This is a genomic window from Reichenbachiella sp. MSK19-1 (assembly GCF_003590315.1).
Taxonomy (GTDB): Bacteria; Bacteroidota; Bacteroidia; order Cytophagales; family Cyclobacteriaceae; genus Reichenbachiella; species Reichenbachiella agariperforans.
In genome coordinates, this window is sequence record NZ_MIER01000016.1 from 576,717 (window position 1) to 634,387 (window position 57,671).

The window sequence follows — 57,671 nt, forward strand, 5'->3', positions numbered from 1 at the left end:
TCCATTTCAACAACATCTTGATGGGGTTCGAAAAAGGAGATTTCTACACCTTCATCCGCGGCGTTAGCGAGACGGATTTTAACCAGCATGCAGTTTTCTTCCCTGACAACCGTGAGCGAATCTTGCTATCCACTCCTATTGCAGACCTCCAGATCAACCTCACCCGAGAAGAGTTCGAGGAACTCAAAATCGCCCTCATTCAGTGCAACCTCATCCTAAACGCCCGGGAAATGATTGGTACGTAAGGCTCATTTTGGAAATTGACCAACAGAGGTGCTATAGAAGAACTCATTAATCCTCTTCAGCGTCTTGAGAAGGCAATATTTCTATATCCTGAATCAATATCTTTTTGGCAAGCGCTTGGCCTGTTTTGGTAGCGGCGAGCCCCCCTTGTGCAGTTTCTTTGTAGCGGGACTCCATGCTCTGACCGACCTCTCCCATTGCTTCTGCACATTCGTCGACAGGTATCACGCTGCTGACGTGAGAGAGTGCGATCTGCGCAGATGAGTTGGCTATGGCCGCTGCACTGGCGTTGCGTACGACGCAAGGGACTTCTACGAGTCCCGCGACGGGATCGCAGACCAGTCCGAGCATGCACTGGATGGTGATGCCCGCGGCATTGAAGATCTGATCAGTCGATCCACCGAGGCAATATACGATCCCTGCAGAAGCCATCGCTGCTGCGCTGCCTGTCTCTGCCTGACACCCTCCGACGGCTCCAGCCAGCGAAGCTTTCTGCTCCAAGATCAAAGCAACGCCCGCCCCGATCAACAACGCTTCGTAGATCGTCTGATCTTCTAGATGATGTATGGACTGTAGGGTGGTGAACACGCCCGGCAAGATGCCCGATGCACCGGCAGTGGGTGCTGCGACCACTCGCCCCATGCAGGAGTTGACCTCTTTGGCACCTAGAGCGCTGGAGATCAATAATTTGAATTCGGGAGAGAGGACTGTGATGTCAGAGTTGGCGACTTTTTTGGCACCATTGTCGATCATGCCTGATCGGGATTTCATCTCCTCTGTCGTACCGGTATGGACGGCATCTTTCATGACCTGGTAGGCTTTGGCTAAGCCCGACCAGATGTCAGATTCGGAAGCACCTTTTTGCTCCTTCTCATAGTCCAGTACTACCTCATGTAGCTGCTGATTATGAGTTTGGCTATAGGTCTTCCATCCTTCGAAACTATCGAATAGAAAACACATTATTTTTGGGGTTTGTTGTGGAACAAAGGTAGTGAAGGATCTACAATTGTCCTTGTTTGATCTTAGGGGAAGAGTGGTGTTGACGGAGAAGGTAAATCCAAATGGTGGACGACTACCAAATTCACCTTTAGCAACTTAAATCATACTTTCAGCAAGTTTCTCCATAGGAGAGTTAATTCTTCATTGTATTTTCGTCAGTATGATGAGTTCAAACCTAAAACAGATATTTCTTTTACTTTTTTCTATTTTATCAAATGGAATATTGTTTTCTCAGAATATCGATGTTGATAGTTTGAGAAAAGCATATCTACATCAGCTAGACACAACTGTTGATTTCTCAGCCCAATCAAAGATTTACTATCAATTATCTGACACCTACACTTTCGAAAGTGATAGCCTACAAGAGTTCTATTTAAAAAAATCTTATCAGTCTGCTCTTAAGGGTAATAATGAGATACGAGAGATGTTAGCGGCCTCTCAGCTTTCATCTCTTAAACGATGGCAAGGAGCGTATGATTCCGCACTTTTCTTTTTAAATAAAGCCGAGACAATTGTTAATAGACAATCAGATGGCCTAAGAAAGACAAGAGCCTTGACTGGGATGATGAGTAATTATGGGAAAATATTTCAAGATATAGGTGATTATGAAAGGGCCATTCAGTACTTGCTAAAGGCGATTGATTATGCAGAAGATGAAAATCTAGGCTACAATAAAGCAATGGCAATGATGAATATTGGGAGCAATTATTTGGCAATGAACGATGATCAGGAGGCCGAAGAATATTTTCGAAGATCACTTCAATATGCAGATACTATCAATAATCTTCAATTGCAGTCATGGAATTATCAATATATCGGAACGATCTATGCTAAAAGAGAAATGCTTGACTCTACGCTCAATTACTATCGAAAGGCTATAAATATTTCCAAGGCTGATCCAACCTCCAGCTACCGAGAAGTACTTGTTCTTATCAGCGAAGTGTTTGTAGAAAAAGCCAGTTACGATAGTGCATTAACTTATCTCAATGAAGCAAAGCTTTACTATGATGGCACGAATAAAACCTTTCAAATCAAGTACCTCCTCTTGCTTTCAAAAATCAGCTACAACAGAGGCCAAATGATCACCGCAAAAAATCAAGCGAAACAGGCGTATTTACTTGCACAGAAAGACGAAAAGGCAAGAATCGAAATTCTAAGACATCAGGTAGATGTTTTTCGTAAGACAGGAGAATATGAAAAAGCCTTGAATAAGAAAGATGAATTGTCTGGTCTGAAAAATAAATTTCTGAACGAGGAGAAAATCAAAGCAATCAAAAACCTGGAGATAAAGTATGAGACCGAAAAATTAAAAGGAGAAAAAGCAGTAGCAGAAAACCAAATTAAGATAGCAGAAGCAGAAAGTGAAAAAAACAGATCCTTATTTATCGCATCTGTAATAGGCACTTTTTTGATCATCATCTCTGCTATGTTCTACTTCTCCAAACTCAAACAAGCCAAAAAAACGGAAATTATTGCACTTGAGTTGAGAGAATCACAGCAGAGACTTGCCTTAGAAAAACAATACAGAGATAGTGAGTTAAAGGCACTCAAAGCACAGATGAACCCGCACTTCATCTTTAATGTGCTCAATTCGATTCAGGAGTTTATCGTGCTCAACAAAAAGGACTTGGCAAGCGACTACTTGTCGATGTTTGCTGAGCTGATTCGGAGTTACCTGCATTTTAGTAACAGTGGCTCGATTAGCCTCAGAGACGAAGTAGACACGCTCGAAAAATACCTGAAGCTAGAGACACTGCGATTCGAAGATACATTTAGCTATGACTTGCAAGTAGATGAAGGGATTTACCCAGAAGAGTTTCAAATCCCTACGATGATTATTCAACCCTATGTAGAGAATGCCATCAAGCATGGCTTATTTCACAAGTCTGGTGATCGAAAACTGACGGTTGCATTTACAAAACCAGAAACGGACTTGATCCAGTGTATCATCACGGACAATGGCATAGGCAGAGCCAACGCCAAAAAGCGAAATGAAGCAAAAGGAAACACGCACAAGTCATTTGCCATGGAGGCTACTGCCAGCCGTTTGGAATTGTACAATGAGAAAAGTAAAAACAAAATTGGGATTGAGACTATAGACCTGATAGGAGAGGACCAAGAAGCCTTAGGCACCCAAGTCATATTGACCATTCCATTGATAGCATAACCATGATGAAAGCAATAATCATCGATGATGAACAGAAGGCAAGAAATCTCTTGCATGTCTTGATCGAAGAAAACTGTAAAAATATTACGGAGATCTATCAGGCGGATAATCTATTGTCAGGAGTCGAACTAATCAAGGCAGAACAGCCGCAGCTTGTGTTTTTGGATATAGAAATGCCAGGCAACTCTGGTTTAGAGATTTTGGACTTCATCGATAGAGAGGATTATCATTTTGAGATCATTTTCACGACAGCTTATAGCGAATATGCGATTCAAGCCATTCAGTTAACCGCTGTTGATTATTTGCTCAAACCGATCAGTGCCTCCAAAGTGAAAAATGCTGTCGAACGAGCCTTGACTTTTTTGGGTAAATCCAAAATAAATCAGCGCCTCGACGAGCTTAAAGAAGTATTTAAATCTCAGACGTTTAAAAAGATCGGGCTCCCAGTCAATGACGGGGTAGAATTTGTCGCGTTTGATGACATCATCATGCTAGAAGCTGATGGTATGTACACCAAAGTGTTCACGGCTGATGGTGAAATGCTGATCAGCAAGCCCCTCAAACATTTCGTAGAACTGCTACAAAATGTCAAGGTTTTTTACCGTCCTCACCGATCCTATTTGGTCAACCTCATGTTTATCAAAAAGTACGTCAAATCAGACGGAGGCTATATATTGATGGACAATGATCGATCCGTATCCATCTCCAAAGACCGCACCGACGAGTTCATGCAGTTGATGCAAAACATCTAGCTTTTTGGTTTAACAAGCAACTCACATGCTTTAGCAACTCAAACCCCTATTTCAGAAATTGTCATAAAAATCGAGGTAAAGTCAGCCATAGTTTTGAATAGATATTAATCAAAACACAAAACCATGAAACTATACCTTTCACTATTTTTTGTGCTCATTTTCGCTGCAGCGACGAACGCACAAAGTCCATTTTCAGAATACCTCTTTACAAATGGGGCTTTACAAAATACCGGTAGTACGGAAAATAGCCTCACCCAAACTGGGGATGCACTTATAGGAGCTGAAGACCGAGACGGTTTTGCCAACTCGGCGCTCTCACTTAATGGAGACATACTGCAAGAGCAAAGTGGAGTCAACCGCACCAATTTTTCAGTCAGTTTTTGGATCAAGACCAGTACCAATGACGCCAATCCAAGATATATCTTGGATCAGTGGGGAGGAAACCCTGGAGGAAAAGGCCCAATCGGCTACCGTGTCATTTTAGAAAACGGTGAGTTAAGCGCATTCGGGAAATTTTATGTGTACAATCAAAACATACACTTTGTCTCCAATAATATCAATACAGCAGGGGGCACCATTGCCGATGGGCAGTGGCACCATGTAGTGCTCACCATGTCTGCATGGTCACGTGCCACACTCAACGGCAACTTCCCCAATGTAAGTCATCGGCTGTATGTCGACAATGTGCTGCAACAGCTTACCACTGTAGAGATCCCAACTGCAGGAGGCACAGGCCGCACGGTGGATGCCGTTCCTTTGTCTATAGGAAATATTCAGGATCAAAGTGCGGAATTTAGCTATGAAGATCAAATAGATGACATTCGAATGTATAACAAGAAGCTAGAAGATGCTGAGATCGCTACCATCTATAACCAACGTACTTCTCTTGCCAAAATCTATGTAAAAAGTGATGCTGCTGGAAACAATGATGGCTCATCTTGGGCGGATGCATTTACTAGTTTGAAAGCAGCAACAGACTATGCCACTGCCTCTGGGGATACGATATGGGTCGCTCAAGGCACCTACAAAGCAGATGCTTCTGATCGGACCGCCAGTTTTGTGCTTCAAAAAGGCGTGAAGCTGTTTGGCGGTTTTGTTGGTACAGAAACGCAACTTTCAGAAAGAAACTGGAGAGCAAACCCAACAATATTGTCTGGAGACTTAAATGGAGATGATGACAATGACATCTCCTATACCAATGCGCTTAGAAGCGAAAACACCTATCGAATAGTCTATGTAGCGGGTGACAATACGCTGATTGATGGAGTCATCATCACAGGCGGTCAAGCCAATAATACAGCCAACAATGACTACAACAGAGGAGCTGCAATATTCAAAAGCTCGGATGCTAAAAACCTTACGATAAAAAACACCATCATTCGCAAAAATGTGTCCAACAGAGAAGGCAATATTCATGTGCTTTTTACCTCGCGTGCCGACAATACTTTGAGGGTTGAAAACTGTATCGTCAGCAACAATTTTGCACGTTATGGTGGTGGTTTTGCTGCTTCTGTGGAAAATGGTGCGACTTTGGATGCGAAAGTCTACAATTCTTTGTTCTTTGAGAATGTGGCAGGAGATGTAGCTAGTGGAGATGGCTTTGCTGGAAGTAGCTTGTACTTTGCGGCCAATGCTGGACAAATAGATGTAGCAGTGATCAACAGTACTTTTACTGACAATAAGGACTTGGGCACCAATACCTCCAACGACAAAGGGACGATAGTCATCAGAAGATTAAACAACGATGCAACATCAATAGCGCACGCGACACTTCACAACAATATCTTCTACAACAACCTGAGTTCGCCAGTGGTGGTGAATGAACAAGTTATTGGTTTTATGAACAGACCTACCAACAAGCTAAACAGCCTGACTTTCACGTATAACATTTCCAATCAAACGGATTTCAGTACCAAAGCAAATGCGCCTGTTGTTTCAGACAACATCAATCAAGACCCGTTATTTACGGATGCCATTTCTCAGGATTTCACCTTATTCACAGGTTCTCCGGCGATAGATGCAGGTAGCAATGACCAACTACCCGGCGATTTGTTTGGAGATCTGCAAGGAAATAAAAGAATCCATGCTGGGACCATAGATATGGGTGTTTATGAAAGTGGTTCTTCACCTAGGAACCTCGTAGCACCGACAGCCATTGCCCAGGATATCACGGTGGAGCTCGGAATCAACGGAGAAGTTACTGTAGCAGCTTCACAGGTCGACAATGGCTCTACTGATGACGATACAGCGGATAATGAATTGATTTTCAGTTTGGACAAAGCCATATTTACCTGTGAGGATTTGGGCGCTAATACAGTGACTTTGACGGTGAAAGATGCCAGCCGAAACATCGCGACCGCAGAGGCCATCGTCACGGTGACTTCCAATATCGATGATGAAGCTGTGACCATAGCAGAAGACACTGGTTGTGACGAAATGAGCACGACGGTCACAACAGGCAGTTCGGTCAGTGGTATTAATTATTTTCTAAGAAATAGTACGGACAACAGCATCGTAGAGGGACCAATTTTGGGAACAGGAGAATCTTTGGATTTCAATACTGGAACGGTCACTGGGAACACCACTTTCAATGTGTACGGTGAAGTGCCTCCTGTAAACAGTATATCGGGAGGATTGGATTTTGACGGCACCAATGATCGAGTCGCCACGACATATACCATGTCAACCACGAGCACATTCACGCTAGAAGCATGGATTTTTCCAAGAGGCACATCTTGGAGTAGACTGTTTTCCAACATGAACTATAGCAGTCTAGGGTCAACCGCAGGAGATTTTATTGTGGATACTTATGGGACTCCTGACAATGGTCGAAACGTACGATTTACTTTGGATGGTGAGGCCAGCGATATCCAATTGTACGCTCACCAATCCTTAACACTAAATGAGTGGAATCACATTGCCGTGACTTTTGACAATGGGGTGGCTAAAATATTGGTAAATGGTGCAGAAGTAGCCTCGGAGAATAACCCAACTGTCACTCGTATTCTTGGTAGCTCAAGACCTGTACACCTAGGCGTGAATGGCGGAGCAAGCCCAGTTAAGTACTTTGATGGAAAAATGGATGAATTCAGAATCTGGAATGTAGCCAAAACCGCAGCAGAGATTTCTGAGGAGATGGATAATTGTTTGCGAGGAACAGAAAGTGGACTGTCAGCTTATTTCAATTTTGAGGATGGAGAAGGAACGCAACTGACAGAAATAAAAGCAGGTAAGAATGGTACTTTAGTGAATTTCGATGAAGCAATGGCCTGGGCAGAAGGGCCAGAACTTTCGTGCGGAACAGGCTGTGGTTTCCAAATGACTGAGGAGGTGACTTTGACTGTAGGTGATGAAACAGCACCAACAGCAGTAGCGAAAGATATTACAGTAGGCCTCAATCCAAATGGTGAGGCTACTATTTCTGCCATCGACATCAACGATGGGTCTTCAGACAATTGCACAGCAGATGAAGACCTTGAGTTGAGCATAGACCAAACGTTGTTTGTCAGTTCAAATCTGGGCGAAAATACAGTGATACTCACCGTGACTGATGCAAGCGGCAATGAATCGACGGCAGAAACTACTGTCACGGTCACAGACAATCTGCTACCCACAGCGATCGCTCAAAATTTAACGATTCAACTAGATACTGACGGCCATGCTGCTATCACTCCAGCTCAAATCAACAATGGATCAAAAGACAACAGCACCGCCACAGGCGACTTGGTGTTGACTTTGAGTCATACGGCCTTCACTTGTGCTGACGTAGGATCTAATACGGTGACCTTGACTGTAGAAGATGCGTCTGGCAATCAATCAACTGCTACGGCTACTGTGACAGTTGAAGACAAGACATTGCCTACAGCAATCGCACAGGATTTTACAGCTCAACTCGATGGCACTGGAAATGTAGTAGTCAGTCCACTAGATGTCAACAATGGTTCAAGTGATAGCTGTACTGAATCAGAAAATCTCACCTTGGCTTTAGATCAAGCATATTTTGATTGCACACAACTAGGAGCGCACACCGTCACTTTGACGGTAGTAGATGAGTCTGGCAATCTAGCTACGACTACAGCCACAGTTACTGTGGAGGATAGTATGGCTCCAGTGATGGCGACTCAGGATATTACGGTTAATCTGTCAACAGATGGCACTGCCGTGATCACGCCTGCTGATGTAGACGATGCTTCTTCTGACAATTGCGGGGATGTCACTTTGAGTTTGGATGTCGACAGTTTTACCACTGCTAATGTAGGTGCAAATACCGTGACACTCACTGGTACGGATGCTCAAGGCAATGTTGCTACTGCTACTGCTGTAGTGACGGTGGTAGATCGCGCAGAGCAGACGATCATTATCACTGAGATAGAGGATAAATTGACGACTGATGACCCATTTAATGTGATCGCTAGTACCACGTCTGGATTGGATCTAACCTATGCAGTAGATGGCCCAGCGAGTATTGTTGGTTCTGAAATCACATTAGACGGCACAGCCGGCATGGTCACAGTGACCGTTTCTCAGGCTGGGAATGAAAACTATAAAGCAGCGAGTGAGCAAATCACTTTTGATGTCTCGGACCAACCCAAATCAGATCAAACGATCACGTTTGATTCGATCACCGACAAGGTGTTTGGAGATGAGGACTTTGCCGTCACTGCTACAGCTAGTTCGGGATTAGACGTGACCTACTCGGTCATTAGTGGTCCAGCGACTGTTACTGGCCATACCGTGTCTATTACAGGTGCAGGTACGGTTGAGCTGGCTGCCGATCAGCTTGGCGATGATCAGTTCAATGCAGCACCTCAGGTGACACAAAGTTTTACAGTAGCAAAATCAGATCAAACCATTACTGTGACGGCTATTGAAAACAAGTTGATAGGAGATTCGAATTTTGATGTGATAGCCAGTACGACTTCTTCTCTGGCACTGACCTATGAGGTGTCTGGTCCAGCTACCATTAGCGGTACGACGATCACTTTGGACGGTACGATAGGCGTGATCACGGTGACTGTTAGTCAGGCAGGCAATAACAATTTCAACGCTACGAGTGAGCAAACTACTTTCAATGTCTCAGATCCAGCCAAAACTAATCAGACCATCACGTTTGAGACCATTTCAGACAAGGTATTTGGAGATGCAGACTTTGATATAACTGCCACAGCTAGTTCGGGATTAGACGTGATCTACTCGGTTATTAGTGGTCCTGCGGTTGTAGCTGGCCGTACCGTTTCTATCACTGGTGCGGGTACGGTTGAGATTGCTGCTGATCAGTTGGGTAATGATCAATTCAATGCAGCATCTCAGGTGACACAAAGTTTCACTGTAGCGAAAGCAGATCAAACCATTACTGTGACAGCCATTGAAAACAAGCTAGTTGATGATTTGGATTTTGAGGTGATCGCGAATACGACTTCTTCTCTGGCATTGATCTATACAGTGTCTGGTCCAGCGACTATCAATGGTACGACGATCACTTTAGATGGTACGATAGGTGTAGTGACTATAACGGTTAGTCAGGCGGGGAATGACAATTATAATTCAGCAGAGACAGCCGTTAGTTTCGAGGTGACCGAGAAAGGAACGTCAGTATTAGCTGCAGAAAATGAGGTTTTTTTCCAGGTCTATCCTAACCCAGCAACGAGTACAATTAGTATAGAAGGGGTACAATCAGCAGATGTTAAGATTCAAATATTTGATGCAAGAGGGCAAGAGGTTTCGGTAGAAAAGTCTTTCGGATCTGATCAGATATCTATCCGTCATCTAGAATCGGGACTGTATTTCATGAAAATCACGGATCAAAATATTACCACAACAACAAAGCTGTTGGTCCGACGATAATAGTGGATTGATTAATGTAAGGTTAAAAGAGCAGCTCACGCTGCTCTTTTTTTGTCTTTTACTTTTGGATCATCCTCTCATGGCTCATTTAACTATCTTGCACGGATGAAAAAATTTGATGTGTTGTCCTTCTTGTTATCTAGACAGAAAAAGAGGCTTTTATTCCTAGGGATGTTGAGCTGTATTTCAACGATAAGTATGGGGCAAACGGGGTATGAACTGGCTCAATCCATGTTTGCAGCTGCTGAGTCGGTTACTAGTATGAAGTTCACAATGCAGAAAACCGAGCGCGTGGAAGGAGTACTCATTACACAAGTCAGTGCCACCAAGTTATCTGTAGCACCGTATAAGATTTATTCAAATCAACTGTCGCCAGACAAGGGATTAGAGGTACTTTACTGCGAAGGGCAAAACGATGGAAACGCACTGATCAACCCAGTCAGTTTTCCATGGGTGACTTTGAGACTAGACCCTATGGGTAGCTTGATGCGAAAAGGCCAACATCATACGATTCGTGATGGCGGATATACCTATGTGATGTCAATCTTAAAATTTTTGGTAGATAAATATGGAGAGGAATCCAAAACCATGATCTCCAAACTAGACCCAGTGGATTTTGGAGGGGTCGCTTGTGATGCCATAGAATTGAGCAATCCATATTTTCAATACCGTGAGCATACAGTCCAAAAATGGGAGACTTTGGCATCCATCGAGGATAGTTTGAAACTGAGCGGCTTTATGATCTTGGAGAAAAACAATCTGGATCAAAACTATGACGAAGTACAACCAGGAATGACGATTTCCGTCCCGACAGATTATTCCCCTCGCATGATTATCTACATAGATCAGACGACTCACCTGCCAGTCATGATGAAAATCTTCGATGACCAAGGGTTGTTTGAACTCTATGAGTACTTCGACATAGAACTCAACCCCACCTTTAACGAAGATGAGTTTTCTTCAGGTTTTGAAGCATACGGATTTTAATACAGCATTGACTTTTTACATATTTCTTCGGTACTGACCACCCACTTCGTATAGAGCTTCTGTGATTTGACCTAACGAACAGTGCTTGGTCGTTTCCATCAGCGCTTCGTAGATGTTGCCATTTTGGATGGCCACTTCTTGTAGTGCTTTTAGAGCCTGTGTTGCATGTTTTTCCTTATGCTGATGTAGCACAGAGAGCATACTGATTTGGTATTCTTTTTCTGTAGGTGTGGCACGAATCACTTCACCAGGCGTGACGGTTGGTGAGCCTTGGGATGACAAAAAAGTGTTCACCCCAATAATGGGGTATTCTCCAGAGTGCTTGAGATGTTCGTAGTGTAGGCTTTCTTCTTGAATCTTGCTGCGCTGGTACATGGTTTCCATTGCACCGAGGACACCACCTCGGTCTGTGATTTTGTCAAATTCTGCTAGGACAGCTTCTTCTACCAGATCAGTTAATTCTTCGATGATGAATGATCCTTGTAGCGGGTTTTCGTTTTTGGCCAATCCCAATTCCCGATTGATGATCAACTGTATCGCCATGGCGCGACGAACGGATGCTTCTGTCGGGGTGGTGATCGCCTCGTCATACGCATTGGTGTGCAGTGAGTTACAGTTGTCGTAGATCGCATAGAGTGCTTGCAACGTAGTACGGATATCGTTGAAATCGATCTCCTGCGCATGCAGAGATCGTCCACTGGTTTGGATGTGGTATTTCAGTTTTTGGGAGCGTTCATCCGCATTGTATTTTAGTTTCATGGCTTTCGCCCAAATGCGGCGTGCAACACGCCCGATCACGGCATACTCTGGATCTATCCCATTCGAGAAAAAGAAGGATAGGTTCGGAGCAAAATCATTGATATCCATGCCGCGAGACACATAGTATTCTACGAATGTGAAACCATTGGAAAGTGTGAGTGCTAGCTGTGTGATCGGGTTGGCACCCGCCTCAGCAATGTGGTAGCCGGAGATAGATACGGAGTAGAAGTTGCGGATTTTCTGATCGATAAAGTACTGCTGTACATCGCCCATTACTCGTAAGGAAAACTCTGTAGAGAAAATACAGGTGTTCTGCGCTTGGTCTTCCTTGAGGATGTCGGCTTGGACGGTGCCTCGGATTTTGTTGAGCGTCTCAGATTTGATCTGTGCATAGATATCCGTAGGCAGCACCTCATCACCTGTCACACCCAGTAGCATCAGTCCCAGACCGTCATTTCCTTGAGGTAGTTCGCCTTGGTAGTGTGGACGAATATGTCCTTGGTAGAGCTGGTCGATTTTTGCTTCGACTTCTGAGGCCAGACCATTGGCATGGATGTACCGTTCGCACTGTTGATCGATAGCCGCGTTCATGAAAAAGGCACATATCGTCGCAGCGGGACCATTGATGGTCATCGATACGGAGGTCGTAGGAGCTGTCAGATCAAAACCTGAGTACAGCTTTTTTGCATCATCTAGACAGCAGATGTTGACGCCAGAGTTACCGATCTTGCCGTAGATGTCGGGTCGTACTGCAGGGTCTGCTCCGTACAAGGTCACCGAATCAAAGGCTGTAGACAACCGAGCGGCTGGTAGTCCCATCGATACATAATGAAACCGTCGGTTGGTGCGCTCTGGACCTCCCTCTCCAGCAAACATTCTCGTAGGGTCTTCTCCCTGTCGTTTGAACGGGAATACGCCCGCTGTAAAAGGGAATTCTCCTGGGACATTTTCTTGCAGCGACCATTTGAGGATGTCGCCCCACGCTTCGTATCGGGGAAGTGAAACTTTGGGAATTTTGCTATGAGAAAGTGTGCTGGTTTTGGTCTCTACTTTTATCTCTTTTCTACGGACGTGGTAGGTGTATTGGTCTGCTGCGTAGTTGGCTTTTTTGTCAGACCATTCGTTGATGATTTTTTGGTTTTTCGGATCAAAATCTAACGCTGTTTTATCGTAGAGTTTGTCTAGCTCAGCGTGTAGTGATTCGTCACTCAGTGCTTTGGTATTGGTGATACTGTATAGGTTCTGGGCAATTGTACTTTGTCTGATAGCCCACTGATCATAGTCGCGAATACTGTCCGATATCTCGGAGAGGTAGCGTACACGTTTTGGTGGGATGATGTAGATTTTCTCGGAACTCCCTTGTGCGAGTTTTATGTGGGGTTCGAAACTCGATGAATTTTTCGTAGTTAGCTGTTGCATAATACAGCCATATAGGGCATTCATGCCCGGGTCATTAAACTGTGAAGCGATCGTCCCAAACACAGGTAATTGCTCCACGGATGTGTCCCATAGTTGATGGTTGCGCTGGTATTGTTTTTTGACGTCTCGAAGTGCGTCGAGTGCTCCACGCTTGTCAAACTTGTTGAGCGCGATGATGTCTGCAAAATCCAACATGTCGATCTTTTCCAACTGGGTAGCGGCACCATATTCTGGTGTCATGACATAGAGGGAGAGGTCGGAGTGATCTGTGATCTCTGTGTCAGACTGCCCGATACCACTTGTCTCTAGGACTATCAGATCATATCCAGCGACCTTGACGATGTTTACAGCTTCTTGTACATGTTTGGAGAGCGCAAGGTTGGACTGTCGAGTAGCGAGCGATCGCATATAGACCCGAGGGTTGTCGATAGCGTTCATCCGAATGCGATCTCCGAGGAGTGCACCACCTGTCTTTCGTTTGGACGGATCTACAGAGATGATCGCAATGGTTTTGTCTTCAAAATCCATCAGGTATCTTCTGACCAACTCGTCTACTAGAGAGGATTTTCCAGCACCACCAGTTCCTGTGATTCCTAGTATGGGTGTCGTCTTTTTAGCTGCTAGTGTGTTTATGTTTTGGATAAGGTCTTTTGATTGGATTGGGTAGTTTTCTACTGTAGTGATTAGGCGGCTAATCGGAAGTATGTTTCTTGAAGAGAGCTGATCAAGCGGTATGTTTTCTTTTTCTCCGATAGGGAAATCACAGGCAGAGATCATGTCGTTGATCATGCCTTGTAGCCCCATAGATCGACCATCGTCGGGACTGTAGATGCGACTAATCCCGTGGGCATGTAGTGCTTCGGTCTCAGCGGGAAGTATGGTGCCCCCTCCTCCTCCGAATATTTTGATTTCGGGTCTCCCTTTTTCGATTAGCAAGTCATACATGTATTTGAAATATTCGACGTGCCCACCTTGGTAGGAGGTGATGGCGATAGCTTGTACATCTTCTTGGATAGCGCAGTTGACGATTTCATCTACAGATCGGTTGTGGCCGAGGTGTATGACCTCAACCCCTGTACCCTGAATGATCCGACGCATGATATTGATGGCGGCATCATGGCCATCGAAAAGAGAGGCAGCAGTTACAATTCGAATGTGATTTTGTGGGGTATATACCTGTGGTATCTGATCTGGCATAGTCTTCATCATAGTTTTGCCAAAAGTAGAGAAAATAAAATTTTCGCTACTTTGTTCTTCCTTCCTAGAAGCTGTGTAAAGCCAATTAAGACATTGGTTCGCTGAAAAAACAGTGATAGTATATTTTTCGGGATGTTGAGGGTGAGAATTTTCGCTGAATGATTAGATGTAGCGCGTTAATTTGAAGGAGGTCTTGAAATCCTCATCACCACGCATAATTTTTAGTGTGATTTTTCTTCCTTCTTTGCTGCGCAGCATGGCTGTAGCACCTGATAGTCTCAGATCCTCAAAGCTGAATCCATTGATGGATTGGATGATATCTCCTGGTTTGACCCCTGCCAAGTAAGCGGGAGAATTGTAACGCACGGAGTTTACTCGGTATTGGTCAAAATCATCTGTTCCAGCTGCAATTAGTGTCATGCCACTCATGTCGTACTCAAAAGCACGGGAGTGGCCATTGCCTTTTTTGATATAGAGCGTGCCAGAGAAGTAATCGAACACCACATTGAACCGGTTGATAAACTCGCTCCCGACAGTACCTTGTCTACTACCTCTTTTCACACCACTTCCATAAGAACCTTCTTTTGGGAAGGATACAATTGGGTTTTCAAACTCAAACTTGTTGAACTCTATGCTTTTGACACGCCCCAGTTTCCCCTCTATTTCTCCTCCTAGTCCTCGACCTATGATGGAGGAAATATTAGAGGTGGGTAATATGCTTCTGTCGTCGGGATTGTCGATGAGAAGGGAGTGACTGGCTCCTGTATCTACCATTAGGCTCATTTCGTTGGTTTGCCCACGGTTGTTAGTCACAGTTACATCGACGTACGGTTTAGTGTTGTAGACGCGCATGTCGACTTTCTTATATCTTCTTCTTGGTTTGTATTTTTTTGGCTCATGTAGGACGATGTAACGGTCGTCATAGTTGATTTCGACAATGAACCGACTAAAGATGTCATACCCGATGATTCCATAAACATCTACTCCCATGGTCTCTCGGAGATTGAGGTGGTCTTGTTCCATGACCAACATCGCTTGGTTCATTCCAGATCGGACACCTCCCGGTAATTCTAAGTCTACATCTAGGGCGACACGAGCAGTGATCGAGTCATTTTCTCCTGGTCCTTGGATGATGATCCTACGGCTATACGTGAGACCGATCAAATCGGCTAGTGCCTTTTCGGTGAGGATGGGGTACTGTACTCCAGTATCTAATATGAAATTAGCCCTGATGAAATTGTTGATAGTGATAGGGATGACGATCAGGTTGTTATGCAGCTCGAAATCTATTCGAACTCGCTTGGCATGGTCAGGGAGATCAAAACCGACGTGCTGACATAGTGCACCATCATAAGGAATAATCCCCATGACTAATATGATGCCTATAGTCAATACTCTTTTCATCTGATCCCTTTTGAACACTAAACGATCTAGTGCGTGTCATTCCCTATTAATATACGAATAAAATCGCTCATTTTTATTACTGATAGTTGATAATCAGTAGTATAGTAAGCGATGAGACGACTTGTCACGATAGTTCTAGAGATATCAGGTGGTTATTTTTACTTTTGCATCAAACACATGCATCATGCTAAGAAGACCAAGAAGAAACAGGAAATCGGCTGTAATCCGAGGAATGATAGAGGAGACACGCTTGTCCACCAAAGATTTTATGTACCCACTATTTTTGTTGGAAGGAAAGAATAAAAAAGTCGAAGTAGATTCTATGCCTGGTATCTATCGATTTTCACAGGATAACATGCGAGCGGAGATCGAACAGTGTTTAGAACTGGGCGTGAGGTCGTTCGATATTTTTCCCGTGGTGGCGGAGAAATACAAGGACAAGGAAGCTACATATAGCTATGACCCTGATTTTTTCTATCTCAAAGCTCTCCGAGAGTTAAAGGAAGAGTTTCCTGAGGCTTGCATCATGACGGATGTTGCTATGGATCCTTATTCTGTGGATGGCCATGATGGGTTGGTCGATGAGGATGGTAAGATATTAAATGATGAGAGCCTTGAAATATTAGGATCAATGGCACTAGCACAGGCAGAGACTGGTATTGACATCATCGGTCCTTCTGATATGATGGATGGCAGAGTAGAGTTTATCAGAGAAGTGTTGGACGAGAGTGGGTATGAAGATACGTCTATTATGTCCTATAGTGCCAAATATGCGAGTGCTTTTTATGGGCCATTTAGAGACGCCTTGGATTCTGCACCTAAATTTGGAGATAAGAAGACTTATCAAATGGACCCTGCTAATTTGAGAGAAGCGATGATAGAAGCCGAGCTCGATGAGGAAGAAGGAGCAGATTTTTTGATGGTGAAGCCCGCTTTGGCCTATTTGGATGTGATTAAACTTCTCCGAGACAATTTTGATGTACCGATAGCGGCCTACAATGTGTCTGGAGAATATGCGATGGTTAAAGCTGCAGCACAAAAGGGCTGGATAGATGGTGAGCGTGCCATGATGGAGTCACTGCTAAGTATCAAACGAGCAGGCGCCAAAGTGATTCTAACCTACTTTGCGAAAGAGGCTGCTCAGATTCTGAAGGGATAAAAAAAGCACTTCCTGTGGGGGAAGTGCTAGTTACATTCATACAACCTGATATTCATCATAGCTGGGGATCTCGTAGGTGGCTGGTTGAAAGCCTGTCCAAGAGGACCGTCATCTAAGCTGGTTGAAGCGTTGATGACAAGGCAAGTATAACAGGGATAATTGAGCCTAAATATTTAATTCGATTGATGGAGTTAAAGTGTCGACCATTGAAGGGATTCTATAGGTGGTTCTACGAGTAGGGTTGTAGGACTGATCGATGACGAAAATTGGGAGATAAAAGCGGAGAGGAGTGAGTCCTTGAAAAAAAGCCTAAATGAATTCGAAAATATCGCTTCTACGCAGTGAATTAAGGAATCTCAAACGGGAAATAAGTTTTTGTCTAAAGGCTGCGGTGATGCCATCAAAGCTGTCTAGGATTACAAAATTCTGAGACTGATTGCTGTTTTTGATGATGGCTAAGTAAGTCTGCCTATCGCCAAATTGATATTCTTTCTCTGCTGGATTGTACCAGATGTATTCAGTTTTCATTCAGGTGGTGTGGGATCGTCTATACAATAATAATCAAATCAGTTTCAATATTGAAGGATTCTATCAGATCACGGTGGAATATTAAGCGGGGACTTCTGTTGGTTTTTTTGACCAAAGCCAAGAGACCGCAGCCCCGGATAGCAAATGCCATACACCCCACCATGCTGCGATAAAGGCCATACCGCCTAACCCGTTGAAGTAATCAAAGATGATGACGAGTGCAAGTCCTGAATTTTGGATACCTGTTTCTATGGTGACAGAGCGTCTATCTTGTTGATCCAACTTAGCAGCGGTGGCAGAAAAGAAACCTATGCACAGCGCCATGAGATTGTGTGCAAAGACAATGAAGAGGATATAATGTATGTACTCTAGGAAGTAGCCAAAGTTGGCTTTGAGCGCAAATACGACAAAACTACCGAACAATACGATCGACAAACGTTTAATGGGTTTGTATATCTTTTGGGTTGTGTTGGGGAGTTTATGTCTAAAGGTCATTCCGGCAATTAGCGGTATGACTAGTATCGTAATCATGTTGAGGATGACGTCCCAGATGTTAAGGTGCACTTTTTCGATGATCTGAGCGGTGGGTTCATAGAAGCTAGACCATATTGAAAAATTAAGAGGTGTAACGAGGAAAGAAAGCGATGAGGTAATGGCCGTCAGGCTAACCGATAGTGCAACATTTGCCTTAGAAATGGAACTGTAGAAGTTGGATACATTACCTCCAGGACATGAAGAGACGAGCATCATGCCTAGTGCGATACTAGGAGCAGGCTCGATCAAGAGTACCATCAGAAAAGTAAAAAAAGGCAGCAAAATTAGCTGTGAAGCCAGACCGACAAGAATAGGCTTAGGCGCTTTGAATAGTAGCTTGAAGCTCTCCAATTTCAACTCCAGCGCTACACCAAACATGATGATGGCTATACATGCATTGAGCAAAAGAAGGGAGTCCTTGCTAAAGTTCAAGACAACATGATCCAACGTTTCTTCCATATATCAGCGATAGTCAGCGCGCAATATATGCGATTTAAGAAGATTATTTGTTCAAAAGCTTAGCGTAATTAACATCCGATCTGATCACTGAGAGTGCCTCCATGATGTTCTCGTCACTATTTAGTGTAGCCTCTAATACGCCTTGGTTATAGTAGTATCGACGGATGATTTCTAATTCAAGTCTTCTTTTGATTTCCTTTCTAAAATGCGTCTGCCCGTTGGCTTTGAGTCGGGAGACCTCTTCGCTGATCGTGTTGATCTCTTCGGTCAGCTGTTTGTACACCTTGTCTTCGTCAGCTGCCACGCTGAGTAGCTTGATGGCGTGCTCTATCTCGGAGCTGTTCTCGAATTCTTGTCTGTCTACCCACTGTGAGAATTCGCTGTACTCCTGATCTGAAAGCTGAAAAGCAGTAGGCTCTACGATGCTGTCATGACGGTAGTAGTAGCGAGTAGCATAGTCGAATAACAATCCACTTTTGATTAAGTTTTCGGTGTAGGCAGATACTTTGGTCATGGGTACTTTTACATCTGGGTCTACGCCTCCCCCATCATATACGATGCGGTTGTTGGTAGTAAAGAATGCCTCCTTGAGTGAATCTGGGATTTCTTGCGCTTGCCCATCAGCGTTTTTGTGGAGGTAATCTAGCGCTTGAATGCACCGTCCACTGGGGATGTAATACTTGGCAGTGGTCACTTTGAGTTGAGAGTTATAGGACAAAGGTCGAGTCACTTGGACGAGCCCTTTTCCGAAGGACTTTTGTCCGATAATCACACCCCTATCATAGTCTTGGATGACCCCAGACACGATTTCTGAAGCGGATGCGCTCCCTCCATCGATGATGACGGCTATAGGAATCTCTAAATCTAATGCTTCATTTTGACCAGTGTAGGACATGCTTTGCGCTTGCGTTTTGCCACGTGTCTCGACTATGACCGACCCTTTGGGGACGAACATGTTGCAGATCGCTACTGCTTCGTTTAGCAATCCACCAGGGTTACCTCTTAGGTCAAAGATCAGGAACTCTGCCCCAGCTGATTTTAACTGCGTGACAGCATTCTGGACATCTTCGGAGGCACTGCGCGTAAACTCTGTAAGTTTAAAATAACCTACGTTTTCGTCTAAAATGGTCTGGTAGGCTATGTTTGGGATGGTGATTTTTTTGCGCTTCACGACCATTTCTATGTAGTCTTTCTTGTTTCGTTCTACGCCGATGAGTAGCTCTGTGCCAGACTGGCCTTTGATGAGTTTGCCTACTTCGTCATCATTCATGCCTTTGATGGATCTGCCGTCGATCATTACGATCTCGTCACCTATTTTGATACCTGCCTCCTGTGCTGGAGATTCTTTGTAGAGGTTTAGTACGAGGTGCCGGTTGTTGATATTATTGGACATGATGCCGATCCCGCCATACTGCCCAGTGGCATTGGTACGAAAATCTTCTATATCATCTTCTGGGATGTAAACCGTATATGGATCCAGCTTTTTGAGCATGGCATCTATGCTGGTTTTGATGAGGGTGTTCGGATTGATCTCGTCTACATAGTAGGTGTTGACTTCTGTATAGAGGGCAGCAAAGATGTCGATGTTTTTGGCAAGCTCGAAGTAGCGATCGTCATTAGAGAATGACCAAAGCCCTACTGCGAGTAGCGGTAACATTAATAAAAGAATGATTTTTTTTCGCATGATTTAGAACCTTTCGGACTAGAATAGAAACAAAAATATCACATTATTTTTTAGTCCATCCCATTCTACAAAAATCTACAAATAGGATTCTTGGATTAGTTAACTAATAATTTCGATTTTAGTTTTATATTCAAGCAAATAGTTGATTTAGGACTCGATTTTGACTGACTGGGTAATTCGCCAGTCTGTTAGATATAGATGAGTTGTATCAGCTATTTTTGATACTAACTATACTTAACTACTTCTTCATGTCTAATATTGTTTTTCAGAGATCAACGTATATCATGGTTGCTGTCTTTTCACTGATTTTGGTGACTTGGCTGTTGACCGATTTGTATTTTTATACCCAAGAGCGGGAAAAAGAAAGTGTAAAAATTGGTTTTGAATCCAATGAGCAGATCACACATTCGCTTGATTCAGTACTCAGACAGGTAGCCGAGGTGACGCATGGTATCAAAGGACTGTTAGAGACCTATGATCTGACCAAGGATCAACTCGTCGAAGTGATCGAGGGTGAGAGTAGAGCGTTTGAATTCATTCTCGGGATTACCGTTGCCTACGAACCGTATCAGTTCAGCGACTCTATCCCGTTGTATGCGCCATACTATGACAAACGTCAAAATACGCTCATCGATATAGCGGATGTGTATGACTATACTGATTCGACTTTGTCCACAGCACAGTGGTACACGAAGGTGGTCGAGTTAGACTCGGGACTTTGGTCAGAGCCTTATTTTGCACAGGGAGCACAACAGATCGTATCGGATTTTGGCGTGCCGATGTATGGCGTTAGGGATGGAGAGCAGGTGATTGTCGGGACGGTGACTTTGACGATTGCTCTGGAAAGTTTAAACAAGGCATTGAATTCCATTTCGATTGGAAACACAGGCTATTCATTTTTAGCATCTACGAAAGGAACAATCATCGCTCACCCTACGCCGAAGTACATTCTCAATGTGAGTCTTCAGGACATGGGCGAAGTATTTGATATCCCGAAACTTTCGCCTACTATCCTAGAGCAGGATAGTGGGTATTTGGAGTACAAGAGTTTGTATACCGAGACGGATTCTTACTTGTTTTTCGAGACGCTACCTACTAGTGGTTGGAAGTGCATGGTTGTATTTGCTACGAATGACTTGTTGGGTAGTCCTGTCAAGTTGGGTAACAAGATCGTTAACATTAGTCTGGCGGGATCCTTTTTGGTGTTGATGTGGCTGGCAGTATTTATTAGGATTTCGCGGAGCTCTAATCAGAAATTTTGGATCATATCGACGATTACATCCGTGTTGATACTAATCAATATAGCCGTGGTCTGGTATCTCAATATCAAAATGGGCTATGCAGCAGATGATAACAGCTCTGTCAAGGTTATGAATCAAACGGAGTTGTTTAGATATGTGCTCGATGAGAATACCCGTATGATGCAGCTAGGCTATGATCCCTACATGACTATCAGTACAGGGATATTCGTGGAGGAGATTGCGATACGTGACTCTTATAGCTTGAGTGTAAAAGGTCGTGTATGGCAAAAATGGCCCATTGGTCTGGATGAGGAGTTCGAGCCTGATTTTGCTTTTGTACAGGAGTCACCGATCTGGGGGACTCGAAAGGAGTTGATCTCGAAGACTACCAATGAAGAAACAGGTGAAAATTATTACCTCTGGCAGTTTAGTGCCACTATCAAACTGGCGCTGAAGTATTCTAAGTACCCCTTTGACTCGAGAGATATCAATATAGAACTGGCGTACCCAGATTTTCAGTCTAAAATATGGCTGACACCTGATTTAGAAGGTTATAAGGTGCTGAACCCATCGGCTTTTCCTGGGATCAATCGTGACATTTACTTCCCCAAAGCAGTATTGGAATCTACCTTCTTTTCGTTTGAGCGGCTCAACTATCAGACCTCTTTTGGCAACCCCGTTTTCAAAGGAGATGATGAGTATCCTGTGATGGAGTTCAATGTCAGCTTAAAGCGTCGTTTTCTCAATGCTTTTGTGATCAATATCATTCCGATTTTCGTCGTGGCATCTATGATTTTCTTGATCTTCTACAGTAACTCCAAACGAAAGGATAGCAATACAGGTGTAAGTATGATGGGCGTAGTGCAGAGTTGTGCAGGGTTCTTTTTCGTGCTGCTGGTGGCACACATCGATCTTCGCCGAAGACTTTCTACTCCAGAGATATCCTATATGGAGACTTTCTATTTTACGATGTACATCATGATAGGTCTATTGGCGGTCAACGTGGTGGCATTTGCCAAAGCAAAGGATACTAATCTGCTGGCCTATGAAGACAACCTCATCGTAAAACTTGCCTATTGGCCGCTACTCTTAGGGTCATGGCTCATTATCACACTGGCGACATTTTACAATTGATTGTCTTATTAAAGGGTTCTATTTCAACAGTTAGGGGAGTTTTACGCCACAGTGTAGGCAGTAATTGGAGCGCTGGGGCAGGTCTTTTGTTTTGCAGTTTGGGCAACTTCCTGAGTTTCGGCTGAGCTCTGTTCTCATGATTTCGTTGGTCACTATACCTGTAGGTACGGCGAGTATGGCATACCCAATGATCATCAGCGCAGAGGCGAGTGTCTGTCCTAGCCATGTGCCGGGAGCAAGGTCACCATACCCTACAGTCGTGATGGTCACGATAGCCCAGTAGATGCTTTTGGGGATACTGGTGAATCCATTTTCTCCTCCTTCGATCGTATAGATCATCGTCCCGATGATCACGACCAAACAAAGTACCGTGCCAAGAAAAACAATGATCTTGTGACGACTGCTCCACAGGGCATTGCCGAGTTGTTCGGCGCCTCCCATAAAGTGTGTCAGTTTGAGGATTCTAAACACACGAATCAGACGGATCGAACGAATCACAGAGAGCGCATGCGTCCCGTCAATAAATAGTCCGAGATAGGTAGGAATGAGCGAGAGCAGGTCGATGATCCCCATAAAGCTAAACACATACTTGAGCGGGTTTGGAGAGGACACCAGTCTTGCGATGTATTCTAGAGAAAAGAGAATGGTGAATATCCACTCTAGTATGTTGAGGACGAGCAGGTACTCTTGCTTGATCTGAGGGACACTGCCTAACATGACCTCCATGACACTGGCCAGAATTACGACCAATAAGATGACATCAAATAGCTTTCCGGCTGTGGTTTCATAGCCGAAAATGACTTCATGTATTTTCTGTTGCCATTTTTTTAGATGTGTGACGTCTCTTTTCATAGGAGTAAAGTTGAGCCAAATCTAGGAAGAAAGGTTGTAGCATAAAAAAATGATGCCGCACATGGCAGCATCATTTTTAGATTATTTCTATGTTGGGGGATAGCTTATTCGACCTGTAGCAGCCACATGCCATTCTGCAACCACTTCTGGTTCAGCTCATCGAAGATACCCGCTAGCTCTATGGAGTTCATATAGTTCTGAACCAAGTTCAAGAACAATGGATCGCCCTGTGCTAGAGCGGTACCTATAGGCTCGATGGTTAATGGCTCTTCTAGCGATACGATACCTTCGTAGCTATACTTGAGCGCAGATACCAAGGTAAACGGGTAGTCTGCCACTACTGCTTTGACTACATCGTTTCGGAGCATGTCTATGGCCTGATCATAACTTTTGACAGGTGAGATGTCCGCATTGGTGATGTAGGCATTCGCAAAAATTTCACTGGTAGACCCTTCGAGTACAGCGATTCTCATGTTGGGGCTCTGGTTGATGTCATCAGTAGATTCTGATCTAGACAACAACCTTGATTTGGTTAGGATGGACTTTCCAGAGACCATATATGGCCCTACAAATGCCACACGCATGTTTCGCTCTGGTGTGATGGTCATCCCTGACATGATGAGGTCAATCTCGCCATCTTCTAGTGCGGGGATGAGCTTGTTAAAATCCATAGGTACGAGTTCTAGTTTGACACTCATGGATTCGGCTAGCATAGTGGCCAGGTCTATTTCATATCCTATATATTCACCTGTTTTGGCCTTCATCGCGAATGGAGGCTGATTGCCTGTGATCCCTACTCTGAGTTCACCTTTTTTGATGATGCGCTTGAGTGTTGCTTGTGCATTGGTCACGGTGGACATGACACAGATGACCAGCACGGTAGATAGGATCAATTTGATTTGTTTCATAATGTATTTGTATTAGTAGTTGATGATCTAAGTTGTCGTATAATTTCTTCTTTAGATTTTAACGATTTTAAATTCTACCCGACGATTCTTTTGACGTCCTTCTGGAGTAGTGTTTTTTTCTACGGGCAGTTCTTCGCCATAGCCCTTTACGGTAAATCTATATTGTTTAATACCCTTTTCTTCTAGGTAGCTCGCTACGGCTTGTGCACGGTTTTCAGATAGGATTTGGTTATTGACCTGAGAGCCTACATTGTCCGTATGCCCTGCTACCTCGATCTCTGCATTGGGATGGTTCCACAGGAACTCTAGGAGCAAGTCTAACTCTTCATAAGATTCGGACTTGAGGATGTATTTGGCGGTCTCGAAGTAGATGTTTTCCAACTGAAATACTTGACCGACTTTGGCATTTTCCAGTTGATGACCCAGGTTGCTTTTTTCGCAAGCAGCGAAGAACATATCGTCCAAGGCAAAATGTGCAGCGACACAGTCCGTATTGGTGTTGCGAACGGATAGTTTGACTTGCGTATTTTGTTTCGAATCCCATACGACGCTGTGTTTTTTCCACTCGCATAGAGCACTATCCAGTGTGAGTCTTGATCCTACGGCATTGTCATTGATGTAGACCTCCAGGACTGCAGGTGAGTATTTGAGTAGCGAAGCAGTCCAAAAGCTAAAAGTATAGGTTGTATTAGGTTTTAGGTTTTCGATAGTTTGGCTCCACGCATCGTCATTTGGGGATGTGGACCCATTGAATACCAGCATGATGCCTCCGTTAGAGCTATGGTCTCGACAGGACGCATATAGTCCCATGGCATATTTAGGATTGGTAACGGTAGCATAACGTCCGTTCTGCAAGAGTGCCTCTCCTCCTGACTCTCGTGTGAAGGTGTAATCAGAGTCGAACTGCTGATCCCCCATACAAAATTCTGAATTCTTGATAAGGTTGGGGCCAGAAGAGTAGCCGTCAGGACACTGTGCCTGAGCGAATACAGACCAAAGAAAGAAGAGGAGGTAAGGGAGGGTATTTTTCATAGTAGTTCTCGGTTGTTTAAAACTAATAAGAAAAGCAGCCCGATACCAAAACATGTAGATGAAATGATCTTTAACCTTACCAATGCAGAGTGTGTATAAGTAAGCAGTTTTTCAAGAGCCTATTTTGTCGGAAAATCCAGCAAGAGGATCAAACGTCCAGTGATACAGTGTTTAGGTTCTCCATATATCCTACGAGACGAAAATTAAATTTGCAGCATTGGAATTACTTCATATGCACAGACGAATCATACTCGTGAGTCTAAATCGATGCAGAAGAATATTGGATAAGTTGAAACGAGCCTTAGCTCTTTAGTATAGCAGTGGTCAACAACTACGGAATCAGTGGTCATGGTTTCACGAGTGGTAAAGTAATTTCGACATCAAACTTATTATAATTAGTTTTAACTCGAATCGCGAAATAAGCTGGATACCTACATAATGAACAAACTAATTATACTGACCCATTTGATTTTCTGTTCTCAATTTGGGATGGCTCAAGTTGAAGAGGTTAAGAATAAAACCAGCTGGGGAAAATTAGAGAATAATCAGAAAGTGGGAAACTGGCAATATTATGATGAGCCAGGCAAACTGTCGTTAATGGTGAACCACTCCACTGGGAAGATTATCTTTTTTGAAAAAGACACGTCAAAATACTTGATCAAAAAAGAAGGTGACTGGGTGCTTAGTCATGTGGTTAACCCACCACATTATCTTGGTAGCAAGATGGATTTCTTTAATTTTATCGGAGAGAATCTAACATACCCACCTGTGCCATTAGCGAATAATAAGACAGGGCAGGCTGCCGTGTCATTTGAGATTGATGAACAAGGGGCGGTTTCACATTTTGAAATCATCAAATCAGAAGAAGGATGGTTTGCGAGAGAGCTGTTGGGCCTATTGAAAGCAGCGCCACCCATCTGGATACCCGCTGCGATAGAAACTGGGCCTGTACCATCCAAAATAATTTTTCTCTTGGGGTTCGGTATTAACAACTCGTACACACCACGAAGGAGAGATAAAAAGGAATACCCTGAATTGTATGAAGAAAAACCCTATATCTACGAAATGGTCGTGACGGCAAAGAAGCCGCAATAAATAAGTTTGTTTTCTGTGGCGAGTTCACTACATACGAAGTTGGCGCATTTCATTCTCCCCTAAACCTATGGTACTTTCAGTTCATAGTGGTTTAGTCAAGACAATTGAAAATTGTACTGTCTGAGCGGTAGCGAGTTTGTTGGTTTCTAGTCTTTTTACTTCCTTTTTTGGCCATGAATAAAAAGCGTTTACCATGCCGTAAGCATGCCCTGTCTGGCTTGAAGACAATGTGCGATGAAGGCATATAAGTTGAATAGTAGGAACCCTAAGACTGGGAACACTTCAAGCTGCGATCTGGACTTGCGCAAGGTCGGCCTTCCCCTTGCGCAAGGGGGAGCTTGTGCTTGCCCAAGGTGAACCTTCTGCTTGCGCAAGCAGAAACCCGAACCTTTATTACTCTCCTCAAAGCGTTCTGAAAGATGAAAGCCTTTGACCGACTACCCAGATTTGGGTATATATAAGCTGTACTATGATCTTAAAGACCGGCTTGTTTGCCGCTACGCTGGGAAAAGGGTATTCTTGAGGAAATCAATGATTGACGAGGTGTCGGTAGCCGTGGTTCTTAAAGTGTGTAAAATGAATAGTGTGCAAATTGGCGGCCTGTTGTTTTAGGCCTTCCGTAGAGTGACTTAAAACCATTGAAACGAAAAGCATTGTCCCGACACGGCAGGCACTAGGGAGCTTTATACACATGTTGCTCATAACGCTATGAAAAACATTAAAAAACCACTAGATTAGCTCGACACCAATAATATATATACGCAATTGCGTAAAGCGAAATGTTGGCAGTCAGTTAAAGTAAAATCTGAATGGCAGATATTAAACATAAATTCATAGAACTAATTAAGATCAGAAGTAAAGAAAATTCTGAATCATTGGAAGATGACTTTGCCAAAGGACGAATTGGAAAATGTATCGAAACTTTAAGGACAGAATTAGATTCATTTATTCGAGTTATGTATTTAGGTCGAATTTCTGATATTGACGAAAGAAATAGGTTGATGGAATTAACATTATCAGGCGAAAAATGGACTGAATTGACACAGAACAATAAGTGGAAAAAAGTTACTGATAGGGATATGGTTGATAAGGCAAATGAATTAAAAGGATACATTCATTATGTTTATAAATTCGGTTGCGGATTTATTCACTTATCTGACTTGTATAACTATGCAACAGAAAACCCATTTAATAAATTGAACGAAACTGAAAGATCAGATATAAAGAATTATTTGAACGAATATCATTCCTACCCATTAAATCAGGAATTATCAGTTGAGAGTTTAAGAAGTTACGTTCCAAGTGTCTTTGATAAAATATCTTCAAATTTAGCTTGCTACTTTACTTCTATATTGAATGATGAAATGATTGAAATGTAAAAAACCGAACCGCTAACAAGGTGTATAGTGCATACCCTGCGGGATACGCAGCATACACAGAGCGTTAGACTTAATTATACCTTGAATAATGATTACTAAAATAGAAGTCGACGGGTTTAAATCACTATCTGATTTTACCTTAGAGTTGCATTCAGGACTTAATATTCTGGTTGGGCCAAATGGTTCGGGAAAAACTAACATCATACTCTTTTTTGAATTCTTATCTCAATTAACCACTAACCCAATAGCTCATTCTGTAAGTGCTATTGGTGGTGCTGGAGCTATTTTTCGCAAAAAGGGAGAGAGGGATTACAATGAGGATATAAAATTCAAAATATATGGATCTAAGTCGTATCAAGATGATGATACCATTACTTATGAATATGAAGCAACTATTACTACTTCCTTTGAAAAGGACAGCATCTACTATTCTCAGCAGCACTTAAGGTTTAGATCAGGGAAAAAATTCTGGAAGAGTCCCGAGGAAAAAGGATATTCAAAACCAAAATGGGACTTCTCTGTAAGTTATATTAATGAAGAAAACTTAAAAGCTGAAGTACAACTCCATTCACTAAATGAGAAAAAAATAGAGGCCCGTCACATTTATAGAAGTGACGAAGGAAAAGAAAAACTTGAAGATACGATAATTGAACATGTAAAGGAAAGTAGCCCCTCAATAAGAAACATCATTGGTTGTTTGTTCCCTATTGCTGATATGTCAGTATTTTCTATCAACTCTGATTTACAGGGAGGAGAAACATTCAACATAGTACCAAGTAAAGTAAAAGAACAAGAGGATGCAGCTACACCTGCTGGAATAAAAAAGGATGGCTCTGGATTAGCAACCACATTGTATGCAATGAAAAGGAGCAAATCAAAAAGCCCAAATAATAATCGTTTCAGATATTATTTTGATACACCAGAAAAAACATATGATCCCAACACTTTAAAAAAAATTGTCTCTTATTTAAAATTAGCGAACAAAACAATAGTAGATCTTGATGTTGAGAATGACCCTTTTGATAACAAGCTAGTGGTTAAAATATTTATAGAAGCAGAGGATTCAGGAGCAGTACTGCCATTATCCGCAATGTCAGATGGTACCATTAAATGGTTATCACTAATCACAGCAATTCTGACTTCTAGAACAATTTTTTCAATTGAGGAACCTGAAAATTTTCTTCATCCATGGATGCAGGCTGAAATCGCTAATATAATGCGAAATCATCTTAGAGAAAAGACAGAGCCTTCTTTAGTTCTTATGACAACACATAGTGAATCTTTACTAAACCATTCAGAACCAAATGAAGTCATTCTGGTTGATCTAGAATCGGGGATTACAAATGCCCGACGTATAGAAGATATTAACTTGATAAAGGAAGAAATTGCTAATTCAGGATTCGGTTTAGGTCATTTCTATTTTTCTAACGTTTTTGAAAATGAGTAAACCTGCCTTTATTGTTGACGGTTTCACAGAGAAACTAATTATCAATCAAGTTTGCCCGAATAGTCCTGTAAGACGAACAGACTTAAATGGAAAAGACGTCTCTATTTCTGCAATTGCTAAAAAAGTTTCTAGTTTAGTAAGATTACTTGGTGACAAATATTATCCTTTGATTGTTATAATTGATAGAGAAAAACGTAAAGAAACTGCAGCCGAAGTTCAGAATCAGTTAAAAGATGAGCTTGCCAAATACAGTGTGATAAATCAAGATCTCAGAATAAGCGTAGCTGACACAATGATTGAAAATTGGATCATAGCCGATTGGTCCAGCCTTGAATCTGACATGCTAAAACCAAGTCATACAGATGGAATAAATGGAGCTTCAAAGATAAAAAAAGCCATTGGCTCTTATAACAAAACTATTGATGGTGTTAACTTGTTTTCAAAATGCGACCCCAATATTCAATACAGTGAATCCCTTAGCTTTAGAAATTTCATCGATCAAATAAGCAATTTAGACTGCCATTATACTACTAGAATAAAAAATAAGTCTAACAATCGATGATGTCTGCAGGGCGGTTCAGATGTGAAGGATGCTGCAGATCTCTTGGAAGCCCCGCCGATTCTGCGCTGTGGCTCATGAGAATCAAAAAGTTATGAACCGAATCACAGATTCGGCTATATTAGTATCCGAAATGAACAAAAGATAAAACGCCACGACACCATATTTTGGCGTTGGCAAACATTAAAGACCGAAAAATTCAGGCTTTGAGAAATATAATATTAACTCTCGTTATCCTAATTCCAGCAATAGGGTTTGGACAATCACAGAAAACTTTAAGTGAAATTTTATGGAGTCGAGTGAATAGTTGTTACTCAATGTTTGAAGACATGGACGATGATGGGATTCCAGATTTTAATAAAATTGACGATTCAAAAAATGGATACTTAAAAATCTCAGGAAGTTGGCCGACTTGCGGATGTTCATGTAGTTCAGAAGTGGGTGCCTATAAAAACAGTAGTGGCTCTTATATAATTCTTCAATCAGACGAAGTTGAATGTAGTTGGGAAAGAATAATTTCATCAAATCATGACCTTATAGAGATTTTGCCTGATGGTTTTGGAATTAACAATTTCACATCAGAGCCGATTAAAAGCGACATGGATTATTCAGTATTTTTTCTCGGAATTGAAATCCCAAGGATTGGAACAGATACAAAAGTTAAAATTGAATTAATACCATTTGGGTTGTTTCCTAAAGGCGTAAATTTAATTTGCTTTGAATATCAACAAGAAAATCATCATAAATACCTATATGGAATTAGAGATGTAGCGAAAGAAATGTCAGATATAGAGACGATTAATTATTTATTGAATGGTTCATTTGATAAAATTTCACCAACGGATAACCTGTTGATTTCAAAAGAAATTGGAACTGATGATAGCCGCTTTAAATCAATGGAAGAAATGAGAGAATATTTAATTCAGCTAAAAAATACTTATGATCTTTATTGTAAACTAAAAACAAATGAGCTGGTTTTGGGTTGGAATCGCAATGAATCAAAGTTTTATATTAAAGATGAAGGTGAAAAAATACAACAAATAACCTTTCGTGATTTTTTAATAAATAATAGATATTGGAGCTGGATGTGTTAATGACGTTTGCCAATCGAGTAGACGGCTGACGGTCAAATGACCGCCAGTGCGCCTCTCACACCACCCAGCGTACGGTTCTTCCCGTATCAAGTACGGGACAGGCTGTACTGGGCGGTTCATCCAGCCAGACTTTCATAGCCTCTTTTCTTAAGTCTAGGGATGGTAATGGTCGTTCTCAAGATAGGACTCTGGGTTACTGCCCATCCACCCAGCCGAGTGCGACTCTAGGCATACACTGTAACCCGTAGAGTTCGAGATTTCCCAAGGTAAGTGCATGTTCCTTCACTCAATATCCACTGGATCTACTGCATAGTCACTTGATGATAAATCACCCTTTGGACGTCAGTATGATATGCTCTTTCAAACCCCTAAGCTTCATGCTCAGGGCAAATCCAAAAAGGGAATCCAATGCCCAGCGAACTTGACGAGTGCACTGAGTACAAACCCCCAGAAAGTACAGCTGATCCACATGTATTTGAAGATGTCTTTTTTCTTCGCACCGAAGGCATTGGCGATCACCGCCCCGCCGATGGGCATCAAGAGTAGTGGTGTCAAAAAGGCGATACCCGGCATGCCGTATTTTTGCCAAACCCGTACGTACTGGCGTGACTTTCGTGAAAAGATATTCCTTTGCTTTCTGCGCAGCACCGCCTGACTTGCATGACGAATGTTCGTGCCAAAATAGGTCACGATGTAGACACTCGTCATCATGCCCAGTGTGGTGAGTACACCTGTGATGAGGAAGTGATGTCCATAGCCCGTCCCTAGCAAACAGCCAAAGATGACCTTGATGGTGCTGCTGAGATAGACGGTGAGGTATTTGATGATTTCGGTTGTCATTGAATCTGCGAAGTAAAGTAAGAATGTTGTTTGATCTCAACGAAAAACCATGAATTTTGTGTCCTGAAAACAAACAATATGAAAGATACTGATTTCGATTTGCTCCGAGACCTGTGTGAGGTGTTTGCCCCATCGGGCAACGAAGTAGCGATGAAGCGATTTTTGATTGATTATGTGGAGGCCAATAGTTCCAAATGGAAGAGCCGCCCCGACTTGATTCATGGTCCAGCCTTTCAGGATTGCCTGATCTTGAAGTTTGGCGAGCCGCGCACAGCCGTGTTTGCGCACATGGATTCTATAGGCTTTACGGTGCGCTACGAAAACCAACTGGTGCCTATCGGGAGCCCAGAAGCTGAGACGGGCTACCACCTCGTCGGCGAGGACGGCATGGGCCCTATCGCCTGTCGGCTCAAGGAAGAGGACGGGTATTTGTTTTACGATTTTGGTCGAGGGATACAGTCAGGGACAGAGCTGGTGTTCGAGTGTGACTTTAGAGAGACAGACGACTATGTGCAGTCTAGCTATCTGGACAATCGCCTCGGCATCTACAACGTCCTCAAACTAGCCGAGACCCTACAGGACGGGCTGATCGTCTTCTCCTGTGGCGAAGAGCATGGAGGGGGTACGGTGCCTTTCTTGTGCAAGTACATTTATGAAAACCACCGTGTCAAACAGGCTTTGATCTCCGATATCACATGGGTCACCGAAGGCGTACAGCATGGTCAGGGTGTGGCGATTTCGATGCGAGACATGAGCGTGCCGCGTAGATCATATATAGACAAAGTGCTGTCACTGGCAGCGCTTTCGGGTATTCCATATCAGATCGAAGTGGAGCGTAGCGGAGGGAGCGATGGGCGCGAAATTCAATCATCCCCCTACCCGATAGATTGGTGTTTCATCGGTGCACCCGAGGACCATGTCCACTCTCCGGACGAAAAAGTTCACAAAAAGGACATACAGGCGATGATCGATATGTACCGATATCTCATGGAGAACCTTTAAATTCACCTGTTAATATTTATGTATTATGATTCAAATCGAAGATAAAAAATTTGTTCCCTATCTGACCTCCGACGAGGTACAAGGTATCGTCAGTCAGATGGCTGATCAGATCAGTGCTGACTATGAGGGCAAACCTTTGGTACTGTTAGGGATATTAAATGGCTCGTTTATGTTTCTCTCTGATCTGGTCAAAAAGATGACCATTGACCCTGAGATTAGTTTCTTGAAACTGGCGTCCTATGAGGGGAGTAAGTCTACTGGAAAGGTTAAAGACCTGATCGGTCTGGATGAGGACTTGGATCAAAAACATGTACTGATCATCGAAGATATCGTGGATACGGGCAACACACTCGCGCACATCATTTCCGCATTGGAGAACGAGGGAGCTGAGTCAGTCAAAATCGCAACCTTGTTTTTCAAATCTAAAGTCTATTCAAAGGATATCCCTGTAGACTATGTGGGCAAGGCCATCCCGAACGACTTTGTGGTGGGCTATGGTATGGACTATAACGGGCACGGGAGAACACTTCCAGATGTCTATCAGCAGGAAGGCTAAGTATCTGAAAGGATTTTTGCTATATTTGACCCCTTTTTGATTTACGCTTTAAGCACAACTGATATAACATGCTGAACATAGTATTATTTGGCCCTCCCGGCGCAGGGAAGGGAACGCAGAGTGAGAAGTTAATAGCCCAATATAATTTGGCTCACCTTTCGACAGGAGACTTATTTAGAAAACACTTGGGCGAAGGCACCGAGCTCGGCAAACTGGCTCAGAAATACATGGACGATGGCAACCTAGTCCCAGACTCAGTGGTGATCGACATGGTCAAAGACAAAATTGCTTCTACGACAGATGCCAAAGGGTTTATTTTTGATGGGTTTCCTAGGACGGTTCCTCAGGCAGAGGCTTTGGATCAGATGTTGGGCGAGTTCGAGACGACCATCAGCGGTATGGTTGCGCTAGATGTGCCAGACGAAGAGTTGAAGGCTCGTCTATTGGAGAGAGGAAAGACCTCAGGTCGAGCAGATGATCAAAACGAAGAGAAGATCAATAACCGCATCCAGGTGTATAAAAACGAAACCTTGCCCGTAGCGGAGTTTTACGAGCAGCAAGGCAAATTCAACAAGATTCATGGTGTAGGTACGATCGACGGTATATTCTCTGAGATCAGAGGAGTCGTAGATCAGTTCTAATTGTACTTCACCACATAACGACACGAGGTTGTCTCAAAAGCAAAGTCTTTTGGGACAACCTTTTTTGTTTTACAAAGGATTATTGGTCAGAGGTAAGAGACCAAAGCGTCTGTCATTTCACCATCAGGTGAAATAACCGCACTTCAATCGGGATTAGGGGATGTTTTTGCGTTCTTTTGCAGTCACGAATATCAAGTAACTATTTTAACAATCGCCCATGGCATCATCTAACTTTATTGATTACGTAAAATTCTGTTCTCGCTCAGGAAAGGGAGGCGCAGGGTCAGTTCATTTTCGTAGAGAAAAGCACGTACCCAAAGGAGGTCCCGACGGTGGCAATGGTGGACGGGGTGGTCATGTCATCCTCCGAGGCAATAGGCAGCTGTGGACTTTGCTTCATTTGAGATACAAAAAGCACGTCCTCGCAGATGATGGCAACCCCGGCGAAGGAGGTAACCGGTCAGGGCTAGAAGGAAAGGACGTAATCCTCGAAGTGCCACTCGGGACGATTGCCAAGGATGCTGAGACGGGAGAGAAAATCGTAGAAATCCTCGAAGAAGGACAAGAAGTAATCCTAACACCTGGTGGACGTGGAGGACTAGGCAATGACAACTTCAAAACGGCGACCAATCAGATCCCTTACTATGCACAGCCAGGAGAAGACGGCCAGGAGCAGTGGATTGTGTTAGAGCTTAAAGTGCTGGCAGATATCGGATTGGTGGGATTCCCCAATGCAGGGAAGTCGACCTTGCTCTCCGTCATGTCAGCAGCCAAGCCTGAGATTGGGGATTACCCATTTACCACACTCGTGCCGAACCTAGGCGTAGTAGGTTACCGGGACAACAAGTCTTTCGTGATCGCCGATATCCCAGGGATTATCGAGGGAGCCTCAGAAGGCAAGGGGTTAGGCATTCGGTTTTTGCGACACATCGAGCGCAACTCTATGCTTCTGTTCATGGTGCCAGTAGACTCAGACAATATCCAAAAGGACTATGAGATTCTGCTTCAGGAACTCACCAAATATAACCCCGAGTTGCTGGACAAGCAGCGCATGCTGGCCGTCACCAAAGCAGACATGCTCGACGAGGATCTGATTACCGAGATGACCAAGGAACTACCCCAGGGTGTCCCTGCTATATTCATATCTAGTGTAGCACATTATAATCTGGACAAGCTCAAAGACATGCTTTGGGAAAAACTGAATGCGTAGTACAAATTGACTCACTTTTAAGACATTATGACACTATCCTGACATTGGCAGAGTAATTGCCAAAGTATGGGAGCATAAAATTTTTGACAAAAATGGCAAAAGGCGAAAAGAAGGCTGACAATAAGTCTCAAGAAGAACTGAAAGAAGAAGTGCTAGATCAAGTAGAAAATACTGAAGCACCAGAAGAGCAGCAGGAGCAGGAAGAAGAACTCTCTGCAGAGGATAAATTGAAAGCGGAAGTAAAAGAGGCTCAGGACAAATACTTGAGACTATACTCAGAGTTTGAGAACTTCAGAAGACGTACGTCTAAAGAGAAACTTGAGCTCATTAGCAATGCCAACGAAAACCTGTTGCAGGCACTATTGCCAGTAGTAGATGATTTCGAAAGAGCTGAAAAATCCATGACCGAAGAGGCTGATGTGAAATCTGTCAAGGAAGGTGTGGATTTGGTATTCACCAAACTCAAAGGCATACTAGAGGCGAAAGGAGTAAAAGAAGTAGAGGCAGTAGCTGGAGGAGACTTTGATCTCGAAAGGCATGAAGCGATCACACAGATACCAGCCCCTACCGATGATTTGAAAGGCAAAATCGTAGATGTCGTAGAAAAGGGCTACCAGCTCAATGACAAAGTGATCCGATTTGCCAAAGTAGTAACAGGAGCGTAAGATGGCGAAGAGAGATTTTTATGAAATATTAGGGCTGAGCAAATCTGCCACCCCAGAAGAAATAAAGAAGGCCTATCGCAAGATGGCCATCAAATATCACCCGGACAAAAATCCAGACGATAAGGAAGCCGAAGAGAAATTCAAAGAGGCAGCAGAAGCCTACGAGATACTCAGCGATGCGAATAAAAAGCAGCGTTACGATCAGTACGGTCATGCAGGCATGGGCGGAGCATCTGGCGGTGGCGGAGGTTTCGGCGGTGGCGGTATGTCCATGGACGATATCTTCTCACAGTTCGGTGACATCTTCGGTGGCGGAGGTGGAGGCGGAGGTTTTGACAGCTTCTTCGGTGGAGGCGGTGGTCGCCAGCGCCGACGCAAAGGCTCGAACCTACGCATCAAACTCAAGCTATCCCTAGAGGATATCGCGCACGGCGTAGAAAAGAAAATAAAAGTCAACCGTCTCGTGGCGGCAGAGGGCGTGACCTTCCGTACATGTCCACAGTGCCAAGGCTCTGGTCAGGTGCAAAAGGTGGTCAACACCATGCTCGGGCAGATGGTTTCTGCATCGACCTGTCCGTCCTGTAATGGTGCCGGACAGACTATCGACAAGAAGCCTCCAGGAGTAGATAGCTCAGGGTTGAGTTACAAGGAAGAGGTTATCTCTGTCAAAATTCCTGCAGGTGTTGTAGAAGGCATGCAGCTTTCTATGTCAGGCAAAGGGAACGAAGCACCTGGTGGAGGTGTGCCAGGTGATCTATTGATCGTCGTGGAGGAGAAAGAAGAAGAGACCTTGAAAAGGGACGGAAATAATATCGTCTATGACCTCTATTTGAACTTCATCGATGCAGTACTTGGGACTTCTGTAGAAGTACCTACGATCGATGGCAAGGTGAAAATCAAGATCGACGAAGGAACGCAAAGTGGCAAGATTCTTCGCCTCAGAGGCAAAGGGATCAAAGACCTCAACGGCTATGGCAAAGGAGATCAGTTGATACACGTCAACCTGTGGACGCCAAAGACGCTGACCAAAGACGAACGCGAAAAGCTAGAAAGCATGCGTGAGTCTGAAAACTTCGCACCGAACCCGTCCAAAACAGACAAGGGCTTCTTTGAAAAGATCAAAGAGTTCTTTTAGGAGTAGAATACTCCCAAAACAGAGATTAGAGAGGCCTAGAATTTTTGATTCTAGGCCTTTCGTTATATTTTCGGGTTTTGAATCAAACCAGAAAGTTTGTTTTCCGTAACTACACTCATGTTAAGGATTTTATTGGTTGCACTGGCAGCAAGTATGTGTGGGTTGGAGGGGCATTGTCAACTGAAGAAGTTTTATACAGTCAAGTCTCACGCCTCTTATGATACAGTCGATTTCGTCATGAAAGCGACATCAGGCACGTGCTTTGTCAAGCCCTCTCATCACAACGACCCGCTGACCATTTATGGCAATCCTTCTCTTTCGGAGGTCAATCCTACTTTTACATCATCTATTCGTAGCACGACCAACTTCGTCAAGCTAGAGCTCGAAGACTATAATAAAAAAGGCCTCAGTCACGCCATCACCTACAATGTATTCGGAGGTGAAAAAAATGAAGAAGAAAAAGACTTCTGGAAGGTCTATCTCACCGACGAAAAAATCTACAACCTTAACCTATCCTACGGGGTAGGAGACTCCTACATCAACTTGTCTAACGTCGCAGTTGCCAAAATCAAAATCGAATCTGGAAGTGCTGATGTCCACATCAACTATGATGAGGGAGGAATGAATAGATGCCAAATGGACACTTTTTCAGTCGTAGTGGATTTGGGCACATTGGTGGCGGAGCGTATGCACTTATCTCAAGCGAAACACGTAATCGCCGAAGTGGGTTTTGGTACAGCGGTTTTGGATTTTAGTAAGGGAGTGAATCAAAAATGTAACGTGAATGCCAGCATAGGAGCGGGTACGTTAAAGGTCCGCGTTCCCGAGTCCAACTTTGCAGCTATCATTCGGTTCAAAAGTTCACCGCTCTGCAAGTATTCCTTGGAGCAAGGCTTTAAAAAAATCGATACAGATGTCTATGTCAGCAAAGGCTATGACGAAAATGCAGAAAACCTTATGGAGTTTGTGGTAGATGTGGCACTAGGTAATATCACCTTCGAATACGTTAAATAATTCCGTTCCTGTAATAATTTCTAGTCAAATGATACTAAACTCGTGTATCACTTAATTGACTACACTTGAATCTAATCGACATCCAAAACATCTCTAAGCGCTATGGAGATCATCAGGCCTTAGATAATATTTCGTTCGCTATTCCCGACAATAGCATTTTTGGCCTCCTCGGTCCGAATGGTGCAGGGAAGACGACACTCATCAGAATCATCACGCAAATTATCATGTCCGATCAGGGCGAAGTGCTCTTTAATGGAGTAAAACTGGATCCTGAACATATTCGGCAGATAGGCTACCTTCCCGAAGAGCGTGGGCTTTACAAGAAAATGAAAGTAGGCGAGCAGTTGCTCTATTTGACTCAGCTCAAAGGCATGGAAAAGAGGGAGGCGGTTACGAAGATCAAGCATTGGTTAAAGAAACTGGAAATCAGCTCTTGGTCTAACAAGGCCATCGAAGACCTCTCGAAAGGAATGCAGCAGAAGATACAATTTATCGCTACAGTGGTACACGAACCATCTCTGATTATACTGGACGAGCCGTTTTCGGGTTTTGATCCCGTCAATGCAAACCTAATCAAAGATGAAATTTTCGAACTCAGAGAGAAAGGTGCAACGGTTATTTTTTCCACACATAGAATGGAATCCGTGGAGGAGTTATGCGATGACATAGCGCTGATAAATCACTCCAAACTGGTTATATCTGGAAAGAAAGGGGATATCAAGAATCAGTACAGGGATAATACTTTCATCACAGAGCATATTGGTGATGAATTGATACCTCTTGCAGGTGTTGAGGTTTTGTCTGTCCTCAAAAAAGGGGAGTTAGTTAAAACAGAGCTTAAACTGGACGAAGGTATTGGCGTCAATGATCTAGTGACACATATTACTTCTCAGTCTACTTTAGTTTCGCTCAATGAGAAGATCCCATCTATCAACGATATTTTTATTTCCACTGTAAACCCATCTGGCCATGAATAAGATATTGCTAATCATCAAGAGGGAGTATATCTCTCGTGTGAAGAAGAAGTCGTTTCTGATCATGACTGTTTTGGGGCCGATATTATTTTCGGGTTTGTTTATCGTTCCGATCTGGCTGGCGACTCGTGGTGGAGACGAAAAAGTCATTCAAGTGATCGATGAGTCGGGTTTGTTTGCCGAAGAGTTCGTTAGTGCCGACAACATGACCTATGTCTATGTAGCGGAGGATTTAGAAACCGCTAAGTCAGCCCTAGCAGTCAACAATGTTTTTGGGCTGCTCTATATACCTGAGATGACGATTGAGGCACCTGAGGGAGTCAAGTTTTACTCTACTCAGAACCCTGGGTTCGGTCTAAAGGCAGATTTAGAAAAGAAAATTCGAGAAAGAATTGAAAACATTAAACTCATTAATTCTGGTCTTAATCAGGAGTTTTTGGATGGGTTAAAATCACATGTAGCCATACAGACGGTGAACTTGTCCGACTCTGGGAGCGAGAGTGAGAGTAGCACAGGAGCGGCTACTGCCGTAGGGTATATCGGAGCGTTTCTGATTTACTTTTTCATTTTCCTCTATGGAGCGCAAATCATGCGTGGGGTGATCGAGGAGAAAACGAATCGAATCATTGAAGTGATTATTGCGTCGGTTAAGCCTTTTCATCTGATGATGGGGAAAATCATAGGTGTAGGAGGTGTAGGCTTGACTCAGTTTTTATTGTGGGTGGCGCTATCCAGTGCGATCGTGACGGGTATCACTGCGGTGGTTTCTTCAGATATGACCCCAGAACAGATAGAAGCGATGCAGCAGGTGGATCAATTATCAGGTATGCCATCACCACAGCAGTCAGAGGCACAAGCTGCGATTGAGAATTCCATGGGGGCTCTTGGACAAATCAATATTCCACTGGTGCTGTCGTGTTTTGTGTTCTATTTTCTCGCAGGGTACTTGTTCTATGGGGCTTTATTTGCTGCGATAGGTTCTGCCGTAGATAGTGATGCTGATTCTCAGCAGTTTATGTTTCCAGTGACCATACCGCTGATCTTTTCGGTGGTAGTACTCTCAGCCGTCATCAATGACCCACATGGGAGTTTGGCTTTTTGGCTATCACTCGTTCCATTTACCTCTCCAGTTATTATGATGATGCGAATCCCTTTTGATGTGCCTGTTTGGCAGATTGCTTTGTCGATGGTGAGCATGGTTGGAGGTTTTATATTTACTACCTGGTTGGCAAGTCGCATATATAGAGTGGGAATCTTTATGCATGGTACGAAGGTCAACTATAAGACGCTGGCCAAATGGTTTATGATGAAGTCTTAAAGATTACCAGTAAGTAATCTAAATTTGGTTCTGAAAAAGGCTTAATAGCTGTATTGAAGCCGTTTTTTTATTTCGACAGTTAGTACCTAAGGAATACCCAGCCTTTTTTCTATTTAGAGTATTACACAAAAGAGCCCGACATCAGCATGATGTCGGGCTCTTTTGTAATGACTTTGTGGTATTTTCTATTTTAAGAAAACTTCATAGGTGTCTGATCGGGTTTCGTTTCCGAGCTTATCGGTAGCCCGTACTTTGTAGGTGACCATGCCTTTGTTGTTAAGCTTGATAGGCTTGACATACTCTAGTTCTGGTTGGTCATCTATGATGTAGAATACTTTGTCAGTATCTATTGTTTTGTCAGTGGCTGCTAGGAACAATTTGACACCTTTTGAGTAGACGTTAATGGGTGTGCCTTCTTTTTCATCCAAAGCAATGGTGCCAATGGGTTCCATACTAAGGATATGCTCAATAGCAGGTCCAGTATTATCTACTACAAAGAAGAATGACTTTGTGTTCCTATTGTTGACTTGATCTGTTCCATAGAAGTCTATGGTGTAGAATCCTTCCTCTTCTAGTTTTATCGGGCCGTCATAGGTTTGACCCTGACCTCCGTTGATTTTGTAACCTAGGTCTTTGATCCCACTATCATCGTCCTCGGCGGTCAGTGATATTTCGGAAGTACTGGTGACGAATGTGGTGTCTCTAGAGGTATAGTGCTTGCCTCCAAATGCATGGGCAATTTCTGGCGCTTTCATGTCTATGTCTAGGGACGCTCTGCTCAAGTTTGCTTCCTCTAGCTTACCCTCAAAGGTGTTGTTAACCTTGTCAGAGGCAAAGTATAGAACGGTGTGGTTTCCTTGGTCTTTGTTGAGTGCAAAAGGCTCGTAGTAATTCTGCGGTTTTGAACCGTTGATAGAATATTTGATCTGCTTCACTCCTGCTTTGTTGTCTTGGGCAACTAATTTTACTTTGGTTCGGGTAGAGATAAATACACGACCTCTGTTTTGGTACTGATCCCCGACGATAGTTGCTTCTACTTCTGGAACGGTTTTGTCTAAATAGAAATCTACCGTTTTGGGAGTCTCTTGATTTTTTACATTGTCATAGGCATAGTACTTGAGGGTATGTTGGCCATCAGAGAGACCCGTTAGGTTGATTCGATTACCGTAGGTTTTTTCAGTTCCACCATCAATTTGATAGGCAATTTTACTGATCCCAGATCCTGTATCTACTGACTTTAGTTCCAAATATGTTCTTTCAGAGAAAACCATACCACTACGGTCGTTGTGTACTGAATATTCAGAGGTTGGGCTGGTTAGGTCTACTTTGAAGTTGAACATTTGGATCGCCTCGACATTGCCTGTGTTATCGGCAGAATAGATTTTTACATCGTATTTCTTGTCAGAAGCAAGATCTATTTCATTGGCGTAAGTACTAAAAGGGGCATTGTTAATAGAGTAGAATGTCTTTTGAACGCCAGAGTGGCGGTCTGTCGCAACAGCGCTAAGTTTTAGTCCTGACCCGAAAAATTGAACCCCGTCCTGATTCTTGTACACTGGAGCACCTGTCAAACTAACTTTGGTTTCAGGAGCGTTGCTGTCACGGTATACTTCGAAGAGTACTTCTACTTTAGGGACATGTTGGGTGAGCGTAGAATCCGCTGCCCAGTTAGATCTAAAATAGTTGATCCCTTCAGTGTCAAGGTAGAGTGGGTTAGTGAATTGTGGGTGAATCTGACTTTCTAACTTGTGTGCATTAGTACCTTCAGGATTGTCTGCTATGAATAAATATACAGGCTTTTTTCCGTGCCAATACAACTTGCCTTCTTCCCCCACATAGTAGTTGGCATCAACCTTCTGTTTTTCCTGCGCAAAAATAACAAAGGGGCAGAACAGAAGAATCGTAAAAACCTTTCTCATAACTAATAATAAATTATTTTTACTTTCAGATAACAGAATCAATTAAATACATTGCATCTGCAATATCAAAAAAAAACGAACAAAACAGACTTATAGAGGGGTCTTTTCAAAAGAAAATTTTAAAAGTGAAATTAAGAATTGTTTTCGTACAAGCTTGTTTATTACTCTGTATTTATAATTCTGCTTTCTCTCAAAAAGCGCTAGGAGATGAACATTTCCATAAGGGGGATACGTTTTTGTTATTCAATAAACACGATAGTTCCATTTATCATTTTGAAAAGGCGCGGGAACTATATGTGAAAGAAGGGTATTGGCGAGGTATTATTGCGTCTGATAATAAAATCGCAGAGAACCTTTGTGGGACTTTTGATCTCAAGCGTGCGATGAAGCTGGCACAAGAAGCATTTGATCAAGGAGATGTACACTTGGGAGAATGGGATATTGAGAAGGCTAATGCACTTAACAATATAGGTAACATTCATTACCTCACAGGTCAGCACGAGTTGGCTTTAACCGAATATGAGAAAGCATTAGAGATTGCCAATCACGAATTTCATGAGGACGTTTTGTTCTCGGCACCTTCTAGTTTAGGGATTGGAAACGTTTATTTTGGTAAGAATCAATACGAAGAAGCGTTTAAGCATTTTCAAAAAGCTCTTGAGACCAATATTCAAATTTTGGGAGAGGATCACCCCTATGTCGCTAACTCCTACCTGAGTCTTGGGAATCTTTATAGAAATAAAGGCTCCTACAACCTAGCTACAGAATACTACGAACAGGCACTTAGAATTAATAAAAAGGTGTTTGGAGAGAATCATCCAGATGTGGCTACTACCTATGTAGGGATGGCGGATATCTACAAAAATAGTGGGAGTTATGATCTAGCGATGCAGTACTACCGTCAGGCCTTATATATATACAAGCAGTTCCTACATGAGAAGAACCCTAAGTATGGAGCGATCTATTTGGGCTTTGCTGATGTCAGTAAGAATGAAGGAGATTATCTAGAGGCGGAGAAATATTATCAAGAAGCTCTGGATTTGTTCGAGTTAACTATCGGTTTAGAACACCAAAGTAGTGTGCGCAGTTATTTAGGGCTTGGCAACACTTATATGTATCAGGAGAAGTTCCCTGAGGCTCTGGTGTATTATAACAGGGTGCTTGATATCAATTTTAAACTGGTGGGAGCCAATCATGTGAATTCATCCGCTGCTAATAACAACCTTGGAAGTATTTATTATTTCTTTGGGGATTTTGATTTGGCTGTGCGTTATTTTACCAATGCCCTAGACATTGATATCGCTATTCATGGAAACGAACACCCCAATGTCGCGAATGCATATCACAACTTGGCACGAGTGTACGGAGAGAGGGGAGATATTCCGACGGCTTTGAAGTATATACAGTTCGCTATCAATTCTAGTATCATTGATTTTGATGATCAAAACGTTTTTATTAACCCTGTTTTGGTGAACTTCTTTGACAATAAGGATCTACTCTATTATCTGAGCTATAAAGGAGAATTGCTCGAAGAGGGCTTTAGAAGGAGTGAAAACGTCAAAGGATTGGATATTTCTCTAAATAGTTTCGTATTGAGTGATAGTCTCGTAGATCAGATTAGACAGTCTTACACAGATCGTAGAGATCAAGTTCAGTTGGGAGAGTTGGCTAGTTCTATATACGAGTCCTCTATCAATGCCTCTTACTCCTTGACACGGTTGCTCAATGAAGAGAATGTTAAGTACCTAGGCGCTAATGTGTCATTTAAGGAGAAGAAAAAGGAGTACGAAGATCGGTTTTTCTTTTTTACAGAAAAGGACAAGGGAGCCATATTATTTTCCTCACTGGCTGAGTCTAATGCCAAATCTTTTGGAGGTATCCCCGAGACGTTGCTTTATCAGGAGAGCGAGCTCAAAGATCTAATTAATAGTTATACCCAAGAGTTAGCTGCGAACCCAGACAGCAGTATGTTGGAATTTTACCAAAGAGAGCTATTTGCGGCAAATCGGGAATATGAGGATTTGATCTATCAGTTCGAAAATGATTATCCAAAATATTACGATCTGAAGTATGACATTCAGATCACTTCCTTGGCAGACGTACAGTCATTTTTGGATGACTCTACGATGATGGTCTCTTATTATATCGCCTCTGATAGTATCTATGTGTCTCAGATAGAAAAAGACGATTTTCGTATCAATAAAGTGTCTAAGGATAGTGATTATGAAAGGTCAGTAAAGGCCGTTAGAAAAGGGATTCTTTATAAAAGTGATCGTGTATATGGACACTATGCCCGTTCGTTATATGAGCAGCTGTTTCCTATGGAGATTCCTAGTCATATCAAGAATTTGATTATTGTACAAGATGGGATTATGTCTACGATTCCATTCGAAGCGCTACTCACTGCAGACGTAGATGTTAATAATATGGACTATGGATCCTTACCTTACTTGGTTAAGGACTATAATATTTCCTATACCTTCTCTGCAAACCTGCTTTATAAAACTTTCATGAACGAAAAAACCATTCGAGCCAAAGCAAGCAAGGATGGAATGGTAATCGCTCCTGTCAACTTTGACAATGCACTGGAGGCTTTGAGAGAGGCAAAGGCAAAATCTTATGAAGAATCAGATATGGCACTCAACTTGAGAAAGGGAATCGCCATGTCTGAAAATGAAATTCCTGCTTTGCCAGGTACTGAAGAAGAGTCTAAAACGCTAGAGCAGATGTTTGCAGACAATGGAAAGAAAGCAGACGGGTATCTGTACTACGACGCGAAGGAAGAAATAGCAAAGGCAGGAACCATGGATGAATATAATTACATTCATATTGCCTCACATGGATTTGTGAATCAGGAAGAGCCTGAGTTTTCAGGTATATTCATGACGCGAGATTCTGTAACCAAAGTGGAAGATGGTATTTTGTTTTCGGGAGAGGTGTATAACATCAACTTGAATGCGGAACTTGTGACATTGTCAGCCTGTGAGACAGGGCTTGGGAAAATAAAAAGTGGAGAAGGAATTATAGGTTTATCGAGAGCCCTGATTTATGCAGGAGCTAAGAATATCACGGTCTCTTTGTGGAAGGTGTCTGATGAATCAACAAAGCAATTGATGATTTCATACTACAACAATTTTCTAGATCAGGAAATCCCGCAAGATATACACCAGAGTCTCAGCTATGCCTATGCTCTCAAATCAGCTAAAATGAATATGATCCAGCAAGGGGGGCAGTTTGCCCATCCATATTATTGGTCTCCATTTGTGCTGATAGGGAAGTAAAAAAGAAGTTTAGGTTAGTTAAAGAGTAGCTCTCTCTTTTTATTATGCCGTTTTTCGAGTGTCTTCGGCAACTTTTAAATTAGCCTTAGGTTGGCTTTTGAATCCGTTTTTGTATCTTTTTTTTCTGGTTTTCCAGACTTCAAAATTGTTCTTGTTGCCTACTTCGAATTGGAAAGACATGTGCTCCGATGGAGATACCCACTCCAAGTTGGTGGAGTCGTTGTTTTTTGGATTGTTATCTAAGTGAACAATCATTGTGTATTCCTCTGGCAAGATATTGATGCAAAATGCTTTAGCGACTTCTTTATGGGGATACACTGTCTTGCGTTGGTTTTCGTCGTTGAGCAAGTCAAGGAAGTAACATTTGCAGCTTTTGTTCCACCGTTGTCTCATTATTTTCTCCTTGAGAAAGATGTCTTTTTTTGATCCGCCGTGCCACGTCTTTCTTGCTTTTCTTCTGATACTGCCTTGGTTAGACACCTCGTAGTTGGAGAAGCCCTCTATGGTTTTCCAAACCTCACTTATTCTTTCTATTCTCTGATATCCCATATTATTAATAATTCTGCATGATCCAGCACGTCAGTAAATTTAATCTTTGTACAATGACAATTTTGATTTCTTCGATGAATGCTGGGAATTAATCTATTACTTTGATGATTACGTGGACTAATGAATTTTTTGCTTAAATAAAATAGCCAAATTATGGTAGTTTATAATGTAACGATGAACGTGGATAGCGGGATTGAGAAAGATTGGTTTCAGTGGATGAAAGACATTCATATCAAAAATGTGATAGAGACAGGGTACTTTGTGGATTGTAAAGTCTTTCAACTGATAAGCGACGAACCGCAGGGAACCACTTATGCTTTTCAGTACTTTGCAGATGCATATGAGGATGTTCTAAAATATCAAGAAGAACATGGAGCTAGATTACAAATGGAAGTTGTTTCTCGATATGGGGATAAAGTGATGTCATTTAGAACAATGTTAGAGCAAGTGCATCAGCACATAGGTTAGAAATCGAGATTGCAGTTGACCCACTCTTCGTCAAATGAAGCTCCGTAGGTCTTATAAAAACCAAGAGCAGGCGTGTTCCAGTCCAGCGCCTGCCACATCATACCAGTACATTTTTGTTGTTTCGCAAATGCAATGGTTTCATTCATGAGCATTTTACCGAGCCCTTTCCCTCGTTCAGACTCGGTTACAATCAAATCTTCGAGGTACAGTCTTTTTCCCTTCCAGGTAGAATAGCGATAATAGTAGAGAGCTAGCCCAATGAGTCTTTGCTGTGACGCAGACCGTACTACAAAAAAACCAAAAACTGGGTTGTCACCAAAGCCATCCTTCTCCATCATGGAAATCGTATTGCATACCTCATGGAGTGCTTTTTCATAGACAGCGAGTTCCTTGATTAAATCTAGAACCTCTGGAAGGTCTGCGCGTACTCCAGGCCGTATAATGTAGTCACTCATTAGTCTATTCTGTCAAAGCCAGTGTAGTTCTTCAAAACAGCAGGTAATTCAATCCCGTTTGCCTTCTGACCGTTTTCTAAGATGGCAGCCATGATGCGCGGTAATGCCAAAGCACTGCCGTTGAGTGTGTGCAAAAGATGTTTCTTATTGTCTGCATCTTTATACCTCAACTTTAGACGATTGGCCTGATAGTTTTTGAAATTACTAACAGAACTTACTTCAAGCCATCTCTTTTGTCCTGCAGAGTACACCTCAAAATCGTAGGTGATAGAGGAAGTAAAACCAAGATCTCCTGCGCAGAGCTTGAGTATTCTATACGGTAGATCCAATTTTTTCAAAAGTCCCTCTACATGTTTTACCATCTGGTCTAAGGTATCAAAAGACTTGTCTGGGTGTTCGATTTGAACAATTTCTACTTTGTCAAATTGGTGGAGACGATTTAGACCTCTCACATGTGCTCCCCAAGAGCCTGCTTCTTTTCTGAAACAGGGAGTGAAACCTACATTCTTGATAGGAAGCTCTTTTTCATCCAAAATTACGTCTCTATATAAATTGGTTAGCGGTACCTCTGCGGTTGGAATTAGATACATGTCTGTGTCAGAGAGATGATACATCTGCCCTTCTTTGTCAGGTAGCTGTCCTGTACCTAGACCTGATGCTTCGTTGACAACTACAGGTGGTTGAATTTCTTGATACCCCGCCTTTTCGGCTTCATCCAAAAAGAAATTGACAAGGGCTCTCTGTAGACGTGCGCCTTTGCCTTTGTACACAGGAAAGCCTGCGCCAGTAATTTTGATGCCAAGATCAAAATCTATAATGTCGTATTCTTTGATCAGATCCCAATGTGGCTTTGCGTCTTCTCCAAGGTCAGGCAAAGTCTTTACACAAAATATCTCCTCATTATCATCTTCTGTTTTGCCAGCAGGGACATCTGGGTTAGGGATGTTTGGCGTTTGATAGAGTTCATTGAGCAACTCATTTTTAGTGTCTTCGAGCTGTTGTGTTAGGTCTTTAGATTGTGCTTTAATGTCTGCTGTTTTTTGTTTCACAGCTTCGGCTTCTTCCTTTTTCCCATCCTTCATCAACATACCGATAGATTTGGACAGCTTGTTAGATTCTGAAAGCAGTTCGTCAAGTTGTGCTTGAGTGCTTTTTCGTTTGTCGTCTAACGCTATGATGTTGTCTAGTAGTTCAGCGGCATTGTCAATCCCCCTTTTTACTAAGCCCGCTACGAATCTATCTTTGTGTTCAACTACTTCTGAAACCAATAACATAATCTACTGTATTCTAAATTTGAAGTGGCAAATTTAAGGCATCATCTCATTATGAGCTTAATAAAAACTAGTTTATGCCTAGATGAAATAATAATTTATATTTGTGAATACGCGGCAGTTAGCATATTATTGCGGCAGCATCAAACGTGGTCTGATCTATTCTGCTTCTCGAGCAGTCCCTTAGATAGACAGTCATTACCGTATTTTATCAAACAATACACATCACAAAATAGGCTTATTGAATTAAGCACAGATCTTTTTAATAATAGTTATGTATAACATCGAAGAATTGAATGACAGGTTATTGTCTGAGCTAAAAGAAATAGCTGAGAACCTGGGAATCAAAAACTATAAGAGAGCCGCGAAGAAGGACCTTATATACAAAATCCTTGATGAGCAAGCGGTCAACCCAGAACCTGCCACGCAAATCAAAGCCCAAGAGTCAAAGGCTAAAAAAGAGACCGAAGGAGCTGATAAGCCCGAAAAAGAAGAAAAGCAGGAGAGAGCTCCTCGACAAGAAAGAGAAAATAGACCAAGGCCTGAGAAGAAGGAGAGACCTGAAAACAAGCAGAAGTCTGAGGATAAACCAAAGAAAACGGAAGCTGATCAAAATGCTGATGATGTATTGAAGTCTTTCAATTTGGATGTGGATGGATCAGGAAAGGAAAAGAAAGCAGAGCCTGTAAAGCACGAGAAAGCGAAGGAGCCAAGACAACGAGACTCAAGAAACGAATCTAGGGAAAGAGCGCCTAAAGAAGAGACTGTTTCTTCTAAAGAGAAAAATGAGGATAAGCCTGTTGAAAAGCGTGAAAGAAATGATCGTGACAACAAAAGGCAGGAAAAAAACACCAAGAAAAACGAATACAACAACAACGTCAAAGAGTTTGACGGAGTGATCGAAAATGGTGGAGTTCTCGAAATGATGCAAGATGGATATGGTTTCTTGAGATCAGGAGATTACAACTATCTCGCGAGTCCAGATGATATCTATGTTTCCCCGTCGCAGATCAAGTTATTTGGTCTAAAGACTGGTGATTCAGTCATAGGTCAGATCAGACCTCCTAAAGACGGAGAAAAATATTTTGCGCTCCTCAAAGTGACAACCGTTAACGGTAAAACCACTGAGGAAATTAGAGACAGAGTGCCTTTCGAATACCTCACTCCATTGTTCCCAGAGGAGAAACTAAACTTGAGTTATAAGCCGAGTGATTACTCTACAAGAGTAATGGACATGTTCTCACCGATTGGTAAAGGGCAAAGAGGTATGATCGTTGCTCAGCCTAAAACAGGTAAGACGGTACTTTTGAAAAATGTAGCGAATGCTATCGCCGAGAACCACCCTGAGGTATATCTAATGATCCTATTGATCGATGAGCGACCTGAGGAAGTGACAGATATGGCGCGTAGCGTAAAGGCGGAGGTGATTGCGTCTACTTTTGATGAGCAAGCTGAAAAGCATGTGAAAGTAGCAAACATCGTGTTGGAAAAAGCCAAGCGTATGGTTGAGTGTGGTCACGATGTGGTCATTCTTTTGGACTCCATAACGAGACTGGCTAGAGCGCACAACACAGTGGTGCCTTCTAGTGGTAAGATTCTATCAGGTGGTGTGGATGCTAATGCACTTCACAAGCCAAAGAGATTTTTCGGTGCAGCACGTAATGTGGAAAACGGTGGTTCATTGACCATCTTAGCTACAGCACTGATAGAGACGGGTTCTAAAATGGACGAAGTGATCTTTGAAGAATTTAAAGGTACAGGTAACATGGAGCTCCAGTTGGATCGTAAATTATCCAACAAGCGAGTATACCCTGCTATCGATATACCAGCGTCAGGTACGAGAAGAGAAGACTTGTTGATCAACAAAGACGAGTTGGCTAAGATTTGGATCTTGAGAAAATTCATGGACGACATGAACTCAGCAGAAGCCATGGAATTCTTACTTGGCAAGATGAAAGGAACTCGAAACAATGAAGAGTTTCTGATCTCAATGAACGGATAATGTTTTAAAAAACCGACATCTATAGGTGTCGGTTTTTTATTTTGAACTATTTTTGGTTTTCATTTCAGCTAGCGCTTATACGATTCGAGTAAAGTTTTTTTGTGTAATTTTAACAATGCCCCGATAAGGGAATTACGCATTTTGTATATATTTGATTAATTTCCTTTTTGCAAAGGAATCTAGACAATAAACCTTAACACATAATACTACTAATTAAAGCTTAACGCTATGAATAAAATCGATCAAAGCCTACTAGACACTTGGAACATGTATGGTCACTACGTTTCATATGCGATTGCAGGTGTGGGCTTATTAATCCTCATTAGTCACTATCTTAAGCTTCTGATTACCAAGGAGTACAAGGTTAAATATGATTACATCAACATGTATGAAATCAATTTGCTTTGGTATAGTGCTTTGTTGATTATTATAGCAGGAGCAGTGTATGCTAACACACTGGTGACAGAGTCTGGAATATTGTGGTTCGTAGTTAGACTTTTCGTGAGCACTATGTTCGCTATTATTGCTGGCGTGATTGTTCAAAACATTCTTAAATTTTACTACCCTTTCTACATTGAGAAGCGATTGAAGCACCTTCGTTTTACACCAAGAATTTCACCTGACGGAAGAAAGATGAAATTATTAAGTGAGGAAGAAGAAGATGTCTACCTAGATGAAGGTATGCAGGCTGAAGAAGATGCTTTTTCTGTGGATTATGATGTATGGATAGATGAAGAGTCAGGGTTTACGAAGATTGAAAAATATAACGGTAGACTGCATGCGTTAAAATGTTCAGAGTGTAATTACCAAACACTCAAAGTGAATAAGGAAGAAATTGTCCAATCACCAACCACTACTGAGGAAGGCGAATTGGTTAAATTCTTTACTTGTGGATACTGTGGACATAAAGAGAAGAAATCGTTTAGCATCGCTAAATTAAGAGATACTGAGGAGGTAGCTTCTTAAGTTCTCTTCTAAGATATAATATAACCCTAGCGGATCGTTAGGGTTTTTTTGTGCCTAAGAAATATTACTCCATAGTAGGTGACGTTTACTCGTGTCGAGATATTGTTTTAGTAAGAGGTGATAGGGTTGGTTTAGGTCTGGATCTTGTTCTATGATTAGTTTTGCTTGGTCTCTGGCAAGCTTGAGGATGTGGGCGTCACTCGTGATATTGGCAATTTTTAGATCGAGTACTCCGCTTTGCTGCGTACCCATTAGGTCTCCTGGTCCTCTCAGTTCTAGATCTTTTTCGGCAATTTTGAACCCGTCGGTAGTATCAACCATACATTTGATTCTCTCCCTAGCTTCTTTGGAGACTTTGCTGCCGCTCATAAGTATGCAATAGGATTGGTCTCCTCCTCGGCCTACTCTGCCTCTGAGTTGGTGAAGCTGGGATAGTCCAAACCGTTCCACGTTTTCAATAACCATTACAGTGGCATTTGGGACATTGACACCTACTTCTATGACAGTGGTGGCGACCATGATTTTGGTTTTGTTATCCACAAAACGCTTCATTTCGAACTCTTTATCAGTGGCTTTCATTTTTCCATGAAGAATACTAATGGGTGTCTGAGGGAAAGCTCTAGAGATACTTTCATAGCCATCCATGAGGTCTTTATAGGCGAGTGTTTCTGACTCCTCAATAAGAGGATAGACGATGTAGACCTGCCTACCTTCATCTATTTGTTTTCTAATGAAGCCAAATAATTTTAGGCGGTTTGAATCAGTGAGATGCGTTGTTTTGATAGGCTTTCTTCCCTGAGGTAGCTGATCGATGGTCGAAATCTCTAAGTCTCCATATAGCGTCATCGCTAATGTTCTCGGGATAGGTGTTGCAGTCATGACGAGCACATGCGGGTAATAGTGGTCATTTTTTGACCAGAGCTTGGCTCGTTGAGCTACACCAAAGCGATGCTGTTCATCGATCACCGCTAGACCGAGGTTCTTGAATTCTACTTTGTCTTCTATCAGGGCATGAGTGCCCACGATGATGTCTAGGCGTCCTTCTCTAAGGGCTTCCAAGTTGGCAGTCTTGAGGCTTTTTTTTGTAGACCCTGTGACTAGTGCAGTATTGAGTCCTAGCTTTTCACTGAGCTCTGCCAGACCATGATAATGCTGTGTGGCTAAGATCTCAGTGGGAGCCATGATGCTGGTTTGATAGCCGTTGCTAATGGCGACTAACATGCAGATAAAAGCAGTAATGGTCTTGCCGCTGCCTACATCACCTTGGAGGAGTCGGTTCATTTGATAGCCTGATTGTAGATCGGCATAGATTTCTTTAATGACCCTTTTCTGTGCTTCTGTTAATTCGAAAGGTTTGTGTTTGGTATAGAACTCCGTGACTAGCTGGCTTTTGTTAAAGACTACTCCACGGTGTTTGTCTTGCCTTTCGACTCGTTCTTGAAAGATTTTTATCTGAATGAAGAATAGTTCGTTGAATTTGAGGCGAAACTGTGCCTGCTCTAGCTGTGTTTGGCTAGAGGGAAAGTGAATCCATGTCAGTGCAGATTTCAAACCAATGATATGGTTGGTTTGAAGAATTTCTGGGTCTATATTTTCAGTCACCCGAAAGGCTGGGTTGTTGATAACTTCTTTAACTAGTTTGCCTATCGCTTTGCTGTCAAGGTAGCGTTTTTTTAGTTTTTCTGTCGTGGAGTAAACGGGGACAAATTGAGTGCTTTTTTGCTCGTTGTTAGGTGTGATGACTTCTATTTCTGGATGACTGATAGAATACTTGCCATTGAAAACGGAAGGTTTACCATAGATGACATAGGATAAGCCTGTTTTTAGCTTTTTGAGCATCCAGCTCGCACCTTTGAACCACACAAGCTCTATGGTGCCTGTTTCGTCTCTGAATTGCGCTGTTAATCTTTGTTTTCGGGGTTCTCCTGCCAGGCCAAGGGAAGTGATGACTCCTTTGATTTGAACACCCTGTTCTGCATCTACTATGTCTTTGATTTGATGAAACTTAGATCTGTTCTCATAGCGAAAGGGAAAGTGATTGAGGAGTTGTTCGAAGGTGAATATGCCCAGTTCTTCTTGTAGGACCTTGGCTTTAGATGGGCCTACGCCTTTTAGAAATTCTATTTTGGTCTCGAGAAAAGAAGCCATCCGTATTTATTCGTCCCATTTCAGGGTGTTGAGGATATGAACCATATCGAGTTTGATATGATCTATGACAGGTCGCAGGGAGTCGTTGGCTGTCGAGGTTTTGAAGTAGAGTGCCCCACGTAGGAAGTTCTTGGTGGAATCAGTAACATGAAACTGAAACTGGCTAGGTACTTCGCCAGACAATTCCATCAGTGTGGCATTCATGCCACTAGGGAGTCGTAGTACACTCTCGTCGATCGAGTAAGCTTTTACACCGTGCTCGGAAGTAAGTTTGTAGGAGTCTTGCAATAGCTCTACTAAGGTTTCTCGAGAATTGTTGACGCGTTTATAGGTGATTTGGATGTCGGCATTGTATTGCTCATAATGGAGGTCTATCCAATATCGCTCGGAGATCCATGATTTGTCTAAGATGATAGTGGCAGCTTGAGGGTACTCAAATTGATAAGGGAAGGAATCGGGCAAGGGCACGTATTGCGAAGGGCTAAGCTCTATTCTGTTGTAGCCCTTGGGTTTCGGTACAAAGGTAGAGGTTTCGCATCCTGTGAGGAGTGATACGATGATAATACAGCCGACTAATATTCTCATTTATCTCTTGATTACAACTCTTATTTTTTTGATTCGCTTTTCGTTGACCGAGGTGATGACAAATGTATAGCGGTCGAAGATGATTTTTTCTCCAGCATAAGGTAGTGTTGCATTTATTTCCAGCAAGAGTCCGCCGAGTGACTCGCTTTCACCTTTCACCTCTTCGAATACGCGGTGGTCTACATTGGTGATTTTGCAAAAATCCATGATGGATGTTTTTCCTTCAAAGATGAATGTGTTTGCATCGATTTTTTTGAATTCAGCATCTGTTTCTTCATCAAATTCATCATTGATTTCCCCTACGATTTCTTCGATGACATCTTCCATAGTGATCAATCCTGATGTGCCACCATATTCATCTACGACGATAGCGATGTGTATGCGCCTCTCCTGAAAATCTTTGAAGAGTGTATCTATTTTTTTGGTCTCTGGAACGAAAAAACCGGGCCTGAGTAAATCTTGCCATTGATAGTTCTCATCCCCGTTGATATTAGGTAATAGGTCTTTGATATATAGGATGCCTTCTATATTATCGATCGTCTCTTTATAGATGGGAATTCTCGAATAGCCGGTTTTGTTGATTTGGTTCATGAGCTCATGAAAATCAGTTTGTATATCCAGTGCTGTGATATCCATTCGAGATTTCATGATTTGTTTTACGGAGAGTGTTCCGAAGTTTACGATCCCTTTTAGGATTCCTTTTTCTTCTTCTGTTGTCTCTTTATTGGTGGTGATTTCTAACGCTTCATTAAGTTCTTCTACAGAGACGTTGTAGCCCTTCCGCTCGATTCGTGTTTCTAGTACATGGCTGACTTTGATCAGTAGCCAAGATAGTGGGCTAAAGATGTCGTTGGAGATGGATAGTAGTTTGGAGGTTTTTTGTGCGAATGACCAGTTGTTTTGGTTGGCATATACTTTCGGGACAATCTCACCGATGAATACGATCAAAAAGGTGATCGTGATGGTCAGTATACCTAGTACCGTCTCGGGGGAAAAATAAGGTGCTGTCAGCCTCAGTGTTGCATAGGTGGTGATCATGACGATACTGATATTGATGAAGTTATTCAATATCAGTATGGTTGCCAATAGTTTGTTGGGGTTGGTGAGTAGATGGATAATTCGCTTGTTGTGAGGCGAATCATCTCCTTCACTGATTACCTGATCGAGTGAGAGTGAGAAGTATGCAACTTCCGACCCTGAGACTAGAGCCGATCCTACAAAAAGTAGAATGATCAAGGCGAGGTTAATCGCTAAAAAAGAAATCTCAGGGCCGGATATTAGTGCTGCTAATAGGTAGGTTCCCGGAAAAGGGTCGTCCATTTGTTATTTGTTAATGTTAAAAAGGAAGATCGTCAATTTCATTGTTCTCTTCTACTGTAGAATCAACGATTTCTGTTTTGGTAGCTTGGTTTTGATTGGATGCCGCTGGCGCATTGTACTCACCTGATGATCCGCCATCTGGTCGCCCACCTAGCATGGTCAACTCTCGACCTACTACTTCGGTGATATACTTAGTTACTCCATCTTTGTCTTCATAAGACCTAGAGGTTAGTTTTCCCTCGATGTACACTTGGCTTCCTTTTTTGAGGTATTTTTCGGCGATCTCTGCGAGTGGAGACCATAGCACCATATTGTGCCACTCGGTGGTCGTCACGCGTTCACCTTCTCTGTTTTTGTAAGTTTCGCTGGTAGCCATAGAAAAATTTGCCACCGCACGTCCGTTATCTAAGTGTCTTACTTCTGGGTCTTTTCCCAAGTTTCCGACTAAAATTACTTTGTTTACTCCGGCCATAATTAAGGTTTTAAGGATTGAAAATTTAACACATTAGGCAACTCGGCTTCCAAAAATTTTTCAATGGGTTTGGGAACTGCCAAGTTTACTAAGTCACTAATATGCAGGCTTTTCAATTTATTATTCTGACAAATTAATTTAAAATCCTCTCTTTTTGGTATATCAAGAACGTGGAAATACAAGTGAAGTTTTTGATGAGTCAGGAGATGTTTGTACTCTGCCGAACTGTACAAGACACTTGGTGTTCCCCAGTCGTTTTGTTCTACAAGTTCAAAAATACTGCTTTTTGAGTGCATATCTGATTCGATTAGGAGAAAATCAAATAGGCCTTGCCATATATCTCCCTTTTCTCGTTGTTTGACGAGTACTTGTCCTTCCTGATGTAGGAGAATATAGTCCAAGTACCGGCTTTTGACTTTTATTTTTTTTGTTTTGACAGGTAGAGATGTTTGTTCCTTTTTTTCACGGGCATAACACATCGCTTCGAGAGGGCAGCTATTGCACTGAGGATTTTTAGGCAGACATATCGTGGCACCTAACTCCATAACAGCTTGGTTAAAATCACCAGGCTGATCATGAGGGATAATTTGACTGCCCAGTTCAAAGAAAGTTTTAAAGGTAGAAGAGAGCGTTATGTCTTCATAGATACCAAACACGCGAGAATAGACTCTAAAAGCATTGCCATCTATAGCAGGGACAGCCTGATCAAAGCATATGGATGCGATGGCTCCCGCAGTATATTTTCCAATACCCGTGAGTTTTATGAGCTGGTCATAAGTGTTTGGAAATTCACCTTCTAGTTTTTCTACTATATGACCAGCGCACTTATGCATATTGCGCGCTCTGGAGTAGTACCCGAGCCCTTGCCACATCTTGAGAATGTCGTCTAAGGGGGCAGTTGCAAAATCTTGAACTGTCTCGTAGGTCTGACTAAAGTTGAGGTAGTAGGAAGTGCCTTGTGCGACCCTTGTTTGCTGTAGAATGATTTCGGACATCCATACGGTATAGGGGTTTTTGGTTTGCCTCCATGGTAAATCTCTGTGATTCAGTCTGTACCAATCGAGTAGTCTACGACTCAGTTTGTCTTGTCTTTTACGGTCTGTTTTAGGTTTCAATCCAGAAGATTATTTCTAAGTGAGGGATTTTTTGTTTTTATTTGCGCTTCTGAATTCGTGGAAGTTCAGTTCGGCTAAAATAGCCCATATACAAGATTTCTACTACATATAAATTAGATTCAACGTGACGAAAGCAGATGTGATCAACGAGATCGCCGAGAAAACAGGAATTGACAGATTGGATGTCCAAGCTTCAGTAGAAGCATTTTTTAGCGTAGTGAAAAGTTCAATGGCAGACGGAGAGAATATCTACGTACGTGGTTTTGGGAGTTTCATTAATAAAAAGCGAGCAAAGAAGATTGCAAGAAATATTTCGAAAAACACAGCAATGGTAATAGACGAGCACTATATTCCAAGTTTTAAGCCGTCTAAAGTGTTTGTAGAGAAAATCAAATCAAGTGGTAAAATAGGGTAAGTATAGTATGTCTACACACCGATGGCTAGTTTTGATTGGCGGGATTGCGCTGATCGTTGTGCTTTTTAGTTTGCCTAAGGTCGTGGTGGACAATGATGCCATAGATACAGAGATAGTTGATACGGCGGCACCCGTGGAAGGGACTCATGGTTTTTCTATCTCGGAGGCGGATCAAAAACGACGTGACTTTTTGAAGAATCAGCTCGCTGATGCGGATAAAGAAAAAAGTGTTATCTTTGCCGACTCTTTGGCTAGACTATATCTGGGCTACAATCAATTAGACAGTGCTTCCTACTTCGCAGATGTGATTTTGGAGTATGATCAGTCGATTGTAGGACAGCAAAAAGCAGGAGAGATATACTTCCAACTCTTTGGAATATCACTGAATCAGGCAGACTTAGCAAAGTATGCTAAAAAGGCTCAAGTGTGTTTTCAGAAAGTAATCGAAGAGAAAGAAGATCCAGATACCAAGGC

The 57,671-nt window shown here is 42.6% G+C and carries 46 protein-coding genes (2 of these 46 cut by a window edge); 27 read left to right on the plus strand and 19 right to left on the minus strand.

Annotated elements, in window-relative coordinates; all coding sequences use genetic code 11:
* Nucleotides 1-245, plus strand: partial view of a DUF6686 family protein gene (locus tag BGP76_RS15095; RefSeq protein ID WP_073121334.1) — the 3' portion only. 82 nt of this gene lie to the left of the window's left edge; only the last 245 of its 327 coding nucleotides appear in the window; its start codon lies beyond the left edge, outside the window; the stop codon is at nucleotides 243-245.
* Nucleotides 246-291: 46 nt separating this feature from the next.
* Here the strand turns inward: BGP76_RS15095 and BGP76_RS15100 are convergent, their stop codons facing one another.
* Nucleotides 292-1,203 carry an L-serine ammonia-lyase, iron-sulfur-dependent, subunit beta gene (locus tag BGP76_RS15100; RefSeq protein ID WP_073121332.1) on the minus strand — a complete coding sequence of 304 codons (912 nt, stop codon included), beginning with the start codon at nucleotides 1,201-1,203 and terminating at the stop codon, nucleotides 292-294.
* Nucleotides 1,204-1,495: 292 nt separating this feature from the next.
* Between BGP76_RS15100 and BGP76_RS15105 the strand changes: the two genes are divergently transcribed.
* From BGP76_RS15105 to BGP76_RS15120, 4 genes are all read left to right on the plus strand, one after another.
* A complete protein-coding gene (locus BGP76_RS15105) occupies nucleotides 1,496-3,409 on the plus strand; it encodes a histidine kinase (RefSeq protein WP_158584290.1) in 1,914 nt (637 codons plus the stop codon).
* A 2-nt stretch (nucleotides 3,410-3,411) separates the two neighbouring features.
* Complete coding sequence (locus BGP76_RS15110; RefSeq protein ID WP_216011865.1) at nucleotides 3,412-4,161, plus strand: LytTR family DNA-binding domain-containing protein; 750 nt, start codon at nucleotides 3,412-3,414, stop codon at nucleotides 4,159-4,161.
* 123 nt (nucleotides 4,162-4,284) lie between these two features.
* Nucleotides 4,285-10,005, plus strand: a complete 5,721-nt coding sequence (locus BGP76_RS15115) for a LamG-like jellyroll fold domain-containing protein (protein ID WP_119845305.1) — start codon at nucleotides 4,285-4,287, stop codon at nucleotides 10,003-10,005.
* A 105-nt stretch (nucleotides 10,006-10,110) separates the two neighbouring features.
* Complete coding sequence (locus tag BGP76_RS15120) at nucleotides 10,111-10,992, plus strand: DUF1571 domain-containing protein (protein ID WP_119845306.1); 882 nt, start codon at nucleotides 10,111-10,113, stop codon at nucleotides 10,990-10,992.
* Between the two features lie 15 nt (nucleotides 10,993-11,007).
* Here the strand turns inward: BGP76_RS15120 and BGP76_RS15125 are convergent, their stop codons facing one another.
* Together BGP76_RS15125 and BGP76_RS15130 are read right to left on the minus strand one after the other, a co-directional pair.
* Nucleotides 11,008-14,379: a methylmalonyl-CoA mutase family protein gene (locus tag BGP76_RS15125; protein ID WP_255416144.1), complete on the minus strand. Its 3,372-nt coding sequence runs from the start codon at nucleotides 14,377-14,379 to the stop codon at nucleotides 11,008-11,010.
* Between the two features lie 150 nt (nucleotides 14,380-14,529).
* Nucleotides 14,530-15,771 carry an aspartyl protease family protein gene (locus BGP76_RS15130; protein ID WP_119845307.1) on the minus strand — a complete coding sequence of 414 codons (1,242 nt, stop codon included), beginning with the start codon at nucleotides 15,769-15,771 and terminating at the stop codon, nucleotides 14,530-14,532.
* A gap of 184 nt (nucleotides 15,772-15,955) precedes the next feature.
* Here BGP76_RS15130 and hemB point away from each other — a divergent pair, with 184 nt between their 5' ends.
* A complete protein-coding gene (hemB, locus tag BGP76_RS15135) occupies nucleotides 15,956-16,930 on the plus strand; it encodes a porphobilinogen synthase (RefSeq protein ID WP_119845308.1) in 975 nt (324 codons plus the stop codon).
* Between the two features lie 309 nt (nucleotides 16,931-17,239).
* Here hemB and BGP76_RS15140 read toward each other — a convergent pair whose 3' ends face one another.
* The 3 genes from BGP76_RS15140 to BGP76_RS15150 form a co-directional block, all read right to left on the minus strand.
* Nucleotides 17,240-17,458, minus strand: a complete 219-nt coding sequence (locus BGP76_RS15140) for a hypothetical protein (RefSeq protein ID WP_073121318.1) — start codon at nucleotides 17,456-17,458, stop codon at nucleotides 17,240-17,242.
* Nucleotides 17,459-17,539: 81 nt separating this feature from the next.
* The gene (locus tag BGP76_RS15145; protein ID WP_073121316.1) at nucleotides 17,540-18,451 is read right to left on the minus strand and encodes a bile acid:sodium symporter family protein; all 912 of its coding nucleotides are present in this window, start codon (nucleotides 18,449-18,451) and stop codon (nucleotides 17,540-17,542) included.
* Between the two features lie 43 nt (nucleotides 18,452-18,494).
* The gene (locus tag BGP76_RS15150; protein ID WP_119845309.1) at nucleotides 18,495-20,135 is read right to left on the minus strand and encodes a S41 family peptidase; all 1,641 of its coding nucleotides are present in this window, start codon (nucleotides 20,133-20,135) and stop codon (nucleotides 18,495-18,497) included.
* A gap of 248 nt (nucleotides 20,136-20,383) precedes the next feature.
* Between BGP76_RS15150 and BGP76_RS15155 the strand changes: the two genes are divergently transcribed.
* Nucleotides 20,384-22,510 carry a cache domain-containing protein gene (locus tag BGP76_RS15155; protein ID WP_119845310.1) on the plus strand — a complete coding sequence of 709 codons (2,127 nt, stop codon included), beginning with the start codon at nucleotides 20,384-20,386 and terminating at the stop codon, nucleotides 22,508-22,510.
* Nucleotides 22,511-22,540: 30 nt separating this feature from the next.
* On the opposite strand, the gene BGP76_RS15160 is transcribed toward BGP76_RS15155, so the two are convergent.
* The 3 genes from BGP76_RS15160 to BGP76_RS15170 all read right to left on the minus strand — a co-directional run bounded on the left by BGP76_RS15160 (nucleotide 22,541) and on the right by BGP76_RS15170 (nucleotide 25,302).
* Nucleotides 22,541-23,362, minus strand: coding sequence for an ion transporter (locus BGP76_RS15160; RefSeq protein ID WP_073121311.1), 822 nt, complete (start codon nucleotides 23,360-23,362; stop codon nucleotides 22,541-22,543).
* A gap of 104 nt (nucleotides 23,363-23,466) precedes the next feature.
* Entirely contained in the window at nucleotides 23,467-24,270 is an 804-nt protein-coding gene (locus tag BGP76_RS15165) for a transporter substrate-binding domain-containing protein (protein ID WP_119845311.1), read from the minus strand.
* 51 nt (nucleotides 24,271-24,321) lie between these two features.
* The gene (locus BGP76_RS15170) at nucleotides 24,322-25,302 is read right to left on the minus strand and encodes an OmpA family protein (RefSeq protein WP_073121307.1); all 981 of its coding nucleotides are present in this window, start codon (nucleotides 25,300-25,302) and stop codon (nucleotides 24,322-24,324) included.
* A gap of 438 nt (nucleotides 25,303-25,740) precedes the next feature.
* On the opposite strand from BGP76_RS15170, the gene BGP76_RS15175 reads away from it, so the two are divergent.
* The 5 genes from BGP76_RS15175 to BGP76_RS15195 all read left to right on the plus strand — a co-directional run bounded on the left by BGP76_RS15175 (nucleotide 25,741) and on the right by BGP76_RS15195 (nucleotide 30,876).
* Entirely contained in the window at nucleotides 25,741-26,397 is a 657-nt protein-coding gene (locus BGP76_RS15175; RefSeq protein WP_147407483.1) for an energy transducer TonB, read from the plus strand.
* An 809-nt stretch (nucleotides 26,398-27,206) separates the two neighbouring features.
* Nucleotides 27,207-27,776, plus strand: coding sequence for a hypothetical protein (locus BGP76_RS15180; RefSeq protein WP_119845313.1), 570 nt, complete (start codon nucleotides 27,207-27,209; stop codon nucleotides 27,774-27,776).
* 88 nt (nucleotides 27,777-27,864) lie between these two features.
* On the plus strand, nucleotides 27,865-29,223 hold the full coding sequence (locus BGP76_RS15185) for an AAA family ATPase (protein ID WP_119845314.1): 1,359 nt from the start codon (nucleotides 27,865-27,867) through the stop codon (nucleotides 29,221-29,223).
* Entirely contained in the window at nucleotides 29,216-29,785 is a 570-nt protein-coding gene (locus BGP76_RS15190) for a DUF4276 family protein (RefSeq protein WP_119845315.1), read from the plus strand. Before BGP76_RS15185 ends, BGP76_RS15190 begins: the two co-directional genes overlap by 8 nt.
* Before the next feature lie 170 nt (nucleotides 29,786-29,955).
* Nucleotides 29,956-30,876 carry a hypothetical protein gene (locus BGP76_RS15195; protein WP_119845316.1) on the plus strand — a complete coding sequence of 307 codons (921 nt, stop codon included), beginning with the start codon at nucleotides 29,956-29,958 and terminating at the stop codon, nucleotides 30,874-30,876.
* Nucleotides 30,877-31,257: 381 nt separating this feature from the next.
* Here BGP76_RS15195 and BGP76_RS15200 read toward each other — a convergent pair whose 3' ends face one another.
* On the minus strand, nucleotides 31,258-31,716 hold the full coding sequence (locus BGP76_RS15200) for a hypothetical protein (protein WP_119845317.1): 459 nt from the start codon (nucleotides 31,714-31,716) through the stop codon (nucleotides 31,258-31,260).
* A 78-nt stretch (nucleotides 31,717-31,794) separates the two neighbouring features.
* Here BGP76_RS15200 and BGP76_RS15205 point away from each other — a divergent pair, with 78 nt between their 5' ends.
* The 9 genes from BGP76_RS15205 (at nucleotide 31,795) to BGP76_RS15245 (ending at nucleotide 40,231) form a co-directional block, all read left to right on the plus strand.
* Complete coding sequence (locus BGP76_RS15205; RefSeq protein ID WP_073121297.1) at nucleotides 31,795-32,718, plus strand: M20/M25/M40 family metallo-hydrolase; 924 nt, start codon at nucleotides 31,795-31,797, stop codon at nucleotides 32,716-32,718.
* A 25-nt stretch (nucleotides 32,719-32,743) separates the two neighbouring features.
* Nucleotides 32,744-33,274 (plus strand): hypoxanthine phosphoribosyltransferase, encoded by a 531-nt coding sequence (gene hpt / locus BGP76_RS15210; RefSeq protein ID WP_119845318.1) that lies wholly within the window; start codon nucleotides 32,744-32,746, stop codon nucleotides 33,272-33,274.
* A 68-nt stretch (nucleotides 33,275-33,342) separates the two neighbouring features.
* Nucleotides 33,343-33,915, plus strand: a complete 573-nt coding sequence (locus BGP76_RS15215) for an adenylate kinase (protein WP_073121293.1) — start codon at nucleotides 33,343-33,345, stop codon at nucleotides 33,913-33,915.
* Nucleotides 33,916-34,132: 217 nt separating this feature from the next.
* Nucleotides 34,133-35,125 carry a GTPase ObgE gene (gene obgE, locus BGP76_RS15220; RefSeq protein ID WP_073121291.1) on the plus strand — a complete coding sequence of 331 codons (993 nt, stop codon included), beginning with the start codon at nucleotides 34,133-34,135 and terminating at the stop codon, nucleotides 35,123-35,125.
* A gap of 92 nt (nucleotides 35,126-35,217) precedes the next feature.
* Entirely contained in the window at nucleotides 35,218-35,790 is a 573-nt protein-coding gene (locus BGP76_RS15225; RefSeq protein WP_073121289.1) for a nucleotide exchange factor GrpE, read from the plus strand.
* A 1-nt stretch (nucleotide 35,791) separates the two neighbouring features.
* Nucleotides 35,792-36,925, plus strand: a complete 1,134-nt coding sequence (gene dnaJ, locus BGP76_RS15230) for a molecular chaperone DnaJ (RefSeq protein ID WP_073121287.1) — start codon at nucleotides 35,792-35,794, stop codon at nucleotides 36,923-36,925.
* Between the two features lie 117 nt (nucleotides 36,926-37,042).
* Nucleotides 37,043-37,939: a hypothetical protein gene (locus BGP76_RS15235; RefSeq protein ID WP_139280944.1), complete on the plus strand. Its 897-nt coding sequence runs from the start codon at nucleotides 37,043-37,045 to the stop codon at nucleotides 37,937-37,939.
* Nucleotides 37,940-38,004: 65 nt separating this feature from the next.
* The gene (locus BGP76_RS15240; RefSeq protein WP_119845319.1) at nucleotides 38,005-38,916 is read left to right on the plus strand and encodes an ABC transporter ATP-binding protein; all 912 of its coding nucleotides are present in this window, start codon (nucleotides 38,005-38,007) and stop codon (nucleotides 38,914-38,916) included.
* A complete protein-coding gene (locus BGP76_RS15245) occupies nucleotides 38,909-40,231 on the plus strand; it encodes an ABC transporter permease (protein WP_119845320.1) in 1,323 nt (440 codons plus the stop codon). The genes BGP76_RS15240 and BGP76_RS15245 overlap by 8 nt, the downstream gene beginning before the upstream one ends.
* A gap of 185 nt (nucleotides 40,232-40,416) precedes the next feature.
* On the opposite strand, the gene BGP76_RS15250 is transcribed toward BGP76_RS15245, so the two are convergent.
* A complete protein-coding gene (locus tag BGP76_RS15250; RefSeq protein WP_073121279.1) occupies nucleotides 40,417-42,150 on the minus strand; it encodes a hypothetical protein in 1,734 nt (577 codons plus the stop codon).
* Between the two features lie 125 nt (nucleotides 42,151-42,275).
* Here BGP76_RS15250 and BGP76_RS15255 point away from each other — a divergent pair, with 125 nt between their 5' ends.
* Complete coding sequence (locus tag BGP76_RS15255; RefSeq protein ID WP_139280943.1) at nucleotides 42,276-45,431, plus strand: CHAT domain-containing protein; 3,156 nt, start codon at nucleotides 42,276-42,278, stop codon at nucleotides 45,429-45,431.
* A gap of 42 nt (nucleotides 45,432-45,473) precedes the next feature.
* Here BGP76_RS15255 and BGP76_RS15260 read toward each other — a convergent pair whose 3' ends face one another.
* Entirely contained in the window at nucleotides 45,474-45,980 is a 507-nt protein-coding gene (locus tag BGP76_RS15260; protein WP_073121275.1) for an NUMOD4 domain-containing protein, read from the minus strand.
* A gap of 153 nt (nucleotides 45,981-46,133) precedes the next feature.
* On the opposite strand from BGP76_RS15260, the gene BGP76_RS15265 reads away from it, so the two are divergent.
* Nucleotides 46,134-46,448: a DUF4286 family protein gene (locus tag BGP76_RS15265; protein WP_073121274.1), complete on the plus strand. Its 315-nt coding sequence runs from the start codon at nucleotides 46,134-46,136 to the stop codon at nucleotides 46,446-46,448.
* Here BGP76_RS15265 and BGP76_RS15270 read toward each other — a convergent pair.
* Both BGP76_RS15270 and serS read right to left on the minus strand, forming a co-directional pair.
* Entirely contained in the window at nucleotides 46,445-46,903 is a 459-nt protein-coding gene (locus BGP76_RS15270; RefSeq protein WP_119845321.1) for a GNAT family N-acetyltransferase, read from the minus strand. The two genes, BGP76_RS15265 and BGP76_RS15270, sit on opposite strands and share 4 nt — an antisense overlap.
* Nucleotides 46,903-48,177 (minus strand): serine--tRNA ligase, encoded by a 1,275-nt coding sequence (gene serS, locus BGP76_RS15275; protein WP_073121270.1) that lies wholly within the window; start codon nucleotides 48,175-48,177, stop codon nucleotides 46,903-46,905. Before serS ends, BGP76_RS15270 begins: the two co-directional genes overlap by 1 nt.
* A gap of 271 nt (nucleotides 48,178-48,448) precedes the next feature.
* Between serS and rho the strand changes: the two genes are divergently transcribed.
* Nucleotides 48,449-50,176: a transcription termination factor Rho gene (gene rho, locus BGP76_RS15280; RefSeq protein WP_073121267.1), complete on the plus strand. Its 1,728-nt coding sequence runs from the start codon at nucleotides 48,449-48,451 to the stop codon at nucleotides 50,174-50,176.
* A gap of 228 nt (nucleotides 50,177-50,404) precedes the next feature.
* Nucleotides 50,405-51,142, plus strand: a complete 738-nt coding sequence (locus BGP76_RS15285) for a hypothetical protein (protein WP_073121265.1) — start codon at nucleotides 50,405-50,407, stop codon at nucleotides 51,140-51,142.
* A 54-nt stretch (nucleotides 51,143-51,196) separates the two neighbouring features.
* Here the strand turns inward: BGP76_RS15285 and recG are convergent, their stop codons facing one another.
* The 5 genes from recG to mutY are packed head-to-tail and all read right to left on the minus strand — an operon-like array spanning nucleotide 51,197 to nucleotide 56,782.
* Complete coding sequence (gene recG / locus BGP76_RS15290) at nucleotides 51,197-53,290, minus strand: ATP-dependent DNA helicase RecG (protein ID WP_119845322.1); 2,094 nt, start codon at nucleotides 53,288-53,290, stop codon at nucleotides 51,197-51,199.
* A 6-nt stretch (nucleotides 53,291-53,296) separates the two neighbouring features.
* Nucleotides 53,297-53,875, minus strand: a complete 579-nt coding sequence (gldD, locus tag BGP76_RS15295; RefSeq protein WP_119845323.1) for a gliding motility lipoprotein GldD — start codon at nucleotides 53,873-53,875, stop codon at nucleotides 53,297-53,299.
* On the minus strand, nucleotides 53,876-55,195 hold the full coding sequence (gene gldE / locus BGP76_RS15300) for a gliding motility-associated protein GldE (protein WP_119845324.1): 1,320 nt from the start codon (nucleotides 55,193-55,195) through the stop codon (nucleotides 53,876-53,878).
* Nucleotides 55,196-55,211: 16 nt separating this feature from the next.
* Complete coding sequence (locus BGP76_RS15305; RefSeq protein ID WP_073121260.1) at nucleotides 55,212-55,667, minus strand: single-stranded DNA-binding protein; 456 nt, start codon at nucleotides 55,665-55,667, stop codon at nucleotides 55,212-55,214.
* Nucleotides 55,668-55,669: 2 nt separating this feature from the next.
* A complete protein-coding gene (mutY, locus tag BGP76_RS15310; RefSeq protein WP_073121259.1) occupies nucleotides 55,670-56,782 on the minus strand; it encodes an A/G-specific adenine glycosylase in 1,113 nt (370 codons plus the stop codon).
* A 124-nt stretch (nucleotides 56,783-56,906) separates the two neighbouring features.
* Here mutY and BGP76_RS15315 point away from each other — a divergent pair, with 124 nt between their 5' ends.
* Both BGP76_RS15315 and BGP76_RS15320 read left to right on the plus strand, forming a co-directional pair.
* On the plus strand, nucleotides 56,907-57,197 hold the full coding sequence (locus BGP76_RS15315) for an HU family DNA-binding protein (RefSeq protein WP_073121258.1): 291 nt from the start codon (nucleotides 56,907-56,909) through the stop codon (nucleotides 57,195-57,197).
* A 7-nt stretch (nucleotides 57,198-57,204) separates the two neighbouring features.
* Nucleotides 57,205-57,671, plus strand: the 5' portion of a protein-coding gene (locus BGP76_RS15320) for a tetratricopeptide repeat protein (RefSeq protein WP_119845325.1). It continues 343 nt past the right edge of the window; the window shows 467 of its 810 coding nt (coding positions 1-467); it begins with the start codon at nucleotides 57,205-57,207; the stop codon falls past the right edge of the window.

Excerpts from the sequence above, each read along its gene's own strand:
- BGP76_RS15100 (WP_073121332.1), bottom strand. The coding sequence starts at position 1,203 with ATGTGTTTTCTATTCGATAGTTTCGAAGGATGGAAGACCTATAGCCAA.
- BGP76_RS15110 (WP_216011865.1), top strand. The coding sequence starts at position 3,412 with ATGATGAAAGCAATAATCATCGATGATGAACAGAAGGCAAGAAATCTC.
- BGP76_RS15115 (WP_119845305.1), top strand. The coding sequence starts at position 4,285 with ATGAAACTATACCTTTCACTATTTTTTGTGCTCATTTTCGCTGCAGCG.
- BGP76_RS15120 (WP_119845306.1), top strand. The coding sequence starts at position 10,111 with ATGAAAAAATTTGATGTGTTGTCCTTCTTGTTATCTAGACAGAAAAAG.
- BGP76_RS15125 (WP_255416144.1), bottom strand. The coding sequence starts at position 14,379 with ATGATGAAGACTATGCCAGATCAGATACCACAGGTATATACCCCACAA.
- BGP76_RS15130 (WP_119845307.1), bottom strand. The coding sequence starts at position 15,771 with ATGAAAAGAGTATTGACTATAGGCATCATATTAGTCATGGGGATTATT.
- hemB (WP_119845308.1), top strand. The coding sequence starts at position 15,956 with ATGCTAAGAAGACCAAGAAGAAACAGGAAATCGGCTGTAATCCGAGGA.
- BGP76_RS15140 (WP_073121318.1), bottom strand. The coding sequence starts at position 17,458 with ATGAAAACTGAATACATCTGGTACAATCCAGCAGAGAAAGAATATCAA.
- BGP76_RS15145 (WP_073121316.1), bottom strand. The coding sequence starts at position 18,451 with ATGGAAGAAACGTTGGATCATGTTGTCTTGAACTTTAGCAAGGACTCC.
- BGP76_RS15150 (WP_119845309.1), bottom strand. The coding sequence starts at position 20,135 with ATGCGAAAAAAAATCATTCTTTTATTAATGTTACCGCTACTCGCAGTA.
- BGP76_RS15155 (WP_119845310.1), top strand. The coding sequence starts at position 20,384 with ATGTCTAATATTGTTTTTCAGAGATCAACGTATATCATGGTTGCTGTC.
- BGP76_RS15160 (WP_073121311.1), bottom strand. The coding sequence starts at position 23,362 with ATGAAAAGAGACGTCACACATCTAAAAAAATGGCAACAGAAAATACAT.
- BGP76_RS15165 (WP_119845311.1), bottom strand. The coding sequence starts at position 24,270 with ATGAAACAAATCAAATTGATCCTATCTACCGTGCTGGTCATCTGTGTC.
- BGP76_RS15170 (WP_073121307.1), bottom strand. The coding sequence starts at position 25,302 with ATGAAAAATACCCTCCCTTACCTCCTCTTCTTTCTTTGGTCTGTATTC.
- BGP76_RS15175 (WP_147407483.1), top strand. The coding sequence starts at position 25,741 with ATGAACAAACTAATTATACTGACCCATTTGATTTTCTGTTCTCAATTT.
- BGP76_RS15180 (WP_119845313.1), top strand. The coding sequence starts at position 27,207 with ATGGCAGATATTAAACATAAATTCATAGAACTAATTAAGATCAGAAGT.
- BGP76_RS15185 (WP_119845314.1), top strand. The coding sequence starts at position 27,865 with ATGATTACTAAAATAGAAGTCGACGGGTTTAAATCACTATCTGATTTT.
- BGP76_RS15190 (WP_119845315.1), top strand. The coding sequence starts at position 29,216 with ATGAGTAAACCTGCCTTTATTGTTGACGGTTTCACAGAGAAACTAATT.
- BGP76_RS15200 (WP_119845317.1), bottom strand. The coding sequence starts at position 31,716 with ATGACAACCGAAATCATCAAATACCTCACCGTCTATCTCAGCAGCACC.
- BGP76_RS15205 (WP_073121297.1), top strand. The coding sequence starts at position 31,795 with ATGAAAGATACTGATTTCGATTTGCTCCGAGACCTGTGTGAGGTGTTT.
- hpt (WP_119845318.1), top strand. The coding sequence starts at position 32,744 with ATGATTCAAATCGAAGATAAAAAATTTGTTCCCTATCTGACCTCCGAC.
- BGP76_RS15215 (WP_073121293.1), top strand. The coding sequence starts at position 33,343 with ATGCTGAACATAGTATTATTTGGCCCTCCCGGCGCAGGGAAGGGAACG.
- obgE (WP_073121291.1), top strand. The coding sequence starts at position 34,133 with ATGGCATCATCTAACTTTATTGATTACGTAAAATTCTGTTCTCGCTCA.
- BGP76_RS15225 (WP_073121289.1), top strand. The coding sequence starts at position 35,218 with ATGGCAAAAGGCGAAAAGAAGGCTGACAATAAGTCTCAAGAAGAACTG.
- dnaJ (WP_073121287.1), top strand. The coding sequence starts at position 35,792 with ATGGCGAAGAGAGATTTTTATGAAATATTAGGGCTGAGCAAATCTGCC.
- BGP76_RS15235 (WP_139280944.1), top strand. The coding sequence starts at position 37,043 with ATGTTAAGGATTTTATTGGTTGCACTGGCAGCAAGTATGTGTGGGTTG.
- BGP76_RS15245 (WP_119845320.1), top strand. The coding sequence starts at position 38,909 with ATGAATAAGATATTGCTAATCATCAAGAGGGAGTATATCTCTCGTGTG.
- BGP76_RS15250 (WP_073121279.1), bottom strand. The coding sequence starts at position 42,150 with ATGAGAAAGGTTTTTACGATTCTTCTGTTCTGCCCCTTTGTTATTTTT.
- BGP76_RS15260 (WP_073121275.1), bottom strand. The coding sequence starts at position 45,980 with ATGGGATATCAGAGAATAGAAAGAATAAGTGAGGTTTGGAAAACCATA.
- BGP76_RS15265 (WP_073121274.1), top strand. The coding sequence starts at position 46,134 with ATGGTAGTTTATAATGTAACGATGAACGTGGATAGCGGGATTGAGAAA.
- BGP76_RS15270 (WP_119845321.1), bottom strand. The coding sequence starts at position 46,903 with ATGAGTGACTACATTATACGGCCTGGAGTACGCGCAGACCTTCCAGAG.
- serS (WP_073121270.1), bottom strand. The coding sequence starts at position 48,177 with ATGTTATTGGTTTCAGAAGTAGTTGAACACAAAGATAGATTCGTAGCG.
- rho (WP_073121267.1), top strand. The coding sequence starts at position 48,449 with ATGTATAACATCGAAGAATTGAATGACAGGTTATTGTCTGAGCTAAAA.
- BGP76_RS15285 (WP_073121265.1), top strand. The coding sequence starts at position 50,405 with ATGAATAAAATCGATCAAAGCCTACTAGACACTTGGAACATGTATGGT.
- recG (WP_119845322.1), bottom strand. The coding sequence starts at position 53,290 with ATGGCTTCTTTTCTCGAGACCAAAATAGAATTTCTAAAAGGCGTAGGC.
- gldD (WP_119845323.1), bottom strand. The coding sequence starts at position 53,875 with ATGAGAATATTAGTCGGCTGTATTATCATCGTATCACTCCTCACAGGA.
- gldE (WP_119845324.1), bottom strand. The coding sequence starts at position 55,195 with ATGGACGACCCTTTTCCGGGAACCTACCTATTAGCAGCACTAATATCC.
- BGP76_RS15305 (WP_073121260.1), bottom strand. The coding sequence starts at position 55,667 with ATGGCCGGAGTAAACAAAGTAATTTTAGTCGGAAACTTGGGAAAAGAC.